This window comes from Ectopseudomonas guguanensis, assembly GCF_900104265.1.
Taxonomy (GTDB): domain Bacteria; phylum Pseudomonadota; class Gammaproteobacteria; order Pseudomonadales; family Pseudomonadaceae; genus Aquipseudomonas; species Aquipseudomonas guguanensis.
The window spans coordinates 1-57,173 of record NZ_FNJJ01000014.1 but is presented as its reverse complement, the minus strand read 5'-3'; the positions used below and the strand labels follow the sequence as shown (position 1 = coordinate 57,173).

General features: G+C 63.3%; 51 protein-coding genes and 2 tRNA genes (1 of these 53 running past the window's edge). 36 read left to right on the top strand and 17 right to left on the bottom strand.

Annotated elements, in window-relative coordinates; translation table 11 throughout:
* Together BLS61_RS19220 and BLS61_RS19215 are read left to right on the top strand one after the other, a co-directional pair.
* Nucleotides 1–320, top strand: partial view of a response regulator gene (locus BLS61_RS19220; RefSeq protein ID WP_090433563.1) — the end only. 3,397 nt of this gene lie to the left of the window's left edge; 320 of the gene's 3,717 nt are visible here — the last part of the coding sequence; the start codon falls outside the window, past its left edge; its stop codon occupies nt 318–320.
* A gap of 40 nt (nt 321–360) precedes the next feature.
* Nucleotides 361–2,508 carry a putative bifunctional diguanylate cyclase/phosphodiesterase gene (locus BLS61_RS19215; protein WP_090433561.1) on the top strand — a complete coding sequence of 716 codons (2,148 nt, stop codon included), beginning with the start codon at nt 361–363 and terminating at the stop codon, nt 2,506–2,508.
* Between the two features lie 15 nt (nt 2,509–2,523).
* Here the strand turns inward: BLS61_RS19215 and BLS61_RS19210 are convergent, their stop codons facing one another.
* The 4 genes from BLS61_RS19210 to BLS61_RS24060 form a co-directional block, all read right to left on the bottom strand.
* Entirely contained in the window at nt 2,524–3,420 is an 897-nt protein-coding gene (locus BLS61_RS19210) for a 1-acylglycerol-3-phosphate O-acyltransferase, YihG family (RefSeq protein WP_090433559.1), read from the bottom strand.
* 255 nt (nt 3,421–3,675) lie between these two features.
* Nucleotides 3,676–5,769, bottom strand: coding sequence for a phosphate acetyltransferase (pta, locus tag BLS61_RS19205; RefSeq protein WP_090433557.1), 2,094 nt, complete (start codon nt 5,767–5,769; stop codon nt 3,676–3,678).
* A gap of 9 nt (nt 5,770–5,778) precedes the next feature.
* A complete protein-coding gene (locus BLS61_RS19200; RefSeq protein ID WP_090433555.1) occupies nt 5,779–6,963 on the bottom strand; it encodes an acetate kinase in 1,185 nt (394 codons plus the stop codon).
* Nucleotides 6,964–7,248 carry a DUF3565 domain-containing protein gene (locus tag BLS61_RS24060; RefSeq protein ID WP_090433553.1) on the bottom strand — a complete coding sequence of 95 codons (285 nt, stop codon included), beginning with the start codon at nt 7,246–7,248 and terminating at the stop codon, nt 6,964–6,966.
* Nucleotides 7,249–7,259: 11 nt separating this feature from the next.
* On the opposite strand from BLS61_RS24060, the gene BLS61_RS19190 reads away from it, so the two are divergent.
* The 4 genes from BLS61_RS19190 (at nt 7,260) to clpB (ending at nt 12,116) form a co-directional block, all read left to right on the top strand.
* Entirely contained in the window at nt 7,260–7,745 is a 486-nt protein-coding gene (locus tag BLS61_RS19190; RefSeq protein WP_090433551.1) for an FKBP-type peptidyl-prolyl cis-trans isomerase, read from the top strand.
* Between the two features lie 172 nt (nt 7,746–7,917).
* Nucleotides 7,918–8,403, top strand: a complete 486-nt coding sequence (locus BLS61_RS19185) for a glutathione peroxidase (RefSeq protein WP_004424465.1) — start codon at nt 7,918–7,920, stop codon at nt 8,401–8,403.
* Nucleotides 8,404–8,535: 132 nt separating this feature from the next.
* Nucleotides 8,536–9,273, top strand: coding sequence for a nitroreductase family protein (locus BLS61_RS19180; protein WP_090433549.1), 738 nt, complete (start codon nt 8,536–8,538; stop codon nt 9,271–9,273).
* 278 nt (nt 9,274–9,551) lie between these two features.
* Nucleotides 9,552–12,116, top strand: coding sequence for an ATP-dependent chaperone ClpB (gene clpB / locus BLS61_RS19175; protein ID WP_090433547.1), 2,565 nt, complete (start codon nt 9,552–9,554; stop codon nt 12,114–12,116).
* 252 nt (nt 12,117–12,368) lie between these two features.
* On the opposite strand, the gene BLS61_RS24120 is transcribed toward clpB, so the two are convergent.
* The 4 genes from BLS61_RS24120 to BLS61_RS19160 form a co-directional block, all read right to left on the bottom strand.
* Entirely contained in the window at nt 12,369–12,461 is a 93-nt protein-coding gene (locus BLS61_RS24120) for a hypothetical protein (protein ID WP_394328154.1), read from the bottom strand.
* Nucleotides 12,462–12,606: 145 nt separating this feature from the next.
* Nucleotides 12,607–14,319 carry a D-lactate dehydrogenase gene (gene dld, locus BLS61_RS19170; RefSeq protein ID WP_090433544.1) on the bottom strand — a complete coding sequence of 571 codons (1,713 nt, stop codon included), beginning with the start codon at nt 14,317–14,319 and terminating at the stop codon, nt 12,607–12,609.
* Between the two features lie 4 nt (nt 14,320–14,323).
* Nucleotides 14,324–15,463: an FMN-dependent L-lactate dehydrogenase LldD gene (gene lldD, locus BLS61_RS19165; RefSeq protein ID WP_090433542.1), complete on the bottom strand. Its 1,140-nt coding sequence runs from the start codon at nt 15,461–15,463 to the stop codon at nt 14,324–14,326.
* Nucleotides 15,464–15,546: 83 nt separating this feature from the next.
* The gene (locus tag BLS61_RS19160) at nt 15,547–17,238 is read right to left on the bottom strand and encodes an L-lactate permease (RefSeq protein WP_090433540.1); all 1,692 of its coding nucleotides are present in this window, start codon (nt 17,236–17,238) and stop codon (nt 15,547–15,549) included.
* A gap of 295 nt (nt 17,239–17,533) precedes the next feature.
* Between BLS61_RS19160 and BLS61_RS19155 the strand changes: the two genes are divergently transcribed.
* Nucleotides 17,534–18,307 carry an FCD domain-containing protein gene (locus BLS61_RS19155; RefSeq protein ID WP_090433538.1) on the top strand — a complete coding sequence of 258 codons (774 nt, stop codon included), beginning with the start codon at nt 17,534–17,536 and terminating at the stop codon, nt 18,305–18,307.
* A 183-nt stretch (nt 18,308–18,490) separates the two neighbouring features.
* Here BLS61_RS19155 and smpB read toward each other — a convergent pair whose 3' ends face one another.
* On the bottom strand, nt 18,491–18,973 hold the full coding sequence (smpB, locus tag BLS61_RS19150) for an SsrA-binding protein SmpB (RefSeq protein ID WP_003240522.1): 483 nt from the start codon (nt 18,971–18,973) through the stop codon (nt 18,491–18,493).
* 126 nt (nt 18,974–19,099) lie between these two features.
* Here smpB and BLS61_RS19145 point away from each other — a divergent pair, with 126 nt between their 5' ends.
* From BLS61_RS19145 to BLS61_RS19135, 3 genes are read left to right on the top strand one after another with little or no spacing between them, the layout of a single operon-like run.
* On the top strand, nt 19,100–20,503 hold the full coding sequence (locus BLS61_RS19145) for a sodium-dependent transporter (RefSeq protein ID WP_090433536.1): 1,404 nt from the start codon (nt 19,100–19,102) through the stop codon (nt 20,501–20,503).
* Entirely contained in the window at nt 20,504–20,938 is a 435-nt protein-coding gene (locus BLS61_RS19140) for a type II toxin-antitoxin system RatA family toxin (protein WP_090433534.1), read from the top strand.
* Nucleotides 20,931–21,251: an RnfH family protein gene (locus tag BLS61_RS19135; RefSeq protein ID WP_090433532.1), complete on the top strand. Its 321-nt coding sequence runs from the start codon at nt 20,931–20,933 to the stop codon at nt 21,249–21,251. The genes BLS61_RS19140 and BLS61_RS19135 overlap by 8 nt, the downstream gene beginning before the upstream one ends.
* Before the next feature lie 73 nt (nt 21,252–21,324).
* Here the strand turns inward: BLS61_RS19135 and BLS61_RS19130 are convergent, their stop codons facing one another.
* Nucleotides 21,325–21,843, bottom strand: a complete 519-nt coding sequence (locus tag BLS61_RS19130) for an outer membrane protein assembly factor BamE (protein ID WP_024309431.1) — start codon at nt 21,841–21,843, stop codon at nt 21,325–21,327.
* Nucleotides 21,844–21,937: 94 nt separating this feature from the next.
* Between BLS61_RS19130 and fur the strand changes: the two genes are divergently transcribed.
* Nucleotides 21,938–22,342 carry a ferric iron uptake transcriptional regulator gene (gene fur / locus BLS61_RS19125; RefSeq protein WP_037001567.1) on the top strand — a complete coding sequence of 135 codons (405 nt, stop codon included), beginning with the start codon at nt 21,938–21,940 and terminating at the stop codon, nt 22,340–22,342.
* 233 nt (nt 22,343–22,575) lie between these two features.
* Here the strand turns inward: fur and recN are convergent, their stop codons facing one another.
* A complete protein-coding gene (gene recN, locus BLS61_RS19120) occupies nt 22,576–24,252 on the bottom strand; it encodes a DNA repair protein RecN (protein WP_090433530.1) in 1,677 nt (558 codons plus the stop codon).
* Between the two features lie 157 nt (nt 24,253–24,409).
* On the opposite strand from recN, the gene grpE reads away from it, so the two are divergent.
* From grpE to BLS61_RS19080, 8 genes are all read left to right on the top strand, one after another.
* Nucleotides 24,410–24,979, top strand: a complete 570-nt coding sequence (gene grpE, locus BLS61_RS19115) for a nucleotide exchange factor GrpE (RefSeq protein ID WP_024309428.1) — start codon at nt 24,410–24,412, stop codon at nt 24,977–24,979.
* Nucleotides 24,980–25,078: 99 nt separating this feature from the next.
* Complete coding sequence (dnaK, locus tag BLS61_RS19110) at nt 25,079–26,995, top strand: molecular chaperone DnaK (protein WP_090433528.1); 1,917 nt, start codon at nt 25,079–25,081, stop codon at nt 26,993–26,995.
* A gap of 135 nt (nt 26,996–27,130) precedes the next feature.
* Nucleotides 27,131–28,258 (top strand): molecular chaperone DnaJ, encoded by a 1,128-nt coding sequence (gene dnaJ, locus BLS61_RS19105; RefSeq protein ID WP_090433527.1) that lies wholly within the window; start codon nt 27,131–27,133, stop codon nt 28,256–28,258.
* A 77-nt stretch (nt 28,259–28,335) separates the two neighbouring features.
* The gene (gene dapB / locus BLS61_RS19100) at nt 28,336–29,139 is read left to right on the top strand and encodes a 4-hydroxy-tetrahydrodipicolinate reductase (RefSeq protein WP_090433526.1); all 804 of its coding nucleotides are present in this window, start codon (nt 28,336–28,338) and stop codon (nt 29,137–29,139) included.
* Between the two features lie 190 nt (nt 29,140–29,329).
* Complete coding sequence (gene carA, locus BLS61_RS19095) at nt 29,330–30,478, top strand: glutamine-hydrolyzing carbamoyl-phosphate synthase small subunit (RefSeq protein WP_090433524.1); 1,149 nt, start codon at nt 29,330–29,332, stop codon at nt 30,476–30,478.
* 30 nt (nt 30,479–30,508) lie between these two features.
* The gene (carB, locus tag BLS61_RS19090) at nt 30,509–33,730 is read left to right on the top strand and encodes a carbamoyl-phosphate synthase large subunit (RefSeq protein WP_090433521.1); all 3,222 of its coding nucleotides are present in this window, start codon (nt 30,509–30,511) and stop codon (nt 33,728–33,730) included.
* Nucleotides 33,727–34,203 (top strand): transcription elongation factor GreA, encoded by a 477-nt coding sequence (gene greA, locus BLS61_RS19085; protein WP_024309422.1) that lies wholly within the window; start codon nt 33,727–33,729, stop codon nt 34,201–34,203. The genes carB and greA overlap by 4 nt, the downstream gene beginning before the upstream one ends.
* Complete coding sequence (locus BLS61_RS19080; protein WP_090433519.1) at nt 34,181–34,618, top strand: DUF4149 domain-containing protein; 438 nt, start codon at nt 34,181–34,183, stop codon at nt 34,616–34,618. Before greA ends, BLS61_RS19080 begins: the two co-directional genes overlap by 23 nt.
* A gap of 110 nt (nt 34,619–34,728) precedes the next feature.
* Here BLS61_RS19080 and yhbY read toward each other — a convergent pair whose 3' ends face one another.
* Nucleotides 34,729–35,040 carry a ribosome assembly RNA-binding protein YhbY gene (gene yhbY / locus BLS61_RS19075; protein ID WP_090433517.1) on the bottom strand — a complete coding sequence of 104 codons (312 nt, stop codon included), beginning with the start codon at nt 35,038–35,040 and terminating at the stop codon, nt 34,729–34,731.
* Nucleotides 35,041–35,130: 90 nt separating this feature from the next.
* On the opposite strand from yhbY, the gene rlmE reads away from it, so the two are divergent.
* The 17 genes from rlmE (at nt 35,131) to BLS61_RS18985 (ending at nt 51,943) form a co-directional block, all read left to right on the top strand.
* A complete protein-coding gene (rlmE, locus tag BLS61_RS19070; RefSeq protein WP_003240552.1) occupies nt 35,131–35,754 on the top strand; it encodes a 23S rRNA (uridine(2552)-2'-O)-methyltransferase RlmE in 624 nt (207 codons plus the stop codon).
* Nucleotides 35,755–35,927: 173 nt separating this feature from the next.
* On the top strand, nt 35,928–37,841 hold the full coding sequence (gene ftsH, locus BLS61_RS19065; protein ID WP_090433515.1) for an ATP-dependent zinc metalloprotease FtsH: 1,914 nt from the start codon (nt 35,928–35,930) through the stop codon (nt 37,839–37,841).
* Between the two features lie 8 nt (nt 37,842–37,849).
* Nucleotides 37,850–38,701, top strand: coding sequence for a dihydropteroate synthase (folP, locus tag BLS61_RS19060; protein ID WP_090433513.1), 852 nt, complete (start codon nt 37,850–37,852; stop codon nt 38,699–38,701).
* A gap of 13 nt (nt 38,702–38,714) precedes the next feature.
* Nucleotides 38,715–40,052: a phosphoglucosamine mutase gene (gene glmM, locus BLS61_RS19055; RefSeq protein ID WP_090433512.1), complete on the top strand. Its 1,338-nt coding sequence runs from the start codon at nt 38,715–38,717 to the stop codon at nt 40,050–40,052.
* A gap of 65 nt (nt 40,053–40,117) precedes the next feature.
* Nucleotides 40,118–40,873 (top strand): triose-phosphate isomerase, encoded by a 756-nt coding sequence (gene tpiA / locus BLS61_RS19050; protein WP_090433510.1) that lies wholly within the window; start codon nt 40,118–40,120, stop codon nt 40,871–40,873.
* Between the two features lie 3 nt (nt 40,874–40,876).
* Entirely contained in the window at nt 40,877–41,254 is a 378-nt protein-coding gene (gene secG, locus BLS61_RS19045; RefSeq protein ID WP_090433508.1) for a preprotein translocase subunit SecG, read from the top strand.
* Nucleotides 41,255–41,261: 7 nt separating this feature from the next.
* A tRNA-Leu gene (locus BLS61_RS19040) sits at nt 41,262–41,347 on the top strand.
* A 97-nt stretch (nt 41,348–41,444) separates the two neighbouring features.
* Nucleotides 41,445–41,521 (top strand) — tRNA-Met (locus BLS61_RS19035).
* A gap of 126 nt (nt 41,522–41,647) precedes the next feature.
* Nucleotides 41,648–42,106: a ribosome maturation factor RimP gene (gene rimP / locus BLS61_RS19030; protein WP_013716994.1), complete on the top strand. Its 459-nt coding sequence runs from the start codon at nt 41,648–41,650 to the stop codon at nt 42,104–42,106.
* Between the two features lie 160 nt (nt 42,107–42,266).
* Nucleotides 42,267–43,748 (top strand): transcription termination factor NusA, encoded by a 1,482-nt coding sequence (nusA, locus tag BLS61_RS19025; protein ID WP_003240569.1) that lies wholly within the window; start codon nt 42,267–42,269, stop codon nt 43,746–43,748.
* Between the two features lie 27 nt (nt 43,749–43,775).
* Nucleotides 43,776–46,259 (top strand): translation initiation factor IF-2, encoded by a 2,484-nt coding sequence (gene infB / locus BLS61_RS19020; protein ID WP_090433506.1) that lies wholly within the window; start codon nt 43,776–43,778, stop codon nt 46,257–46,259.
* A gap of 112 nt (nt 46,260–46,371) precedes the next feature.
* Nucleotides 46,372–46,761, top strand: a complete 390-nt coding sequence (gene rbfA / locus BLS61_RS19015; protein ID WP_090433504.1) for a 30S ribosome-binding factor RbfA — start codon at nt 46,372–46,374, stop codon at nt 46,759–46,761.
* Nucleotides 46,762–46,763: 2 nt separating this feature from the next.
* Nucleotides 46,764–47,684 carry a tRNA pseudouridine(55) synthase TruB gene (gene truB / locus BLS61_RS19010; RefSeq protein ID WP_090433502.1) on the top strand — a complete coding sequence of 307 codons (921 nt, stop codon included), beginning with the start codon at nt 46,764–46,766 and terminating at the stop codon, nt 47,682–47,684.
* Between the two features lie 218 nt (nt 47,685–47,902).
* On the top strand, nt 47,903–48,172 hold the full coding sequence (gene rpsO, locus BLS61_RS19005) for a 30S ribosomal protein S15 (protein WP_003240577.1): 270 nt from the start codon (nt 47,903–47,905) through the stop codon (nt 48,170–48,172).
* Between the two features lie 171 nt (nt 48,173–48,343).
* Entirely contained in the window at nt 48,344–50,452 is a 2,109-nt protein-coding gene (gene pnp, locus BLS61_RS19000; protein WP_090433499.1) for a polyribonucleotide nucleotidyltransferase, read from the top strand.
* Nucleotides 50,453–51,341: 889 nt separating this feature from the next.
* Nucleotides 51,342–51,692, top strand: a complete 351-nt coding sequence (locus BLS61_RS18990; RefSeq protein WP_003240582.1) for a BON domain-containing protein — start codon at nt 51,342–51,344, stop codon at nt 51,690–51,692.
* A 53-nt stretch (nt 51,693–51,745) separates the two neighbouring features.
* Nucleotides 51,746–51,943: a CsbD family protein gene (locus BLS61_RS18985; protein WP_090433494.1), complete on the top strand. Its 198-nt coding sequence runs from the start codon at nt 51,746–51,748 to the stop codon at nt 51,941–51,943.
* A gap of 183 nt (nt 51,944–52,126) precedes the next feature.
* Here BLS61_RS18985 and BLS61_RS18980 read toward each other — a convergent pair whose 3' ends face one another.
* The 5 genes from BLS61_RS18980 to BLS61_RS18960 form a co-directional block, all read right to left on the bottom strand.
* Nucleotides 52,127–52,429 carry a DUF2845 domain-containing protein gene (locus tag BLS61_RS18980; RefSeq protein ID WP_090433492.1) on the bottom strand — a complete coding sequence of 101 codons (303 nt, stop codon included), beginning with the start codon at nt 52,427–52,429 and terminating at the stop codon, nt 52,127–52,129.
* A gap of 14 nt (nt 52,430–52,443) precedes the next feature.
* Nucleotides 52,444–52,752 (bottom strand): DUF2845 domain-containing protein, encoded by a 309-nt coding sequence (locus BLS61_RS18975; protein ID WP_090433490.1) that lies wholly within the window; start codon nt 52,750–52,752, stop codon nt 52,444–52,446.
* The gene (locus tag BLS61_RS18970; RefSeq protein WP_090433488.1) at nt 52,749–55,631 is read right to left on the bottom strand and encodes a DUF748 domain-containing protein; all 2,883 of its coding nucleotides are present in this window, start codon (nt 55,629–55,631) and stop codon (nt 52,749–52,751) included. Before BLS61_RS18970 ends, BLS61_RS18975 begins: the two co-directional genes overlap by 4 nt.
* Before the next feature lie 104 nt (nt 55,632–55,735).
* Complete coding sequence (locus BLS61_RS18965) at nt 55,736–56,752, bottom strand: class I SAM-dependent rRNA methyltransferase (protein WP_090433485.1); 1,017 nt, start codon at nt 56,750–56,752, stop codon at nt 55,736–55,738.
* Nucleotides 56,753–57,073: 321 nt separating this feature from the next.
* The coding region (locus BLS61_RS18960) for a hypothetical protein (protein ID WP_139205572.1) at nt 57,074–57,173 on the bottom strand (100 nt) is incomplete at its 5' end.

Below are 57,173 nucleotides of genomic sequence, written 5' to 3'. Positions count from 1 at the left end.
TGCGCGTCAGTTCCGCCAAGGATGGCCTGGAGGCCATCGCCAGCTACCAGCGCGACCCCTTCGACCTGATCCTGATGGACATGGCCATGCCCAACATGGATGGCTACACCGCAACGCGACTGCTCAAGCAGGAGCATGGCTGCAGGATCCCGATCATCGCGCTCACGGCCCATGCCATGAAGGGGGACCGGGAAAAATGCATCACCGCCGGTGCCGACGATTACATGGCCAAGCCGATCAGGCGTGACGAGTTGCTGGCGCTGCTGGAGCGCTGGCTGGCGATAGCGCCCGTGCCTTCGCCCGGCAATGGGCTACCCTGAGGGCAGGAGAGAGCAAGGGCAGATGGATAGAGGAGTGACGATGGCCCAGGCGCAGAGCAAGACCGCCGCCGTACCTGCCAGGCAGATTCTGCTGGTGGTGGATGATCGTATGGAGAACCTCGAGGCCATGCAGGCGCTGCTCGAGGATGGAGAGTGGCAGTTGCGCTGTGCCAGTTCCGGCGAGGAGGCCCTGCGCTGCCTGCTCGAGGAGGATGTCGGGCTGGTGCTGCTGGACGTGCAGATGCCGGGCATGGACGGCTTCGAAGTCGCCCGGTTGATGCGTGGCAACCCGCGTACCCGGCTGACGCCGATCATCTTCGTGTCCGCCATCGCCCAGACCCATGATGCGGTGCTGCGCGGTTACAGCACCGGCGCCGTGGACTTCGTGCTCAAGCCCTTCGACCCCACGGTACTGCGCCACAAGATTCAAAGCCTGCTGGAACACGAGCACAATCGCTGCGAGCTGCAGGCGCTGTCCCAGCAGCTGGAAAGGGCGCGCGCCTTCAACGCCTCGGTGCTGGCCAATGCCGCCGAAGGCATCCTGGTGGTCGGCGAGGATGGCCGCATCCAGTTCGCCAATCCCGCCATGGCGCAGATGCTCGATGGCGAGGTGGCCGATCTGGAAGGCGTCGAACTCCTGTCTTTCCTCAAGAATCCCGCCAGCGAGGGCGGCTGGCAGCAGTCGGAGTTCTACCTGCACTTCAAGCGCGAGGCGACCTACCGCGTGCACGAAGCCATGATGCGCACCTTCAAGGGTGGCTGCCTGCCGGTGGCGCTGTCGTGTTCCCCGCTGCCGCGGCAGCAACGCGCCATGGTGGTGATCGCCCTGGACATGTCGGTGGTGCGCAACCTGCACGCGCAACTGGAATCGCAGGCGGTGACCGATTCGCTGACCGGCCTGCTCAACCGTCGCGGCTTTCACAAGGCGCTGGAATCGGCGCTGGCGCGTATCGAGCGCAGCGGCCAGCGGGTCGCGGTGCTCTACCTCGACCTGGACGGATTCAAGCGCATCAACGATTCGCTCGGTCATGATGTCGGTGACCAGTTGCTGCGCCGTGTCGGCGAGCAGCTCAAGGCCTGCCTGCGCCCCTACGACAGCCTGGCGCGCATCGGTGGTGACGAATTCACCGCGTTGCTGGACAACCTCGGCCATCCCGAGGATGCCGCCAAGGTCGCGGAGAAGCTGATCGAACTGGTTTCGGTGCGGCATACCCTAGACGGCGTGGACTTCACCCTCGGCGCCAGCGTCGGCATCGCCTGCTTCCCCGAGTGCGGGCAGAGCGTGGAGGGCCTGCTGCGTTCGGCGGACATGGCGATGTACGAGGCCAAGCGCGCCGGGCGCCAGCAATACCGCTTCTTCTCCCCGGAGATGAACGGCCGCGCGCGGTCGCGCCTGATGCTCGAGGAGAGCCTGCGCCACGCCATCGAGAACGACGACTTCGTACTGGTCTACCAGCCGCAGTTCCAGCTCGAGACCGGGCGCCTGCGCGGCTTCGAGGCCTTGCTGCGCTGGCAGCACCGGGTTGCCGGCACCGTTGCGCCGAATGTATTCATTCCGCTGCTCGAAGAAACCCGCCTGATCAACCGTCTCGGCGACTGGATCTTTCGCGAGGGCGCCAGGCAACTGGCCGCCTTCAAGCAGCAGTTTGGCGAAGACATGGTGCTCAGTCTCAACGTCAGCCCGGTGCAGTTCGGTATGCCGCAACTGGTCACGGACCTGCAGCGCGTGCTCGATGCCCACGGTCTGAAACCCAGCCAGCTGGAGGTGGAGGTGACCGAAAGCGCGCTGATGCAGGACCTGGAGCTGACCCAGGCGCAGCTGCGTCATCTGCGCGAGCTGGGCGTCAAGATCGCCATCGATGATTTCGGTACCGGTTATTCGTCCCTGGCGTACCTGCGCCACTTCGAACTGGACACACTGAAGATCGACCGCCTGTTCGTCGCCAACATGCTCGACTCACCGCGCGATGCCGCGGTGGTCAGCACCATCATCGATCTTGGCCGCCATCTCGGCCTGGAGGTCATCGCCGAAGGCGTCGAAACGCAGGCGCAGCGCGAATGGCTGACGCAGCATCACTGCACCATCATGCAGGGCTTTCTGGTAGCGCCAGGGGTGCCGGCCAGCAGCGCGATGCAGGTGCCGGCGCTGCTGGACTGGAGTCAGCTACCCCTGCCGCGCGAGGAATGAAGTGCCGGTAGCGCTTCAGGCCTGCTGGTGCAGGCTGGCCAGCTCCGCGTCCTTCTCTTCCCACAGACGGTTGACCCACTGCTGGAAGGCCAGGCGGTAAGCGTCGTCCTGATCGTAGTTGCGACCGATGAACTCCCGCGGAATCTCCACCTGTCTGAAGTTCACCTGCACGGCGTCCAGACGTCCGCAGAGCAGGTCCCAGAAACCCGGTACGCCGTGCGGATAGTGGATGGTGACGTTGACGATGGCATGCAGCTGTTCGCCCATGGCATCGAGCACGAAGGCGATGCCGCCCGCCTTGGGTTTCAGCAGGTGCTTGAAGGGTGATTGCTGCTGCGCATGCTTGGCCGGGGTCAGGCGCGTGCCTTCGAGAAAGTTGAACACCGCCACCGGGTTGCTCTTGTAGCGTGCACAGGCGCGACGGGTGGTGGCCAGGTCCTGGCCGCGCTTTTCCGGGTACTTGGCCAGGTACTCCTTGCTGAAGCGCTTCATGAAGGGAAACTCCAGCGCCCACCAGCACAGGCCGATCACCGGCACCCAGATCAGTTCCTGCTTGAGGAAGAACTTCAGCAGCGGCATGCGCCGGTTGAGCAGGTACTGCAGCACCAGAATGTCCACCCAGCTCTGGTGGTTGCTGGTGACCAGGTAGGAGTGACGGGTATCGAAGCGTTCCAGGCCCTGCACCTTCCAGTCGATACGGCCGACCAGGCGCATCCAGAACTTGTTCACACCGATCCAGCTTTCGGCGATGCCATGCATGACGAAGCGCAGCGCGCGCTGGATCGGCGCGAAGGGCAGCAGCAACTTGAGCAGTGCGACGAAGAACAGCGGCCAGCACCAGAACAGGGTGTTCAGAGCCAGCATCAGGCTCGCGATCAGGCCGCGCAGCGGCGCGGGAAGAAAGTGCAGCATTGGGCGAACGCCTCCGTAGGCAGGCCGCACGCTACGCGGGCGGTCTGGTATGGGGCCTTCTACGAGCCCCGAATCGATCGAGCGCGCTGCGGCGATCCGTGCGGCAGGCTGGGTCGGCGCAAAGGTTAACGATTGTGCACTGACCTGCAAGTGCCAGAGATGACCATTGGGTATCACGCGTAGGGTGCGCCGCGCGCGCCGGCTTTTCCGGCCCGCGCGTACCTTTCCATTGGTGCGCACGGCGCACCCTACGCTTCAGCTCGGCAGATTGGCCGCCTGGATCGCGGTCAGCGCGATGGTGTAGACGATATCGTCGACCAGAGCGCCGCGCGACAGGTCGTTCACTGGCTTGCGCAGGCCCTGCAGCATCGGGCCGACGCTGATGCAGTCGGCGCTGCGCTGTACCGCCTTGTAGGTGGTGTTGCCGGTGTTCAGGTCGGGGAACACGAACACCGTGGCGCGGCCGGCCACCGGGCTGTTCGGCGCCTTCTGCCGGCCGACGCTCTCGATGGCGGCGGCGTCGTACTGCAGCGGGCCATCGAGCAACAGGTCCGGGCGCTTTTCTCGCGCCAGGCGGGTGGCGGCGCGTACCTTTTCCACTTCCTCGCCGCTGCCGGAGTCGCCGGTGGAGTAGCTGAGCATGGCCACGCGCGGCTCGATGCCGAAGGCCTGTGCCGAGTTGGCGCTCTGCAGGGCGATCTCGGCCAGCTGTTCGGCGTTCGGGTCCGGGTTCACTGCGCAGTCGCCGTAGACCAGCACCTGATCCGGCAGCAGCATGAAGAACACCGAGGACACCAGGTTGTAGCCGGGGGCGGTCTTAATCAGCTGGAGCGCCGGGCGGATGGTGTTGGCGGTGGTATGGATGGCGCCGGACACCAGGCCATCCACTTCGCCCAGGGCCAGCATCATGGTGCCGAGCACCACGGTGTCTTCCAGTTGCGCCTCGGCCATCGGTGCATTGAGGCCCTTGCCCTTGCGCAGCTCGACCATCGGCTCGACGTAGCGGCCGCGAATCAGATCCGGGTCGAGAATCTCCAGCCCTTCCGGCAGCTCGATGCCTTGTGCCCGAGCCACCGCATGAACCTCTTCCGGCCTGGCCAGCAATACGCAGCGGGCGATGCCGCGTGCCTGGCAGATGGCGGCGGCCTGCACGGTACGTGGCTCGCTGCCTTCCGGCAGAACGATACGCTTGGCCGCGGCCTTGGCTCGTTGCACCAGTTGATAGCGGAAGGCCGGTGGCGACAGGCGCAGCTCGCGCGGCGTGCCGCAGCGGTTGGTCAGCCAGTCGTGGTCGATATGCCCGGCGACGAAGTCGGAGACCTTCTCCGCGCGCTCGCGGTCGTCCAGCGGGATTTCCTTGTTCAGGCGATTGAGGTTGGTGGCCGTGTCGTAGGAGCCAGTGCTCACCGTCATCACCGGCAGGCCGCTGGCCAGGGCGCCCTGGCACAACTCCATGATGCGCGGATCGGGTGCGAAATCGCTGCACAGCAGCAGGCCGGCCAGGGGCACGCCATTCATCGCCGCCAGGCAGGCGGAGAGGATGATGTCGTCGCGATCACCTGGCGTCACCACCAGTGTGCCCGGCTTGAGCAGCTGCACGCTGTTGGCCACGGCGCGGGCACACAACACGATCTTCATCATGCGCCGTTGCTCGTAGTCGCCGGCGTTGAGGATGCGCGCGCCGAGCAGCTCGGCGATGTCCTTGGTGCGTGGCGCGTTCAGTTCGTCCTGCCAGGGAATGCAGCCGAGCAGGCGGAAATTCTCGGTCTTGAGCAGCGGCGAGAACTCCTGCAGGCGTTCGGCAAAGGCCTCGATGCCGTCCTCGCTGCGCACCTTGTTGAGGATCACGCCGAGCACCTTCGGATCCTTCGGGCCGCCGAACAGCTGCGCCTGGATCTCGATGCGGTCGGACAGTTCGCTGAGGCTCTCGTCTTCCGGCGCGCTGACCAGGATCACGTCGGCATCCAGGCTCTTGGCCAGGTGGAAGTTGACCCGCGCGGCGTAACTGGCGTGGCGCGTCGGCACCATGCCTTCGACTATGACCACGTCCTTGTCGGCGGCGGCCTGCTGATAGAGGCTGATGATCTCTTCCAGCAATTCATCCAGCTGGCCGTCACCGAGCATACGTTCGACATGGCTGAGCGGCAGCGGCTTGGGCGAGTGCAGGCCATGGGTGCGCGCGACCAGCTCACTGGAGCGTTCCGGCCCGAGGTCGCCAGCATGCGGCTGGGCGATGGGCTTGAAGAACCCGACCTTGAGGCCGCTGCGCTCCAGCGCGCCGACCAGGCCGAGGCTGATGGAGGTGAGACCGACACCGAAACCGGTGGGGGCGATGAAGAAGGTGTGCATGAAAAAGCCTCAGTCGAGCAGGGCAAGGGTATCGAGGGCGATCTGCCGCTCTTCGTTGGTCGGTACCACCAGCACGCGGGTATGCCCCTCAGCGTGGATGGCACCTGCGACGCCGCGCACGCAGCGGGCGTTGGCCTGGGCGTCGAGCTTGAGCCCGAGCAGGCTCAGGTGGTCGAGCGTCCTGCTGCGGATCAGCGCCGAGTTTTCGCCGATCCCGCCGGTGAAGATCAGCCCGTCGAGGCGGCGCAGTGCGCAGCTCATCGCCGCCAGTGACTTGGCCAGGCGGTAGCAGAACACCTCGATGGCCAGGCTGGCGCCGGCGTGGCCCTGCTCGCGGGCCTGCTCCAGGGTGCGCATGTCGTTGGACAGGCCGGACAGCCCGAGCAGGCCGCTGTCCTTGTTGAGCATGGCGTCGATCTGCTCCAGGCTCCAGCCCAGGGTGCGCGCCAGGTGGCTGTGCAGGTTGGGGTCGACATCGCCGCTGCGTGTGCCCATCACCAAACCCTCCAGCGGCGTCAGGCCCATGCTGGTATCAAGGCTGTGGCCGTTTTCCACGGCGCAGGTCGAGCAGCCGTTGCCCAGGTGCGCCACCAGCCAGCTGCTGGCGTCCGCTGGCAGGCCGGCCATCTGCGCGGCTTGCTGGCTGACATAGCGATGGCTGGTGCCATGAAAGCCGTAGCGGCGCACGCCGTGCTCGCGGTACAGCGCCTCGGGCACGGCGTAGCGGTAGGCGTGCTCGGGCAGGCTCTGGTGGAAGGCAGTATCGAATACTGCCACCTGCACCAGGTCGGGGAACAGCTTCATCGCCGCCTCGATGCCTTGCAGATTGGCCGGGTTGTGCAACGGTGCCAGCGGCGCGACCTGGCGGATTGCCTGCAGGCTGACGGCATCCAGGCGCGTGGCGCTGGAGAAATATTCGCCACCATGCACCACGCGATGGCCGATGCCGTGCAGCGCGCCAGCGGCCGCCTGCTGCACGATGGGCAGCAGGTGAGACAGGGCCAGGCGGTGGTCGGCGCCTGACAACACCAGGCTGTCCTTGTGCTCGCCCTGTTGCCAGTGCAGCACCGCCTCGGGGCTGCCCAGGCGTTCGGCCAGGCCACTGAGAATGAAGGTTTCCTGTGCTTCGTTGACCAGGGCGAACTTGATCGACGAGCTGCCGCAGTTGATCACCAGAATGTTGCGTGCAGACATTTACGCTTCCTTGAATTCATCTTGCGACCCATCCCTGGCACACCAGCCGCAGGCAAAGGGGCTGCCCAGCCTGGCCTGACGCTGCTCGGGATCGAGTACCCAGGGCCGATTCTGCCAGGGCGGTCGGTGGCGTACATGCTGAGTATGGCCACAAGCCAAGACTGCCACCCAGTCGCCATGCTCGTCCTGATGGAAATCAACGATGCGCGTGGTCCGTTTGTCCGGGCTCGGGTCGCAATCCAGGCTGGCCTTGGTTAGACTTGACCGTTCATTTCTCTTTCGCAAAAGGTCTCCCCATGCTGATCGCCGCCAACAAGGCCGTCTCCATCGACTATACCCTGACCAACGATGCCGGTGAGGTGATCGACAGCTCCGCTGGCGGCGCGCCGCTGGTTTACCTGCATGGCGCCGGCAACATCATCGTCGGCCTGGAAAAGGCCCTGGTCGGCAAGCAGGCCGGTGACGAAGTCGAAGTCTCCGTCGAGCCGGAAGACGCCTACGGCGAATACAGCGCCGAGCTGGTCGCCACCCTGAGCCGCGCCATGTTCGAAGGTGTCGACACCCTGGAAGTGGGCATGCAGTTCCACGCTTCCGGCCCGGACGGCAGCATGCAGATCGTGACCATCCGTGACATCGACGGCGACGACGTGACCGTCGACGGCAACCACCCGCTGGCCGGCCAGCGCCTGAACTTCAAGGTCAAGGTGGTGAACGTGCGTGAGGCCAGCGAAGAAGAAGTGGCCCACGGTCACATCCATGGCGAAGGTGGTCATCACCACTGAGTCGTTCAGGCGACTTGCGGTCATTCACTGCGGGTGAACCGCTGCTAAGCTCAAGCTTGCGATAAAGGCGCCTCAGGGCGCCTTTTTCATGCATGGCGGCTTGCCCGATGCAGCTGCCTTGAGGATACCGGGCCTTGCGCCCGCTGCACTGAATTCGCTGAGGAAGTTCGTCATGAGTGCCTTTCACGATCTCAATCTGCGCGCGCTGGACGGCCAGGAACTGCCGTTGGCGCCCTACAAGGGCCAGGTAGTGCTGGTGGTCAACGTCGCCTCCAAGTGCGGCCTGACGCCCCAATACGCCGGGCTGGAGAAGCTCTATCAGCAGTACAAGGGCAACGGTTTTACCGTGCTCGGCGTACCTTGCAACCAGTTCGCCGGCCAGGAGCCGGGCAGCGAGGACGAGATCCGTTCGTTCTGTAGCCTCAACTATGGCGTGACCTTCCCGCTGGGCAGCAAGCTGGAGGTCAACGGCCCCGGTCGCCACCCCCTGTATCGCCTGCTGGCGGGCGAGGGCGCGGAGTTTCCCGGCGATATCACCTGGAACTTCGAGAAGTTCCTGGTCGGTCAGGACGGCCGCGTGCTGGCGCGTTTCTCGCCGCGTACCACACCTGATGACCCGGCACTGATCCAGGCCATCGAAAAAGCGCTCGGCCTCTAGGTCTTGGCTCCTGCGTCCTCGATCAGAGGCGCAGGTGAGGCTGATCAGCCAAATCCACGGCCATTTCCTCCCATCCTCTTGTTCGCAAAGTCGCCCGGTTGCTTAATCGGGCGACTGCCGAGGAGTGCGCCCATGACCAGCTTTCCCAACGAGCCAACGCCCGCCATGGCTTCGCCGGCCGAACTGCGCGCGCTGATCGAAAGTCGCCGTGCGGTACGCCGCTTCACCCCCGAACCGGTGCCGGACGCAGTGATTCGTGATTGCCTGGAGCTGGCCGTGCTGGCGCCGAACTCCTGCAACCTGCAGCCCTGGAGCTTTCAGGTGATTCGCGACCCGGCGCTGTTGGCGCAGCTGCACCCGGTGTGCATGAGCCAGAACGCTGCGCGGGCGCCTTTGATCATCGCCGTGCTGGCGCGGCCCGACACTTGGCGCCAGGCCTGTCGCAACGTCATCGAGCAGTGGCCGGAAGCCGAAGTGCCGGCGCGCATCCGCCGCTTCTACAGCAAGACCGCGCCGTTCCAGTACAACCAGGGGCCGCTGGGACTGCTGGGGCTGTTCAAGCGGCAGCTGGTGCGGCTGATGGCGTTGCGCAAGCCGCTGATGCGCAAACCCAACAGCAAGGCCGACATGCGCCTGTGGGCGGTGAAGTCCACCGCGCTGGCGGCGCAGAATCTGATGCTGGCCTTCCAGAGCCATGGCTATGCCACCTGTCCGATGGAAGGCTTCGATGAGGTGCGCCTGCGCCGCGTGCTGGACATTCCGCGCCAGGCCATCCCCATCATGCTGCTGGCCGTCGGGCGGCAGGGCGAGAAGAGCGTGTACAACCCGCGCCTGCGCTTTCCGCTGGAGCAGCAGGTGATCTGGCGCTGATCTGGGTCAAGTCGTCGTCTCTTGAATACGGCGTAATCGTCCTTATCTAGTCTTCATCTCGGCGGGTATCTACGGACGCCTCTAAAAACTACCTGCGTTGTCATCACTGCGTTAAAAACAAGCTCGGGCGCGAGTTCGATCAAAATGCTCATTTACAGCTCGTAAACTCCGCTTTTTCGCTTGTTTTTGCCTTGTGCTGACTGCCTCGCCTACGTTTTTAGAGACGCCCTTTTTTCGGGGATGTAGTCCCGGCCCGCCACTCTGGAGGAAGGACATTTATGCGTATCGATCGTTTGACCAGCAAGCTGCAGCTTGCACTCTCCGACGCCCAGTCCCTGGCCGTGGGCATGGACCACGCCGCCATCGAACCGCTGCACCTGATGCAGGCCTTGCTGGAACAGCAGGGTGGTTCGATCAAGCCGCTGCTGATGCAGGTGGGCTTCGACATCAACAGCCTGCGCCAGGGCCTGACCCGCGAGCTGGATCAGCTCGGCAAGCTGCAGAACCCCACCGGTGACATCAACCTGTCGCAGGACCTGGCGCGTCTGCTCAACCAGGCCGACCGCCTGGCGCAGCAGAAGGGCGACCAGTTCATTTCCAGCGAGCTGGTGCTGCTCGCCGCCATGGACGAGAACACCAAGTTGGGCAAGCTGCTGCTTGGCCAGGGCGTGTCGAAGAAGGCCCTGGAAAACGCCATCGCCAACCTGCGTGGCGGCCAGGCGGTGAATGATCCCAACGTCGAGGAATCGCGCCAGGCGCTGGACAAGTACACCGTCGACCTGACCAAGCGCGCCGAGGAGGGCAAGCTCGACCCGGTGATCGGCCGTGACGACGAGATTCGCCGCACCATCCAGGTGTTGCAGCGTCGCACCAAGAACAACCCGGTGCTGATCGGCGAGCCCGGTGTAGGCAAGACCGCCATCGCCGAAGGCCTGGCCCAGCGCATCGTCAATGGCGAGGTGCCCGATGGCCTCAAGGACAAGCGCCTGCTGTCGCTGGACATGGGCTCGCTGATCGCCGGTGCCAAGTTCCGCGGCGAGTTCGAGGAGCGCCTGAAGGCCGTGCTCAACGAGCTGAGCAAGCAGGAAGGGCGCATCATCCTGTTCATCGACGAGCTGCATACCATGGTCGGTGCCGGCAAGGCCGAGGGCGCCATGGATGCCGGCAACATGCTCAAACCGGCCCTGGCCCGTGGCGAGCTGCACTGCGTCGGCGCCACCACGCTGGACGAGTACCGCCAGTTCATCGAGAAGGATGCCGCGCTGGAGCGCCGCTTCCAGAAGGTGCTGGTGGACGAGCCGAGCGAGGAGGACACCATTGCCATCCTGCGCGGCCTCAAGGAGCGCTACGAGGTGCACCACGGCGTGACCATCACCGACGGTGCGATCATTGCCGCGGCCAAGCTCAGCCATCGCTACATCACCGACCGCCAGTTGCCGGACAAGGCCATCGACCTGATCGACGAGGCCGCCAGCCGCATCCGCATGGAGATCGACTCCAAGCCGGAGGAGCTGGACCGTCTGGATCGCCGCCTGATCCAGCTGAAGATCGAACGCGAGGCCTTGAAGAAGGAAGATGACGAGGCGACCAAGAAGCGCCTGGTCAAGCTGGAAGAAGATATCGCCAAGCTGGAGAAGGAATACGCCGACCTGGAGGAAATCTGGAAATCGGAGAAGGCCGAGGTTCAGGGATCGGCGCAGATTCAGCAACGCATCGAACAGGCCAAGACCGAGCTGGAAGCCGCGCGGCGCAAGGGCGACCTCAACCGCATGGCCGAGCTGCAGTACGGGGTGATCCCGGATCTGGAGCGCAGCCTGCAGATGGTCGACCAGCACGGCAAGAGCGAGAACCAGCTGCTGCGCAACAAGGTCACCGACGAGGAAATCGCCGAGGTCGTGTCCAAGTGGACCGGCATTCCGGTAAGCAAGATGCTCGAAGGCGAGCGCGAGAAACTCTTGAAGATGGAAGGCCTGCTGCACCAGCGGGTGATTGGCCAGGACGAAGCGGTGGTGGCCGTGGCCAATGCCGTGCGCCGTTCCCGTGCCGGCCTGGCCGATCCGAACCGGCCGAGCGGCTCGTTCCTCTTCCTCGGCCCGACCGGGGTGGGCAAGACCGAGCTGTGCAAGGCGCTGGCCGAGTTCCTCTTCGACACCGAGGAAGCGCTGGTGCGCATCGACATGTCCGAGTTCATGGAGAAGCACAGCGTCGCCCGTCTGATCGGTGCGCCGCCCGGCTATGTCGGCTACGAGGAGGGCGGTTACCTGACCGAGGCGGTGCGGCGCAAACCGTACTCGGTGGTGCTCATGGATGAGGTGGAGAAGGCCCACCCGGATGTGTTCAACGTGCTGCTGCAGGTGCTCGAAGACGGTCGCCTGACCGACAGCCACGGGCGCACCGTGGACTTCAAGAACACCGTGATCGTGATGACTTCCAACCTCGGCTCGGCGCAGATCCAGGAGCTGGTCGGCGACAAGGAAGCGCAGCGCGCGGCGGTGATGGACGCGGTGAGCAGCCATTTCCGTCCCGAGTTCATCAACCGCATCGACGAGGTGGTGGTGTTCGAGCCGCTGGGCCGCGAGCAGATCGCCGGCATCGCCGAGATCCAGCTCAAACGCCTGCGTGGTCGCCTGGCTGAGCGCGAACTGAGCCTGGAGCTGACGCCGGAGGCATTGGACAAGCTGATTGCTGTCGGTTACGACCCGGTGTATGGCGCGCGCCCACTCAAGCGCGCGATCCAGCGCTGGATCGAGAACCCGCTGGCGCAGCGTATCCTGGCTGGCGACTTCGCCCCCGGTGCGCAGGTCAAGGCCAAGGTGGAGGGCGAGGAGATCGTCTTCGCCTGACCGCTTGCCGCGTAAACACGAAGGCCTGCCAAATCGGCGGGCCTTTGCTTTTGTAGCCCGGATGAAATCCGGGAAATGGGCGTCAGGTGTCCCCGGGTTGCATCCGGGCTACGGGATATGCCCAGCCTGCTCCCTCTCCCATTTATGGGAGAGGGTTGGGGAGAGGGTGGTTCAGGCGACTCGGCGTTACCGGATAGGCCCTCTCCCCCGGCCCCTCTCCCGCAAGCGGGAGAGGGAGACTGGGCTTGTCCTTCAGCAACAGCCGCCCCAATGCCTCTTCGAGGTGTGGCCGATACCGGGGTTGAAGGTGTTGGTCGGGGCGAGCTCGCGGTAGAAACCGGCCAGTAGCCCGGATGAAATCCGGGCAGTCGGCGTCAGTTTTCCCGGATTGCATCCGGGCTACGGTGCTGCGCGTTTCGTGTAGGAGCGGCTTTAGCCGCGATTTTTCTCGTTCGCGGCTAAAGCCGCTCCTACGTATGGACTCAGCGTCCTAGCAACAGCCACCCCAATGCTTCTTCTTCGAGGTATGGCCGATGCCGGGGTTGAAGGTGTTAGTCGGGTCGAGCTTGCGGTAGAAACCGGCCAGGGCCGGCTTGGCCACGTACAGGTGGCCGACGTTGTGCTCGGCCGGGTACTCGGCGCGGCGTGCGTCCAGCAGTTTCCACATGCGGTGTTCCATCTCGATCGGGTCGATGCCCTTCCTGACGATGTAGTCCTGATGGAACACGTGGCAGAAGAAGTGCCCGTAGTAGAGCTTGTGGATGATCTGCTCTTCCATCTCCTGCGGCAGTGTCTCGACCCAGTCGCGGTCGTTGCGGCGCAGGGCGATGTCCAGGGCGAGGATGTCTTCGACGCTGCTGCGGTGTGCCTCGCGGTAGCGAATGGCCGCGCCGGCGATGGCGAAGCGATGCAGGAAGGCCTTGCGTCCCTCATCGGCATCGCACTCGAAGAACGCGCCGCTGGCGCTGCCGGTGAAGTACTCGGTGAGGAAGGCGCGGGTCTGCTCCAGGGTGTCGTTGGACACCCGCACCAGCAGGTGATGCTCGTAACGGTCGCGGTACTCGCGCATGCGCGCCGGCAGGTGGCTGGGCAGCAGGTTCATCAGCGCCTGGATCACCTTGTCGGTCACCCCACGCAGGCCGAAACGCTCGAAGAAGCCGTCGACCCGGCTCTTCATGGCGAAGGCGGCCGGCACCCTGGCGGTGCCGAATTTGTCGATCACCAGGAAGGTATCCTTGCCGTATTTCTCGCCAATGTCGAAGGCGGTGCGGTGGATGTACTCGCCGGCAATCGGCAGGCGTGGCAGTTTGGCCAGCAGGTGACGGCGCACTTCGGTCAGATCGTGCGGGTCGTTGCTGCCGATGTAGAACACCGTGCTCGGCTCCTTAGGGAAGGTGTCCAGGCGCACGGCGAACAGGCACAGCTTGCCGGCCGAGCCGGAGGCCTCGAACAGGCGCGACGGGTCGGCGTTGAAACGCGCCGGGGTGTCGGCGTCGACATCGCGCACGTGCTCGCCGTAGCGCGCGTCGGAAGCCTTGGCGTGTTCTTCGTTGCGCACCTGCTGCGGTGTGTAGTCGCCGTTCTGCAGGCGGGTGAGGATCTCCTCGGGGCTGTTGCCCAGCTCGATCCCCAGGTGATTGACCAGCTCCAGCGAGCCGTCATCCTTCACCTGCGCGTAGAGCGCCAGTTCGGTATAGGCCGGGCCGCGGCGTACCAGGGCGCCGCCGGAGTTGTTGCAGATGCCGCCGAGCACCGAGGCGCCGATGCAGGACGAGCCGATCACCGAATGCGGCTCGCGATTCAGCGGCGCCAGCGCCTGCTCCAGGCGATCCAGGGTGGCGCCGGGCAGACAGACTACCTGCTGGCCATCGTTGATCAGCTGCACGCCGGTGATGCGCAGGGTGCTGATCAGCACGATCTCACGGTCGTAGTCTTCGCCATCGGGGGTCGAGCCTCCGGTCAGGCCGGTATTGGCCGCCTGCATGATGACGATGCGATCGGCCGCCACCGCGGCCTGCAGGACGCGCCACTGCTCCAGCAGCGAGCCGGGGCGCACCACCGCCAGCACATTGCCCTCGCCGGTGCGATGGCCCTTGCGAAAGCGCCGTGTCGATTGTTCATCGGTCAGCACATGGCTGGCTCCAACGATCTGGCGCATCTGCGCCAGCAGGGCGTCGCGGCTCAGGGAGGCGGCAGCGGTCATCGGCTCAACGCTCCTTTACCAGCAGGTCCGAGGTGATCTCGGCGATGGACTTGGCGCCAGTCAGCACCATGGCCACGCGCATTTCCTTCTCGATCAGGTCGAGCAGGTTGCTCACGCCAGCGCCGCCGGCAGCGGCCAGGGCGTAGATGAAGGCGCGACCGAGCAGCACGGTGTCGGCACCGAGGGCGAGCATGCGCACCACATCCAGGCCGGTGCGGATGCCGGAGTCGGCGAGGATCTTCAGCTCGCCCTTGACCGCGTCGGCGATGGCCGGCAGGGCGCGGGCACTGGACAGTACGCCGTCGAGCTGACGACCGCCATGGTTGGAAACGATGATGCCGTCGGCGCCGAAGGTCACCGCGTCGCGGGCGTCTTCCGGGTCGAGGATGCCCTTGATCACCATCGGGCCGTCCCAGAAGTCGCGGATCCATTCCAGGTCCTTCCAGGAGATCGACGGATCGAAGTTGGCGCCCAGCCAGCCGATGTAGTCAGCCAGGCCGGTGGGATTGCCGCGGTAGGCGGAGATGTTGCCCAGATCGTGCGGCTTGCCCATAAGGCCGACGTCCCAGGCCCACTGCGGATGAGTCATGGCCTGCAGCACACGGCGCATGGCGGCGTTCGGGCCGCTCATGCCGGAGTGGGCGTCGCGGTAGCGCGCGCCGGGCACCGGCATGTCCACGGTGAACACCAGGGTCGAGCAGCCGGCAGCCTTGGCGCGCTCCAGGGCGTTCCTCATGAAGCCGCGATCTTTCAGCACATAGAGCTGGAACCACATGGGCCGGTCGATGGCCGGCGCCACTTCCTCGATCGGACACACCGACACGGTGGACAAGGTAAAGGGAATGCCCTTGGCCGCTGCCGCCTTGGCTGCCTGCACCTCGCCGCGACGGGCGAACATGCCGGTCAGGCCGACCGGCGCCAGACCTACCGGCATCGACATCTTCTCGCCGAACAGCTCGGTGGACAGGTCCAGTTCGGACATGTTCTTCAGCACGCGCTGGCGCAGTTCGATGTCCGACAGGTCGGCGACGTTGCGGCGCAGGGTGTGCTCGGCATAGGCACCGCCGTCGACGTAATGGAACAGGAAGGGCGGCAGCTTGCGTTCGGCTGCGGCGCGATAGTCGGTAGAGGCAGAAATGATCATGGGCTCATCCTGTTGCTGAAAAGGGGAAGCGTAGCCTGACGGCAAGAGCCCCGGCGTGGCCGGGGCGCTTTCGGTGATGCGGGTCAGTGCACCAGCGGGTCGCTGACACCCAGCACGTAGATCGCGACCATCGCGATGATGCCGGTGAACAGCACGTAGTACAGCGTCGGCCAGATGGTCTTGCGCAGCGTACTGCCTTCGCGGCCGAGCAGGCCAACGGTGGCCGAAGCGGCAACCACGTTGTGGATCGCCACCATGTTGCCGGCAGCAGCGCCTACGGCCTGGACCGCGACGATCAGCGCGCCGGAGATGCCCAGGCTGCTGGCCACGCCGAACTGGAACTGGCTGAACATCATGTTGCTGACGGTGTTGGAGCCGGCGATGAAGGCGCCCAGAGCGCCGATGCTCGGCGCCAGCAGCGGGTAGATGCCGCCAACGCTGTCGGCTACCCAACGGGCCATGAGGATCGGCATGCTGGACAGTTCGGCGCCGTTGACACCGGAGTTGATCAGAATGCGCACCATCGGCACGGTGAACAGCAGCACGAAGCCTGCGCTGAGCAACACGCTGGAGGATTCCTTCACCGCCTTGCCCAGATCACGTGCCTTCATGCCGTGCAGGAAGAAGGTGGCCAGAACCACTGCGACCAGAATGCCGCCCGGCAGGTACAGTGGCTGGAAGTTGGCGCTGATTCCGGTTTCGCCGAGCAGATCGGGGAAGTTCACCACCACCGCCTTCAGGGCATTACCGACATCCGGGAACACGCGGCTGACCACTAGCAGAGCACCGACCAGTACGTAGGGCAGCCAGGCGCGCAGGGCGCTCATCGGTTTGGCAGTGAGCTCGTCGAGCTTCATCTCGACGGTGCCCAGCCACTCGCTCGGCCATTTGTCCGCCGGGGCGAAGTCCCAGGTCTTCTTCGGTACCAGGAAGCCGAAGCGGGCAGCGCTGGTGACGATGGCCAGGCCGATCAGGCCGCCCAGCAGCGACGGGAATTCCGGGCCGAGGAACACGCCGGTGAAGACGTACGGCACGACGAAGGCCAGGCCGGCGAAGATCGCGAACGGCAGCACTTCCAGGCCGGCTTTCCAGCTTTTCTCCTGACCGAAGAAACGGGTCAGCATCATCGCCATGATGGTCGGCATGATCACGCCGACAGTGGCGTGGATGATCGCCACTTCGCTGGTGATCAGTTGCAGGAACTGCGCCCAGGACGAGCCCTGTTCGACCAGCTGTGCGCCGATGGTGGCGGTGTCCAGGCCGGTGTTGAGGCCGACGATGATCGGCGTTCCGACCGCGCCGAAGGAGACCGGTGTGCTCTGTACCAGCATGCCCATCAGCACCGCGGCCATAGCCGGGAAACCAATGGCCACCAACAGCGGAGCGGCGATGGCCGCCGGCGTGCCGAAGCCCGAGGCGCCTTCGATGAAGCAGCCGAACAGCCAGGCGATGATGATGGCCTGGATGCGACGATCAGGGCTGATGGTGGTGAAGCCGGCGCGAATCGCGGTGATGCCGCCAGAGTGCTTCAGGGTGTTCAGCAGCAGGATTGCGCCGAAGATGATCCACAGCAGGCCCAGGGTGATCAGCAGGCCTTGCAGCGTGGAGGCGAGTACGCGGTTGAGGGTCATGTCCCAGGCGAACAGGCCAACCGCGGCAGTGAGCAGGTAGACCAGTGGCATGGCGTGCTTGGCCGGCCAGCGCAGGCCGATCAGCAGAATGGCTGCAAGCAGGATCGGCGAGAACGCCAGCAGGGCGAGAATTCCGTTGGACATTGGGAGTTACTCCACACGAGCGCGCGACTGGCGCGGCAGGGATGAGGCGTTATCGAACAGGCTTGCAGCGCATGGGGCTGTCATGGCGAGACCTCGATGGTTTGTTGTTCTTGTTGGTTAAATTGGTAATACCAATTTACAAAGTTGCGGGCTCAGGTTAAAAGTTGCTCAATAGGCTGTCAAATCGAGATGCTAAGACTTTGGTCGCATAGTGCTTGCTTGTTCAGCAAAGACGGGCGCTATAGGCTTGCGCCATGAGGCTTTTGGCCTGGTCAAACCAGTGGAGAAGTGGGTGATGGAAGTAGGTCTGGTGCGGCAGCGGCGTCTTTCGGACGACATCGTCGCGCAACTGGAAACCATGATTCTCGAGGGCACCTTGCGTGCCGGTGAGAGGCTGCCTGCCGAGCGTGCGCTGGCAGAGCAATTCGGCGTTTCCCGACCCTCCCTGCGTGAAGCGATCCAGAAACTGGTGGCCAAGGGGCTCCTGGTCAGCCGTCAGGGCGGTGGCAATTATGTGGCCGAATCGCTTGGCTCGACCTTCAGCGACCCTTTGCTGCAGCTGCTGGAGAACAAGGAGGATGCCCAGCGCGATCTGCTGGAGTTTCGCCATACGCTGGAGGGTTCCTGCGCCTACTACGCGGCCCGACGGGCGACCGAAATCGACCGGCAGCGCCTGACCGAGGCGTTCGAGGCGTTGCAGGACTGCTATGCGCGGGCCGGCAAGGTGACCCGCGCCGAGGAAGGCGCCGCCGATGCGCGTTTCCACCTGGCGATTGCCGAGGCCAGCCACAACGCCGTGCTGTTGCACACCATCCGTGGCCTGTTCGACCTGCTCAAGCGCAACGTGGTGACCAACATCGGTGGCATGTATGCCCAGCGCGAAGAGACCCGTGACATGCTGATCGGTCAGCACCGCGCGCTGTACGAAGCGATCATCGAAGGGCGCGCCGAAGACGCGCGAAATCTGTCCAACCAGCACATCGATTATGTGCAGGAAGTGCTTTCGGAAGTGCAGTTGGAGGCGCGGCGGGTGGAGCGGGCGCAGCGCCGCGGAGCGGTCAGGCCGTAGGTAGGCCGCGCGCACCGCTGTTGGCCTTCATTGCGCTAAGCCGGTTGTGACGCAAAGGAATATTGGTGCGCATGGCGCACCCTACGGGAGGCAGCGGCCGGGCCGTAGGGTGCGCCGTGCGCACCGCTCCGTCCTTCGTCTCGGCCTTTTCCCAAGGTTCGCAGCTGAGGCTGGCCGCTGCGCTCAGTCGTCCTTGCCCTTGCTGCGCATGGCGCGCTGGACTTCGCGGTTGGCGTCGCGCTCCTTCTCGACGTGACGCTTGTCGAAATCCTTCTTGCCCTTGGCCAGGGCGATCTCGCATTTGACCAGGTGCTGCTTCCAGTACAGCGACAGGGCCACGCAGGTGTAGCCCTTCTGCTGCACGGCGCCGAACAGCTTGTCCAGCTCGCGTTTGTGCAGCAGCAGCTTGCGCGTACGGATGGGGTCGGCGATGACGTGAGTGCTGGCGGTTTTCAGTGGGGTGATATGCGCCCCCATCAGCCAGGCCTCGTCGTCCTTGAGCAGCACGTAGCTGTCGACCAGCTGCGCCTTGCCGGCGCGCAGGCTTTTCACTTCCCAGCCGGCCAGGGCGACGCCCGCCTCGAACTTCTGTTCGACGAAGTAATCGTGCAGCGCCTTCTTGTTCAGCGCGATGGTGCCTTGAGGATGTTTCTTTTGCTTAGCCATAGGGCGCGCATTATAGGGAGTCGCCCACGCCTGCGCCATGGGGCTTACCGCGTCAAACTTGAGCCCATGCCGCTAATCTCCGACAATGCGCGATCTTTTTTCCCGCAGTATGGGGTCTTGGCCGCGATGGCGAGCGACAAAATTTCAATTCACGGTGCCTGGGCCAGTCGCTGGGTGTTCATTCTGGCTGCCACCGGCTCGGCCGTCGGCCTCGGCAATATCTGGAAGTTCCCCTACATGACGGGCGTCTACGGTGGCGGTGCGTTCGTCGTGATGTACCTGTTCTGCATCGCCCTGGTCGGCGTGCCGATCATGCTGGCGGAAACCCTGATCGGCCGGCGCGGCCGGCAGAGCCCGGTCAACGCGATGAAGAGCCTGGCCATTGAAACCGGTGCCTCCAGGCATTGGTCGCTGGCGGCACTGATGGGCATGGTCGCTGCACTGTTGATCCTGTCCTTCTACAGCGTGGTGGCCGGTTGGTCGCTGGATTACATCCTCGGCATGGGGCGTGGCGACTTCACCGGCATCAGCGCCGATGGCGCCGGTGCGGCCTTCGGCGGGCTGACGTCCGATCCCTGGCGACTGACCCTGTGGCACAGCCTGTTCATGCTGGTCACCGCTTTCGTCATCGCCAAGGGTGTGGTCGCCGGGCTGGAGCGCAGTCTGCGTATCATGATGCCGCTGCTGTTCGTGCTGCTGCTGGTACTGCTGGGCTACAGCTTCACCACCGGGCATTTCCGCGAAGGCTTCGATTTCCTCTTCCATTTCGATCCGAGCAAGGTGCAGGACGGCATTCTCGCCGCCATGGGCCACGCCTTCTTCACCCTCAGTGTCGGCGTCGGCTCGATCATGGTCTACGGCGCCTACATGCCGAAGAAAGCCTCGATTGGCGCCACCGTGCTCACCGTCGGCCTGCTCGATACCCTGGTGGCGCTGACCGCCGGTATGGCCCTGTTCCCCATCGTCTTCGCCGCCGGCCTGGAGCCGGGCGGTGGCCCCGGCCTGATGTTCGTCACCCTGCCGATCGCCTTCGGCAACATCGCCTTCGGCCAGGTCATGGGGCTGGTGTTCTTCGTGCTGGTGGCGGTGGCCGCCTGGAGCTCGTCGATCTCCATGCTGGAGCCGGCCGTGGCCTACTTTGTCGAGAAGACCGGGGGCAGTCGGGTCAAGGTGACTGCAGTACTGGCGCTGTTCTGCTGGTTGATCGGGATGGGCACGGTACTGTCGTTCAACCTCTGGGCCGAGGCCAAGTTCTTCGTCTTCGCCGAGGACGGCTTCCACCTGCTGCAGTGGGGCGCAGAGGGTGGCAAGACCTTCTTCGACAGCATCGATTACCTCACCAGCCGCATTCTGTTGCCGCTTGGCGGCCTGTCCTTCGCCTTGTTCGCCGGCTGGGTGCTGAGTCGCGACGCCGTGCGTGAAGAGCTGGCGATCAGAAGCCCGCTGCTGTTCAATCTGGCTCTCTGGCTGATTCGCGTCGTGGCGCCGATCGGCGTGCTGATCGTATTCATCGCGGAGCTGAGCAAGTAAATGACTACTCGAATCCAGCGCTCGGCGTTGCTGCCTTACCCGGCGCAGGCGCTGTTTGACCTCGTCAATGATGTGGCCAGCTACCCGCAGTTTCTGCCCTGGTGCAGCGCCAGCGAGGTGCTGGAGGTCAGCGAGACGCACATGCTGGCCAGCCTCGAAGTGGCCAAGGGTGGTATCGGTCAGCGCTTCGTTACACGCAACGCGCTGCTGCCCGGGCAACGCATCGAGATGAACCTGCAGGAAGGGCCGTTCACCAGTCTCAACGGCGTCTGGGAATTCAAGGCGTTGGGCGACAAGGCTTGCAAGATCAGCCTGGACCTGACCTTCGACTATGCCGGCCCGCTGGTGCGTGCCACGCTGGGCCCGCTGTTCAACCAGGCGGCCAACACCATGGTCGACGCCTTCTGCCAACGAGCCAAGCAGCTGTATGGATAAGCCGAGCATCGCCATCGAAGTGGTCTACGCCCTTGCCGAGCGGCAGAAGCTGCTGCGTCTGTCGGTGCCGGTCGGCACCACGGTGCGTGAGGCGGCGTTGCGCTCCGGCATGCAGCAGTTCTTTCCCGAGCTGGACCTGAAGCAGGCGCCGCTGGGTATTTTCGGCAAGGCGGTAAGCAAGCCGGAAGAGCGCGTGCTGGAGGAGGGTGAGCGCGTCGAGATCTATCGGCCGCTGATTGCCGATCCGAAGGAAGTACGTAAGCAGCGTGCGGCTAAAGCAAAAGCGCGGGAAGAGGGTGAGGAGTCAGCCTGACTTCCGCGAGGTTGCTCGGCAGGGCACAGATACGAAAAAGCCCGGAGCGATCCGGGCTTTTCGTGTCCGCTTGTTACTGCGGATCGGTGTCCAGCGGCTCGGGTGTCGGAACCGGGACGGTCTCGACCTGATCCACTTCGCGCTGGATCTGCTCCAGCAGCGAGCCGGGTGCCGGCGGGGTATCTTCCTGCGGCTTGGCTTGCGGCTGCGCGCTGCTGGTGTCGCCGCTTTCACCCATGATCGCCTGGTCACGGCTGACACCAGGCATGAAGTCGCCGGCCAGGCCGACCAGTTGATCGTTGCCGTCGAACACCAGGCTCACGCGCTCCTGAAAACGCTGGCCGCCGCCTGGCTGGATGCTGTACAGATAATCCCAGCGATCGGCGTGGAAGGTGTCGGTGATCAGCGGGTTGCCCATGATAAACCGCACTTGGCGTCGGGTCATTCCAGGGCGCAGCTGGTCTATCATGTCCTGTGTGACGACATTGCCCTGTTGAATGTCGATCTTGTAAACCCCGGGGAATGAACAACCGGCGAGTGCGAAGAGCCCGGTCAGCGACAGGCTGGTCAGCAAGAGCTTGGTTTTTTGCATCGGAGGGTGACTTCCACTATCTTGGGCAACTTGAACCCCGGATCATACCCGTATTGAAGGGTGCTGCGAAGCAGCATCCATGAGAAAGCAGACCATGGTTGAAAATAACGAACTGCGCAAAGCTGGACTGAAGGTGACTCTGCCACGAGTCAAAATCCTGCAGATGCTCGATAACGCCGAGCACCGCCACATGAGCGCGGAGGATGTCTACAAGGCGCTGATGGAGGCGGGCGAGGACGTCGGCCTGGCCACCGTCTATCGTGTGCTGACCCAGTTCGAGGCCGCCGGCTTGGTGGTGCGTCACAACTTCGATGGCGGTCATGCCGTGTTCGAGTTGGCCGACAGCGGCCATCACGATCATATGGTCTGTGTCGATTCCGGCGAAGTGATCGAGTTCTTCGATGCCGAGATCGAGAAGCGCCAGAAGGAAATCGTGCGTGAGCACGGTTTCGAGCTGGTCGACCACAATCTGGTGCTGTACGTACGCAAGAAGAGCTGATGCTTCTGCAGTCATGAAAAAAGCGACCCTCGGGTCGCTTTTTTTATTGCCGTAGCCCGGGCGCAATCCGGGGCGGACTTGCATCTAGGCTATGTACCGATTTGCAGGAGCGAGCTCTGCTCGCGAAGCTTGCAACCTCAACTCCGTTCGCGAGCAGAGCTCGCTCCTACAAGGTCTACGCATTGGTTGGGGCGCAGTCAAAATGGCCTCGGATTCCATCTGCGCCACAGACCCTAGGCTGCCTGCGCGTTGGTTACCATCTTGCGGGCGTGAGCCAGAGATTCCTCGGTCAGATCGACGCCGCCGAGCATGCGTGCGATCTCCTCGACGCGGCCGCTTTCATCCAGCTTGCTCACCGCCGTGGACGTGGCATCTTCGCCGCGTCGCTTGTGCACGAACAGGTGCTGGTGGCCCTGGGCGGCTACCTGCGGCAGGTGGGTAACGCACAGCACCTGGCCACGTTCACCGAGACGGCGCAGCAGCTGGCCGACCACTTCGGCGGTCGGGCCGCCGATGCCGACGTCCACCTCGTCGAATACCAGGGTCGGTACGCGCGAGGTCTGCGCGGTGATCACCTGAATCGCCAGGCTGATACGCGACAGTTCACCACCGGAGGCCACTTTGGCCAGGCCGCGCAGCGGCTGGCCGGGGTTGGCGCTGACCATGAACTCCACGCTTTCCAGGCCATTGGCATGCGGCTCTTCGCTGTTGATTGCCTGCAGCTGGATGCTGAAGCGACCGCCCGGCATGCCCAGTGCCTGCATCTCCCGCTCCACCGCAGCCGCCAGGCGTTCGGCAGCATTGCCGCGCAGCTTGCTGAGTTCGGCGGCCTTTTCCTGATAGTGACGCGCGTAGGCCGCCAGCTCTTCGGCCAGGCGTTCGCCTGCTTCATCGTCGGCGTTGAGGTTTTCCAGCTCCTCGAACAGTTGTTGCTGCAGGGCGGCCAGTTCGCCGGGCTGGATGCGGTGCTTGCGCGCCAGGGTATAGATGGTGTCCAGGCGTTCTTCGAGAAACTGCTGGCGCTGTGGGTCGGCGTCGAAGTGATCGACGAAGCGGTTCAGCTCGCCGACGGCTTCTTCCACCTGAATCTGTGCGCTGGCCAGCAGGTTGCTCGCCTCTCCCAGCGCGCCGCCCTGGCCGCCGAACGCACCGAGACGGTTGAGGCTGGCGGTCAGTGCCGACAGCACATTGCCGGCATCGCTTTCGCTGCACAGATCCAGCACCTGGCGGCAGGCGCCGAGCAGCGCCTCGGCATTGCTCAGTGCCTTGTGTTCCTGTTCCAGCTGTTCCAGTTCGTTGTCTCCCAGCGCCAGATTTTCCAGCTCTTCAAGCTGATAGCTGAGCAACTGGTGGCGGGCGCGCTGTTCGTCACCCTGGCTGGAGATGCGCTCCAGCTCGTTGCGCGTCTGCTTCCAGCGCTGCGCGGCCAGCTGCACCTGGCGCGCCAGTTCCTGGCTGCCGGCGTACTCGTCGAGCAGGCGGCGGTGGGTGTCGGTCTTGAGCAGCGACTGGTGCTCGTGCTGGCTGTGGATATCGATGATCAGCTCGCCAATGGCCTTGAGGTCGGCCTGCGGGCAGGGGCTGCCATTGATATAGCCGCGCGAGCGGCCTTCGGCTGTGATCACCCGGCGCAGGATGCACGGGCCATCGCTGTCCAGGTCGCGCTCGGCGAGCCAGGCGCGGGCCTCGGGAATGTCCGTCAGGTCGAAGCTGGCGAGAATGTCCGCCTTGTCCGCACCGGGACGCACCACGCCGCTGTCGGCGCGATCGCCCAGGCACAGGCCGAGGGCGTCGAGCATGATCGACTTGCCGGCACCGGTCTCGCCGCTGATGGCGCTCATGCCGGCGTCCAGCTCGAGGTCCAGATGGTCGACGATGGCGTAGTTGTGAATGGACAGGTGCACCAGCATGGCGAACGCTCCCGAGTTGATGTCTGGTTATTTATACAGTGTTTTTTCTTTTCCTGGCAATCCTCCCTATCGCCCCTTGAAAGCTGGGGAATTGGCTCCATATACGCGGCAGGTGCGCGGGCCGGACCCGCGCCGATTCATTGGAGAGGAGATAGGCATGGCTGACGAACAGAACCTGGATACGCAGAACCCCGAGACTCAGGCGGCCGAGAACGCCGCGCCGAGCGACGACCTGGCGGCTCGCGTACAGGCCCTGGAAGAGCAGCTGGCTGCGGCGCAGGATCAGTCGCTGCGCGTAGCGGCCGAGCTGCAGAACGTGCGCCGTCGCGCCGAGCAGGACGTGGAGAAGGCGCACAAGTTCGCCCTGGAGAAATTCGCCAACGACCTGCTGCCGGTAGTCGACAGCCTGGAGCGTGGGCTGGAGCTGTCCAGCCCGGACGACGAAGCCATCAAGGGCGTGCGCGAGGGCATGCAACTGACCCTCAAACTGTTCCTCGACACCCTGGCGCGCCATCAGCTTGAAGCGATCGAGCCGCATGGTGAGCCGTTCAATCCGGAGCATCACCAGGCCATGGCGATGGAGGAGAGCACCCACGTCGAGCCGAACTCGGTGCTCAAGGTGTTCCAGAAGGGCTATCTGCTCAACGGTCGTCTGCTGCGCCCGGCCATGGTCGTGGTCAGCAAGGCGCCGACCACCCCGCCGCCGTCCATCGACGAGCAGGCTTGAAATTTTCGGGGGCGACCCCATTTCTGAGTCAAGCGTTTTAGTGCTACCGGCGCCTGTGAAACGAGGCGACGGAAAAATCAAAGTTTCGGGAGAATTTTCATGGGCAAAATCATCGGTATCGACCTGGGGACCACCAACTCCTGCGTCTCCATTCTGGAAAACGGTAACGTCAAGGTGCTGGAGAACGCCGAAGGCGCTCGCACCACGCCGTCCATCATCGCTTATGCAGGCGACGGCGAAATTCTGGTTGGCCAGTCGGCCAAGCGCCAGGCCGTGACCAATCCACACAACACCCTGTACGCGGTCAAGCGCCTGATCGGTCGTCGTTTCGACGAGGACGTGGTGCAAAAGGACATCGGCCTGGTGCCGTACAAGATCACCAAGGCCGACAATGGTGACGCCTGGGTCGAAGTGAACGGCCAGAAGATGGCGCCGCCGCAGATCAGCGCCGAAGTGCTGAAGAAGATGAAGAAGACCGCCGAGGACTACCTGGGCGAGCCGGTGACCGAGGCGGTGATCACCGTTCCGGCCTACTTCAACGACAGCCAGCGCCAGGCTACCAAGGATGCCGGTCGCATCGCCGGTTTGGACGTCAAGCGCATCATCAACGAGCCGACCGCGGCTGCGCTGGCCTATGGCATGGACAAGGCCAAGGGCGACCACACCGTGATCGTCTACGACCTGGGTGGCGGTACCTTCGACGTGTCGGTGATCGAGATCGCCGAAGTCGACGGCGAGCACCAGTTCGAAGTGCTGGCCACCAACGGTGACACCTTCCTCGGTGGTGAGGACTTCGACATTCGCCTGATCGACTACCTCGTCGACGAGTTCAAGAAAGAAACCGGCATGAACCTCAAGGGCGACCCGCTGGCCATGCAGCGCCTGAAGGAAGCTGCCGAGAAGGCCAAGATCGAGCTGTCCTCGAGCCAGCAGACCGACGTCAACCTGCCGTACATCACTGCAGACGCCACCGGTCCGAAGCACCTGAACGTGAAGATCTCCCGTTCCAAGCTCGAGTCGCTGGTCGAGGACCTGGTGCAGCGCACCATCGAGCCGTGCCGCATCGCGCTGAAGGACGCCGGTATCGACGTCAGCAAGATCGACGACGTGATCCTGGTCGGCGGCCAGACTCGCATGCCGCTGGTGCAGAAGACCGTTGCCGAGTTCTTCGGCAAGGAGCCGCGCAAGGACGTCAACCCGGACGAAGCCGTGGCCATGGGCGCTGCCATTCAGGGCGCGGTACTGGCTGGTGACGTCAAGGACGTGCTGCTGCTGGACGTCTCCCCGCTGACCCTGGGTATCGAAACCATGGGTGGCGTGATGACTGCGCTGATCGAGAAGAACACCACCATACCGACCAAGAAGTCGCAGGTGTTCTCCACTGCCGACGACAACCAGAGCGCCGTGACCATTCACGTGCTGCAGGGCGAGCGTAAGCAGGCTGCGCAGAACAAGTCCCTCGGCAAGTTCGACCTGGCCGAGATTCCGCCGGCTCCGCGTGGCGTGCCGCAGATCGAGGTGACCTTCGATATCGACGCCAACGGCATCCTGCACGTGTCCGCCAAGGACAAGGCCACGGGCAAGCAGCAGTCCATCGTGATCAAGGCCAACTCCGGTCTGTCCGAGGAAGAGATCGAGCAAATGGTGCGTGACGCCGAGGCCAACGCCGAGGAAGACCGCAAGTTCGAAGAGCTGGCCACCGCGCGCAATCAGGGCGATCAGCTGGTGCATGCCACCCGCAAGATGCTCACCGAGGCGGGCGACAAGGCTACTGCTGACGAGAAGGCCGCCATCGAGAAAGCCATTGGCGAGCTGGAAGTGGCGATCAAGGGAGACGACAAGGCGGCCATCGAAGCCAAGATGAACGCGCTGTCCGAAGCTACCACGCCGCTGGCGCAGAAGATGTACGCCGAGCAGCCGCAAGGTGGGGCCGCGCAGGCTGACGCCGGCGATGCCAAGGATGCCGGTGACGACGTGGTCGACGCTGAGTTCGAAGAGGTCAAGGAGAACAAGTAAGGGGCTCGGCCCGGCAAGCGGGCCGCCTCTTCTTTACGCTCCACCGTCGCTCGCGACGGGCAGGATTCGCCGCGCGGGAGCCTTCTCCCGCGTCGGCGTATCTGGAGCTCACGAATCTGAGAGTGCAGCACAACTATGGCAAAACGTGACTATTACGAGGTCCTGGGGGTCGAGCGCGGCGCCAGCGAGGCCGAGCTGAAGAAGGCCTATCGACGCCTGGCGATGAAGTACCACCCGGATCGCAATCCGGATGACAAGGGCGCCGAAGAGAAATTCAAGGAGGCCAACGAGGCCTACGAAGTGCTCTCCGACGCCAGCAAGCGTTCAGCCTACGATCAGTACGGCCATGCCGGTGTCGATCCGCAGATGGGCGGCGGCGGTGGCGCCGGTTTCGGCGGTGCCAACTTCTCCGACATCTTCGGCGACGTGTTCAGCGACTTCTTCGGCGGTGGTCGTGGCGGCTCGCGTGGCGGTGCCCAGCGTGGCAGTGACCTGCGCTACACCCTGGAGCTGGACCTGGAAGAAGCGGTGCGCGGCACCACCGTGACCATTCGCGTGCCGACCCTGGTCGGTTGCAAGACCTGCGATGGCAGCGGCGCCAAGAAGGGCACCAGCCCAGTGACCTGTACCACCTGTGGCGGCATCGGCCAGGTGCGCATGCAACAGGGCTTCTTCTCCGTGCAGCAGACCTGCCCGCGCTGCCACGGCAGCGGCAAGATGATCACCGACCCCTGCGGCAGCTGCCACGGTCAGGGACGGGTGGAAGAGAGCAAGACCCTGTCGGTCAAGGTGCCGCCGGGCGTCGATACCGGTGACCGTATTCGTCTGTCCGGCGAGGGCGAGGCCGGTACCCATGGCGGCCCGGCCGGTGACCTCTACGTGGTGGTCAACGTCCGTGAGCATGCGATCTTCCAGCGTGACGGCAAGCATCTGTACTGCGAAGTGCCGATCAGCTTCGCCGATGCGGCGCTGGGCGGCGAGCTGGAAGTGCCGACCCTCGATGGCCGGGTCAAGCTGAAGATCCCCGAAGGCACCCAGACCGGCAAGCTGTTCCGCCTGCGCGGCAAGGGTGTGGCGCCGGTGCGTGGCGGCGCGGCGGGCGATCTGATGTGTCGGGTGGCGGTGGAAACGCCGGTCAACCTGACCAAGCGTCAGCGCGAGCTGCTCGAGGAGTTCCGCAAGTCGCTGCAGGGCGACGACTCCCACTCGCCCAAGGCCAGTGGCTGGTTCGAAGGCGTGAAGCGCTTCTTTGGTGACGTATAACCACGGCTGCAGGCGGCAGGTGGCAGGCTTCAAGCCTTTCGCCTGCGGCCTGAGGCCTGCAGCCTGGAGCTGATTTTATGCAACGTATTGCAGTGATGGGCGCCGCCGGGCGCATGGGCAAGACCCTGATCGAGGCCGTGAGCCAGGCCGAGGGCGCAACGCTCAGCGCGGCCATCGATCGCGCCGAAAGCAGCCTGATCGGCGCCGATGCCGGTGAACTGGTCGGCCTGGGCAAGATCGGCGTGACCCTGGCGGGTGATCTGGCGGCGGTGGTCGATGATTTCGACGTGCTGATCGATTTCACCCATCCGTCGGTGACGCTGAAGAACCTGGAAGTCTGCCGCGCCGCCGGCAAGGCCATGGTGATCGGCACCACCGGTTTTACCGTGGAAGAAAAGCAGCAGCTGAGCGAAGCGGCCAAGCAGATCCCGATCGTCTTCGCCGCCAACTTCAGCGTCGGCGTCAACCTGTGCCTGAAACTGCTGGATACCGCCGCCCGCGTGCTGGGCGATGACGTGGATATCGAGATCATCGAAGCGCATCACCGGCACAAGGTCGATGCGCCGTCCGGCACCGCGCTGCGCATGGGTGAAGTGGTCGCCGATGCGCTGGGACGTGATCTGCAGAAGGTCGCCGTGTATGGCCGCGAAGGTCAGACCGGGGCGCGCGAGCGCGAGACCATCGGTTTCGCCACCGTGCGTGCCGGCGACGTGGTGGGAGATCACACCGTGCTGTTCGCCGCCGACGGCGAGCGTGTGGAGATTACCCACAAGGCCTCCAGCCGCATGACCTTCGCCAAGGGCGCGGTGCGCTCGGCGCTGTGGCTGCAGCAGCGTTCGCCTGCCCTGTACGACATGCAGGACGTGCTGGGTCTGCGCTGAGGCGAATGTGTGACTGAGGCGTCTTATCGGGTGGACCGAAAAAGGGTTTTCCTGTAAGCTTCCTGTTTTAGTGTGTCCACTAAAAGTTACGCAGAATGGCTCAAATAAAAAAGCGGGATGACCTTCACACGTCATCCCGCTTTTTTACAACCTGCGTTTGCTTCAAGCCTTGATCGAGACGGAGGTCTTCTTGACTAAGCCAGCCCCCAAACCTGCCATTTTGGCCCTTGCTGACGGCAGCATTTTTCGCGGCGATTCCATCGGGGCCGATGGCCAGACGATCGGAGAGGTGGTGTTCAACACCGCCATGACCGGCTATCAGGAAATCCTTACCGATCCGTCCTATGCCCAGCAGATCGTCACCCTGACTTACCCGCACATCGGCAACACCGGTACCACGCCGGAGGATGCCGAGTCCAATCGCGTCTGGGCTGCTGGCCTGATCATTCGCGACCTGCCGCTGATCTCCAGCAACTGGCGCGACAAGCAACCGCTGGACGAGTACCTGAAAGCGAACGGCACCGTCGCCATCGCCGGTATCGATACCCGCCGCCTGACCCGCATCCTGCGCGAGAAGGGCTCGCAGAATGGCTGCATCCTGGTCGGTGACGACGCCACCGAAGAGAAGGCGCTGGAACTGGCGCGCAGTTTCCCGGGCCTCAAGGGTATGGACCTGGCCAAGGAAGTCACCTGCGACAAGTCTTACGAGTGGCGCTCCAGCGTGTGGAGCCTGGAAAGCGACAGCCATCCGGAAATTGCCGCGGCTGACCTGCCGTATCACGTGGTTGCCTATGACTACGGCGTGAAGCTGAACATCCTGCGCATGCTGGTCGCCCGTGGTTGCCGCCTGACCGTGGTGCCGGCGCAGACGCCGGCCAAGGACGTGCTGGCGCTGAATCCCGATGGCGTGTTTCTCTCCAACGGCCCTGGCGACCCCGAGCCGTGCGACTACGCGATCGAGGCGATCAAGGAAATCCTGGAAACCGAGATTCCGGTGTTCGGCATCTGCCTCGGCCACCAACTGCTGGCCCTGGCCTCCGGCGCCAGGACCCTGAAGATGGGCCACGGCCACCACGGCGCCAACCACCCGGTGCAGGACCTGGATACCGGCGTGGTGATGATCACCAGTCAGAACCACGGTTTCGCCGTGGATGAAGGCAGCCTGCCGAGCAACCTGCGGCCGATCCACAAGTCGCTGTTCGATGGCACCCTGCAGGGTATCGAACGTACCGACAAGGCCGCCTTCAGCTTCCAGGGTCACCCCGAAGCCAGCCCAGGCCCGCACGACGTTGCCCCGCTGTTCGACCGTTTCATCAATGAAATGGCCAAACGCCGCTAAGCCCCGCCGAGCAGAGAATTCGAGAAGACCATGCCAAAACGTACAGATATCAAAAGCATCCTGATCCTCGGCGCCGGCCCCATCGTCATCGGCCAGGCCTGCGAGTTCGACTACTCCGGCGCCCAGGCCTGCAAGGCGCTGAAGGAAGAAGGTTTCCGCGTCATCCTGGTGAACTCCAACCCGGCCACCATCATGACCGACCCGGCCATGGCCGACGCCACCTACATCGAGCCGATCAAGTGGGCCACCGTGGCCAAGATCATCGAGAAGGAGCGCCCGGACGCGCTGCTGCCGACCATGGGCGGCCAGACCGCGCTGAACTGCGCCCTGGATCTGGAGCGCCACGGCGTGCTGGAAAAGTTCGGCGTCGAGATGATCGGTGCCAACGCCGACACCATCGACAAGGCCGAAGACCGCTCGCGCTTCGACAAGGCCATGAAGGACATCGGCCTGGCCTGCCCGCGTTCGGGCATCGCCCACAGCATGGAAGAAGCCTACGGCGTGCTGGAGATGGTGGGTTTCCCCTGCATCATCCGCCCCAGCTTCACCATGGGCGGCACCGGCGGCGGCATCGCCTACAACCGTGAGGAGTTCGAGGAAATCTGCGCCCGCGGTCTGGACCTGTCGCCGACCAACGAGCTGCTGATCGACGAATCGCTGATCGGCTGGAAGGAATACGAGATGGAGGTGGTCCGCGACAAGAAGGACAACTGCATCATCGTCTGCTCCATCGAGAACTTCGACCCGATGGGCGTGCACACCGGCGACTCGATCACCGTGGCCCCGGCGCAGACCCTGACCGACAAGGAATACCAGATCATGCGCAACGCCTCCCTGGCGGTGCTGCGTGAGATCGGCGTGGAAACCGGCGGCTCCAACGTGCAGTTCGGCATCTGCCCGAACACCGGGCGCATGGTGGTGATCGAGATGAATCCGCGCGTGTCGCGCAGCTCGGCGCTGGCCTCCAAGGCCACCGGCTTCCCCATCGCCAAGATCGCCGCCAAGCTGGCCGTCGGTTACACCCTCGATGAGCTGTCCAACGACATCACCGGCGGCCGCACTCCGGCGTCCTTCGAGCCAGCCATCGACTACGTGGTGACCAAGGTTCCGCGCTTCGCCTTCGAGAAGTTCCCCAAGGCCGACGCCCGTCTGACCACCCAGATGAAGTCCGTGGGTGAAGTCATGGCCATCGGCCGTACCTTCCAGGAGTCGGTGCAGAAAGCCCTGCGCGGTCTGGAAGTCGGCGTCGCCGGTTTCGATCCGAAGCTCGACCTGAACGATCCGGAAGCCGAAAGCACCCTGCGCCGCGAGCTGACCGTGCCCAGTGCCGACCGCATCTGGTACGTGGCCGATGCCTTCCGTGCCGGCAAGACCGTCGCCGAAGTGTTCGAGCTGACCCGCATCGACGAGTGGTTCCTGGTGCAGATCGAGGATCTGGTCAAGGACGAGGAGAAGGTCAAGACCCTCGGCCTGTCCGCCATCGATTACGACCTGATGTTCAAGCTCAAGCGCAAGGGCTTCTCCGATGCGCGCCTGGCCAAGCTGCTGGGCGTTTCCGAGAAGAGCCTGCGCGCGCACCGCCACAAGCTGAAAGTGCTGCCGGTGTACAAGCGCGTGGACACCTGCGCCGCCGAGTTCGCCACCGACACCGCCTACATGTACTCGACCTACGAGGAAGAGTGCGAGGCCAACCCGTCGAGCCGCGACAAGATCATGATCCTCGGCGGCGGCCCCAACCGTATCGGCCAGGGCATCGAGTTCGACTACTGCTGCGTACACGCCGCGCTGGCCATGCGTGAAGACGGTTTCGAGACCATCATGGTCAACTGCAACCCGGAAACCGTCTCCACCGACTACGACACCTCCGACCGCCTGTACTTCGAGCCGGTGACCCTGGAAGACGTGCTGGAAATCGTCCGCGTCGAGCAGCCCAAGGGCGTGATCGTGCAGTACGGCGGCCAGACTCCGCTGAAGATCTGCCGCGCGCTGGAAGAAGCCGGCGTGCCGATCATCGGCACCAGCCCCGAGGCCATCGACCGTGCCGAAGACCGCGAGCGCTTCCAGCAGATGGTGCAGCGCCTGAACCTGCGTCAGCCGGCCAACGCCACTGCACGCAGCGAGGACGAAGCCCTGGCTCTGTCCAAGGGCATCGGCTACCCGATGGTGGTGCGTCCGTCCTACGTACTGGGCGGCCGGGCGATGGAAATCGTCTACCAGGAAGAAGAGCTCAAGCGCTACATGCGCGAAGCGGTGAAGGTGTCCAACGACAGCCCGGTACTGCTGGATCGCTTCCTCAACTGCGCCATCGAGGTGGACGTGGATGCGGTCAGCGACGGCGAGACCGTGGTGATCGGTGCGATCATGCAGCACATCGAACAGGCCGGCGTGCACTCCGGTGACTCCGCCTGCTCACTGCCGCCTTACTCGCTGCCGGCGCACATCCAGGACGAGATTCGCGAGCAGGTCAAGAAGATGGCCCTGGAGCTCGGCGTGGTCGGCCTGATGAACGTGCAGATGGCCGTGCAGGGCGAGGACATCTACGTCATCGAAGTGAATCCGCGCGCCTCGCGTACCGTGCCGTTCGTCTCCAAGTGCGTCGGCGAGTCGCTGGCCAAGGTGGCGGCGCGTGTCATGGCCGGCAAGACCCTGGCCGAAGTCGGCTACACCCAGGAAATCATCCCGCCGTTCTTCAGCGTCAAGGAAGCGGTGTTCCCCTTCGCCAAGTTCCCGGGCGTCGACCCGATCCTCGGCCCGGAGATGAAGTCCACCGGTGAAGTCATGGGCGTCGGCGACAGCTTCGGCGAAGCCTTCGCCAAGGCCCAGCTGGGTGCCAGCGAGATTCTGCCGAATTCCGGTTGCGCCTTCATCAGCGTGCGTGAGGACGACAAGGCCGAGGCCGTTCAGGTTGCGCGCGATCTGGTCAGCCTGGGCTTCGAAGTGGTCGCCACCGCCGGCACCGCCAAGGTGATCGAGGCCGCCGGTCTGCCGGTGCGCCGCGTGAACAAGGTGACCGAAGGTCGTCCGCACGTGGTCGACATGATCAAGAACGACGAAGTCACCCTGATCATCAATACCACCGAGGGGCGTCAGTCCATCGCTGACTCCTACTCGATCCGTCGTAACGCCCTGCAGCACAAGATCTACTGCACCACCACCATCGCGGCGGGGCAGGCGGTCTGTGAGGCGCTCAAGTTCGGTCCCGAGAAGACCGTGCGCCGGCTGCAGGATCTGCATGCAGGAATCAAGGCATGAACAAGTACCCCATGACCGTCCAGGGCGCTCGCGCCCTGGAAGAAGAGCTGGCGCACCTGACCAAGGTGCGTCGTCCCGCACTGAGCCAGGCGATCGCCGAGGCTCGCGAACTGGGCGACCTCAAGGAAAACGCCGAATACCATGCCGCGCGTGAAGAGCAGGGCATGGTCGAGGCGCGTGTGCGTGATATCGAAGGTCGCCTGCAGAACGCGGTGATCATCGACGTCACCACTATCGAGCACACCGGCAAGGTGATCTTTGGTACCACGGTGGAAATCGCCAACGTCGAAACCGACGAAAGCGTGACCTACCAGATCGTTGGCGAAGACGAAGCCGACATCAAGCAGGGCAAGATCTCCGTCGGCTCGCCCATCGCCCGTGCCCTGGTGGGCAAGAGCGAGGGTGACGTGGTCGGCGTGCAGACTCCCAGTGGCCTGGTCGAGTACGAGATTGTCGAAGTTCGCCACATCTAAGCCACAACAGCCGTCGCGGGCCGCTGCCGTCAGTTGGCAGTTGGCCCAGACCCTTTGGGTCGGCGGCTTGTGGTTGTTGCAGTTCGTCATTCTGCCAGCCATCGGCCAGACGGGCCTGGCACCCTTGCTGGTGCAGGAGATAGCCGAGCGCCTGGTGCCGCTGCTGGTTGGCCTCACGGCCGTGTGCGTGGCGCTGCAGGCCTTTGCCCTGCTGCGCAGTGACGGGCTTTCGAGTCTGTTGCGGGATATGCGTGGGCAGTTGCTGCTGACCGTTGCGGTCATGGCCCTGAGTTACTTCGTGACGCTGCACCAATGGCCCGAGGCCCAGTACTGGCTACGCTTCAGCTATCTGGTGATGGCCTTCTGCGGGCTGTTGCTGGTGCTGCAGCCCGTGCCGGGGAAGGAGCGGTCCTGATCTGCAAGCCACAGGCCTCAAGCAAAAGGAGCGCTTGCGAACATCAGCGTCATGGGCTCACCGTGGATAGCCTGTAGCCTGTAGCCTGTAGCCTGTAGCCTGTAGCCGCTTCAGCCCTGATAACGAATCACGTTGGACAGGTTGCGATTGGGCTTGGGGTTCTTGCGATAGAGCAGGGCGACCTTGCCGATCGACTGTACCAGTTCGGCGCGGCCGGCTTCGCACAGGGCGCCGATGGCAGTCTGGCGATCCTCGCGTTCGGCGAGACGCAGCTGTACCTTGATCAGTTCATGATCGTTCAGGGCGCGGTCCAGTTCGGCCAGCACGCCTTCGGTCAAACCGTTGTCCGCCACGATCAATACAGGTTTCAGGTGGTGGCCGATAGATTTGAATTGTTTCTTCTGCTCTTGAGTGAGCGGCATAATCGTTAGTACCTAATTCGGTCTGGAAAACGGCGCCTATCTTACCCGAGCCCGCGCAGTTATTCATGGCCCGTTGAGTTCGAGGTTTCAGTGGCACGTTCCAAGACCAGCCAGCGTTGGCTGAAAGAACATTTCGACGATCCCTACGTGAAGATGGCGCAGAAGGACGGCTATCGCTCGCGGGCCAGCTACAAGTTGCTGGAAATTCAGGAGAAGGATCGCATTCTGCGCCCCGGTATGACCGTGGTCGATCTCGGCGCTGCGCCGGGCGGCTGGTCGCAGGTCACCAGTCGGGTGATTGGCGACAAGGGGCGACTGATCGCCTCGGACATTCTGGAAATGGACAGCATTCCCGACGTCACCTTCATCCAGGGCGACTTCACCGACGATGCGGTCTTCGCGCGCATTCTCGAGGCCATTGGCGAGAATCCGGTCGACCTTGTTATTTCCGATATGGCCCCCAATATGAGTGGGGTGAGAGCGGCCGATCAGCCGCGCGCCATGTATCTGTGCGAGCTGGCGCTGGATCTGGCCGGGCGCGTGCTGCGCCCCGGCGGCGATTTCCTCATCAAGATTTTCCAGGGTGAGGGTTTCGATACCTATCACAGGCAGGTGCGCGACAGCTTCGACAAGGTGCAGATGCGCAAACCGCTGTCCTCGCGCGATCGCTCGCGTGAGCAATATCTGTTGGCGCGCGGCTTTCGCGGCTTGTGAGTTGAAACTGGTGTCCGCTGCGTCGGTCTCAGTGGCATAAACCTCATAAAGGGTTACAGACGGTGCCTGCGGGATGCGGGCGTTTGGTGTAAGTTAGGTCGGTATATCATTGGTCGTCATGGGAAGCCTGCTTCGCCACGAGGCCTGCTTCAGAGGGTAGCTAATTGAACGACATGGCAAAGAATCTGATCCTGTGGCTGATCATCGCGGCGGTGCTGGTTACCGTGATGAACAACTTCTCCAGCCCGAGCGAGCCGCAGACCCTGAGCTACTCGCAATTCATCGAGCAGGTGAAGGAAGGGCGCGTCGAGCGCGTCACCGTCGATGGTTACGTGATCACCGGCAAGCGCACCGACGGCGAAGGCTTCAAGACCATCCGTCCGGCGATTCAGGACGGTGGTCTCATCGGTGACCTGATCGACAACAACGTGGTCATCGAAGGCAAGCAGCCCGAGCAGCAGAGCATCTGGACCCAGCTGCTGGTGGCTAGCTTCCCGATTCTGGTGATCATCGCCGTGTTCATGTTCTTCATGCGCCAGATGCAGGGCGGTGCCGGTGGCAAGGGCGGGCCGATGAGCTTCGGCAAGTCCAAGGCGCGCCTGCTCTCCGAAGACCAGGTCAAGACCACCTTCGCCGATGTCGCCGGTTGCGACGAGGCCAAGGAGGAAGTCAGCGAGCTGGTGGAATTCCTTCGCGACCCGGGCAAGTTCCAGCGTCTGGGTGGTCGCATCCCACGTGGCGTACTGATGGTCGGCTCGCCGGGTACCGGCAAGACGCTGCTGGCCAAGGCCGTGGCTGGTGAAGCGAAAGTGCCGTTCTTTACCATTTCCGGTTCCGACTTCGTCGAGATGTTCGTCGGTGTCGGTGCCAGCCGCGTGCGCGACATGTTCGACCAGGCCAAGAAGCACGCACCGTGCATCATCTTCATTGACGAGATCGACGCCGTCGGTCGCCATCGTGGCGCCGGCATGGGCGGCGGTCACGACGAGCGCGAACAGACCCTCAACCAGTTGCTGGTGGAGATGGACGGCTTCGAGATGAATGACGGCATCATCGTCATCGCCGCCACCAACCGTCCGGATGTTCTGGACCCGGCGCTGCTGCGTCCCGGTCGCTTCGACCGTCAGGTGGTGGTCGGCCTGCCGGATATCCGTGGTCGCGAACAGATTCTGAAGGTGCACATGCGCAAGGTGCCGATGGGTGACGACGTCAACCCTGCGGTCATCGCGCGCGGTACCCCGGGTTTCTCCGGTGCCGATCTGGCCAACCTGGTCAACGAAGCCTCGCTGTTCGCCGCTCGTGCCGGCAAACGTCTGGTGGAAATGAAGGAGTTCGAGCTGGCCAAGGACAAGATCATGATGGGCGCCGAGCGCAAGACCATGGTCATGTCCGACAAGGAGAAGCTCAACACCGCTTACCACGAGGCGGGCCACGCCATCGTCGGTCGCCTGGTGCCCGAGCATGATCCGGTCTACAAGGTTTCCATCATTCCCCGCGGTCGTGCCCTGGGCGTGACCATGTTCCTGCCGGAAGAGGATCGTTACAGCCTCAGCAAGCGCGCCCTGATCAGCCAGATCTGCTCGCTGTTCGGTGGCCGTATCGCCGAGGAAATGACCCTGGGCTTCGACGGTGTCACCACCGGCGCCTCGAACGACATCATGCGTGCCACTCAGTTGGCCAAGAACATGGTGACCAAGTGGGGGCTGTCCGAGAAGCTCGGCCCGCTGATGTACGCCGAAGAAGAGGGTGAGGTGTTCCTCGGTCGCAGCATGGGTAGCCAGAACAGCAATGTGTCCGGCGAAACCGCCAAGCAGATCGACGAGGAAGTGCGCCGCATCATCGACGAGTGCTACGCCACCGCGAAGAAGCTGCTGGTGGAGAACCGCGACAAGCTCGATGCCATGGCCGAAGCGCTGATGAAGTACGAAACCATCGATTCCGAGCAGATCGACGACATCATGAGCGGTCGCGAGCCGCGCGAACCGCGTGGCTGGGACGGCGGTGGCGACTCAGGGGCACCGCAGGCCAAGGTCGACGAAACCAGTCGTCCCGAGAAGCCCATCGGTGGGCCGGCGGCCGAGCACTAAGGTTCCCTATGTCTCGACAGCTACACCCGAGCCGGCTGCCCTGTGGCAGCCGGCTTCTTGATTTGTCCCGTCCGCAAGTGATGGGCATCCTCAATGTCACTCCCGACTCCTTTTCCGACGGTGGGCGCTTCACCGCGCGTGATGCTGCCTTGCGTCATGCCGAGGCGATGGTCGCTGCTGGCGCGACGCTGATCGATATCGGTGGTGAGTCCACGCGTCCAGGGGCACGAAGCGTTTCGCCGACCGAGGAACTGGAACGCGTTGCGCCGATGGTCGAGGCCATCGCCCGCGAGCTCGACGTGATCATTTCCGTGGATACCTCGACACCAGCCGTCATGCGCGAAAGCGCGAGGCTGGGGGCGGGGCTGATCAACGATGTGCGCTCGCTGCAGCGTGATGGCGCTCTGGATGCGGCGGCGGATACCGGGCTGCCGGTATGTCTGATGCACATGCGCGGTGAGCCGGGCACCATGCAGGACAACCCGCAGTACCCGAACATCGTTGCCGAGGTGCATGATTTTCTCGTCGAGCGCATGGCTGCATGTGCGACGGTCGGTATTCCCGCCGAGCGGATCGTGCTCGATCCGGGGTTTGGTTTTGCCAAGACCTTGGAGCACAATCTCGTCCTGTTCAGGCGCATGGCTGAACTCTCTACTCTTGGGCGCCCCTTGCTGATCGGCGTTTCACGCAAGAGCATGATCGGCAAGGTGCTCGGTCACGAGGTCGGCGAGCGGCTCTATGGCAGCCTGGCACTGGCGGCCCTGGCGTTGACCAAGGGCGCACATATTCTGCGTGTGCACGATGTCGCCGAAACGGTGGATGTGGTGCGCATGATCGCTGCGGTCGAGGCAGCGCAATAACAAGGAAAGCGTTATGGCTAGAAAGTACTTCGGCACCGATGGCATTCGTGGCCGCGTCGGGCAGTTTCCCATCACTCCGGATTTCATGCTCAAGCTCGGCTGGGCGGCGGGCATGGCGTTTCGCAAGGAAGGCAAGTGCCGCATCCTGATCGGCAAGGACACGCGCATTTCCGGCTACATGTTCGAGTCGGCCCTGGAGGCGGGGCTGGCTGCAGCAGGTGCAGACGTGCAGTTGCTCGGGCCGATGCCGACACCGGCCATCGCCTATCTGACCCGGACCTTTCAGGCTGACGCCGGCATCGTTATCAGTGCCTCGCACAATCCGCACGATGACAACGGCATCAAGTTCTTCTCCAGTGAAGGCACCAAGCTTCCCGATGATGTCGAGGCGATGATCGAGGAGTTGCTCGACCAGCCCATGAGCGTTGTCGAGTCCGCCGAGATCGGCAAGGCTTCGCGGATCAACGATGCTTCCGGTCGCTATATCGAGTTCTGCAAGGGCAGTGTGCCAAGTGGCACCAGCTTCAAGGGGCTGAAGATCGTCGTCGACTGCGCCCATGGTGCCGCCTACAAGGTTGCGCCGAGCGTGTTTCGCGAACTGGGTGCCGACGTGCAGGTCATTTCGGCGCAGCCCGACGGGTTGAATATCAACGCCGGTTGCGGCTCCACGCATATCGCCGCGTTGCAGGCCGAAGTGGTCGCGCAGCAGGCCGATCTGGGAATCGCCTTCGACGGTGACGCCGACCGCGTGCTGATGGTCGATCAATATGGCACGGTGGTCGATGGTGACGAGTTGCTGTTCATCATCGCTCGTGATCTGCAGGAGCGCGGGCGACTGCGCGGCGGCGTGGTCGGTACGCTGATGAGCAACCTGGGTCTGGAGCTGGCGCTGGCCGAGCTGAACATTCCGTTCGTGCGTGCCAAGGTCGGCGACCGCTACGTGATCGCCGAGCTGCTGGCGCGTAACTGGCAGTTGGGCGGGGAGAATTCAGGGCATCTGGTGTGTTTCCAGCATACCACCACGGGTGACGCGATCATCGCCGCGCTGCAGGTGCTGATGGCACTCAAGCGCCGTGGTCAGAGCCTGGTCGAAGCGCGCAGCGATCTGAAGAAGTGCCCACAGGTGCTGGTCAATGTGCGCTTCTCCGGCGCGCTCGATCCGCTCGAACATCCTTCGGTGAAGGAAGCCTGTGCCCGGGTGACCGAGCGTATGGCCGGGCGCGGCCGCGTGCTGCTGCGCAAATCCGGCACCGAGCCGCTGGTGCGAGTGATGGTCGAAGGCGACGAGGAAGGCAGCGTGCGCAGCTATGCCGATGAATTGGCTAAGATTGTTGCCGAAGTCTGTGCTTGATTGCGCTTGCTACCGAGGGTGCTCTTGGGTAACATCTGCGCCCTCTTTGATCGACGAGGTAAAACATGCGTCGCCCCTTGGTCGCCGGTAACTGGAAAATGCACGGTACCCGCGCCAGCGTCGCAGAGCTGATCGAAGGGTTGCGTCAGCAGGAGATGCCTGCTGGCGTCGATGTCGCGGTATTCCCCTCCAGTCTGCATATCGCTCAGGTCATCGACGGCTTGAACGGCAAGGCTGTGAAGGTGGGAGCGCAGGATTGCGCAGCGCAGGTCGAGCAGGGCGCCCTGACCGGTGAGCTGGCGGTGAGCCAGTTGGTCGATGGCGGTTGCGAGCTGGTGCTGGTTGGCCACTCCGAGCGTCGCCTGATTCTGGGTGAAAGCGATGAGATGGTCGTGCGCAAGTTTGCGGCCGTGCAGGCGGCGGGCCTGGTTCCCGTGCTCTGTGTCGGTGAAACCCGTGAGCAGCGTGAAGCGGATGCAACGCTGGGTGTGGTAGGTGGCCAGTTGGCCGCAGTGATCGATGCCCTGGGCGTCGAGGTGCTGAAAAAAGCCGTTGTTGCCTATGAGCCTGTATGGGCCATCGGCACCGGGTTGACCGCTACGCCTGAGCAGGCTCAGGAAGTGCACGCAGCGATTCGCGCGCAGGTTGCGCAGCTGAATGCTGATGTCGCCGGCGAGCTGAGAATTCTTTATGGCGGCAGCGTGAAGGCCGCCAGTGCAGCCGAGTTGTTCGGCATGCAGGATATCGATGGGGGGCTCGTGGGTGGTGCCTCTCTGAATGCGGATGAATTCGGTGCGATCTGTCGCGCTGCAGGAAACTGAAGAATGCTGGAAACAGTCATTGTTGTTCTGCACCTGCTGGGTGCGATCGGTATTGTTGTGCTGGTTTTGCTGCAGCAGGGTAAGGGTGCTGACGCAGGTGCGTCGTTCGGTTCGGGTGCTTCGGCAACTGTATTCGGAAGCCAAGGTTCCTCTACCTTTCTGAGTAAGTTTACTGGTATACTTGCCGCAGGTTTTTTCATTACCAGCTTGGGTTTAGCGTTCTTTGCTAAAGAAAAAGCTGATGCACTGACTCAGGCTGGTCTGCCAGATCCAGCGGTTCTGGAAGTTCAACAAAAGCCGGCGGTCGAAGACGTGCCGGTGCTCGAAGAGCAGGCTCCAGCATCCGATGCTTCGGATGTGCCGGAGGCTCCAGAGCAGTAACCGTTTTGCCGAGGTGGTGGAATTGGTAGACACGCTACCTTGAGGTGGTAGTGGCCATAGGCTGTAGGGGTTCGAGTCCCCTCCTCGGTACCATACTCAAGAAAGCCCGCAGTTCGCGGGCTTTCTTGTTGCTGGAGTGTTTGGTTGACCCTCGCCAGGGGGTGGCCGTATAATTCCGGCCCAGCTTTGACGCGGGGTGGAGCAGTCTGGTAGCTCGTCGGGCTCATAACCCGAAGGTCGTAGGTTCAAATCCTGCCCCCGCAACCAGTTTCGGAAGCCCCTTTTCAGGGGCTTTTTGTTAGCTGAAACACAGTGTTCGCTGCTTTTGGGCGGACTGACGGGATGGGCGTTTCGCCCATTTTTTATTTGCACAGCATGCACGAGGGCCGTTAAGTGTCGAGCAAGCTAGAACAGTTGCAGGCCTTGTTGGCCCCGGTAATCGAAGCGCTCGGTTATCAGTGTTGGGGCATCGAGTTCCTGTCGCAGGGGCGTCATTCGCTGCTGCGTGTCTATATCGATAAGGCCGACGGCATCCTGATCGACGATTGCGAAATCGTCAGCCGTCAGCTCAGTGGCGTACTCGATGTCGAGGACCCGATTTCCTCCGAGTACACGCTGGAAGTTTCTTCTCCTGGCATGGATCGTCCGTTGTTCACCCTCGAACAGTTCGCGGCGCATGTCGGTGAGCAGGTGAAGATCAAGCTGCGTTCGCCTTTCGATGGGCGTCGCAACTTTCAGGGCCTCCTTCGCGGTGTGGAGGAGCAGGACGTGGTGGTGCAGGTGGATGACCACGAGTATCTGTTGCCGATCGACCTGATCGACAAGGCCAACATCATCCCCCGATTTGATTGAGATGCGGATTCTGCGTCGCTGCCGTGCTGCCGACTTTCGGTGCGGAACGGGCGACACAGATGGCGCGAAGGTAGCGCGGCAGCGCACGAATGAAGCGCCAATGGCGTGAACGTGACGCGGATTGCGCAGAACCAATGGATTGCGAAAGGCGAGGCGTACGATGAGCAAAGAAGTACTGCTGGTTGTTGAGTCGGTATCCAACGAGAAGGGTGTACCGGCCGGCGTGATTTTCGAGGCGCTGGAGCTGGCTCTGGCGACCGCGACCAAGAAACGTTTCGAGGACGAGGTCGACCTGCGTGTGTCGATCAATCGTCAGAACGGTAGCTACGAAACCTTCCGTCGCTGGACCGTGGTCGACGAGTCCGAGTTCGAAGATCCGGCCTATCAGCTGACCGAGGACATGCCGCAGGCCGTCGAAGCCAAGGCCAAGATTGGTGATGTGCTCGAAGAAAAGGTCGAGTCCATCGAGTTCGGCCGTATCGCCGCGCAAACCGCCAAGCAGGTCATCGTGCAGAAAGTGCGCGAGGCCGAGCGCGCTCAGGTGGTCGATGCCTACCGCGAGCGTCTGGGCGAGATCATCTCCGGTACCGTGAAGAAGGTCACTCGCGACAACGTCATCGTCGACCTGGGCAACAACGCCGAGGCCCTGCTGGCCCGCGAAGACATCATTCCGCGCGAGACTTTCCGTGTTGGCGTGCGTCTGCGTGCCCTGCTCAAGGAAATTCGTACCGAGAACCGCGGCCCGCAGCTGATCCTGTCGCGTACCGCTCCGGAAATGCTGATCGAGCTGTTCCGCATCGAAGTACCGGAAATCGCCGAAGGGCTGATCGACGTCAAGGCCGCCTCCCGTGATCCGGGCTCGCGCGCCAAGATCGCCGTGCGTTCCAAGGACAAGCGTATCGACCCGCAGGGCGCCTGTATCGGCATGCGCGGTTCGCGCGTTCAGGCCGTTTCCGGCGAACTGGGTGGCGAGCGCGTGGATATCGTGCTGTGGGACGACAACCCTGCGCAGTTCGTGATCAACGCCATGTCGCCGGCTGAAGTGGCTGCGATCATCGTCGACGAAGATGCCCATGCCATGGACATCGCCGTTGCCGAAGACAACCTGGCTCAGGCCATCGGCCGTGGCGGTCAGAACGTGCGCCTGGCCAGTCAACTGACCGGCTGGACCCTGAACGTGATGACCGAGGCGGACATTCAGGCCAAGCAGCAGGCAGAAACCGGCGACATCATGCAGTCCTTCATCGACGAGCTGGAAGTCGACGAAGAACTGGCCCAAGTCCTGGTCGAAGAGGGTTTCACCAGTCTCGAAGAGATTGCCTACGTACCCATGGAAGAAATGCTCAGCATCGATGGCTTTGACGAGGAAATCGTCAACGAGCTGCGTGCACGGGCCAAGGATCGTCTGCTGACCAAGGCGATCGCCAACGAGGAGAAGTTGGCCGATGCCCATCCGGCAGATGATTTGCTGGAACTGGAAGGCATGGACAAGGCGCTGGCTCTCGAGCTTGCGCTGCGCGGCGTGATTACCCGTGAAGACCTGGCCGAGCAGTCGATCGACGACCTGCTCGACATCGACGGCATCGACGAAGAGCGTGCCGGCAAGCTGATCATGGCCGCTCGAGCCCACTGGTTCGAATAAGCGGTTGCGGCCTGAGGAGAAAGATGCATGACGCAAGTCACGGTGAAAGAACTGGCCAAAGTGGTCGACACTCCGGTTGAGCGCCTGCTGCAGCAGATGCGTGAAGCCGGCCTGTCCCACAGCAGTGCCGAACAAGTAGTGACCGATAGTGAGAAGCAGGCCCTGTTGGCCCATCTCAAGAGCAGTCACGGCGACAAGGTCGAAGAGCCGCGCAAGATCACCTTGCAGCGCAAGACCACCAGCACCCTCAAGGTGGCTGGCAGCAAGACCATCAGCGTTGAAGTGCGCAAGAAGAAGACCTTCGTCAAGCGCAGCCCGGAAGAGCTCGAAGCCGAGAAGCAGCGTGAGCTGGAAGCTCAGCGGGCAGCTGCCGAGGCCGAGCGTCTGAAGGCCGAGGAAGAAGCCAAGCGCAAGGCCGAAGAAGAGGCCAAGCGTCAGGCTGCCGCCGCTACCGAAGCCCCGGCACCCGCTGCCGCACCGGCTCCGGCCAGCGAGCCGGCAGTAGCCGCGCCGGTCATCGAGGTAGAACGCAAGAAAGAAGAAGCGCGTCGTCCCGAGAAGGCGCGCAGCGACGAAGACGAGCGTCGTGATCGCAAGCACGCGCAGCATCGTCCGACCCTCAAGGAAAAGGCACCAGCTCCGCGCGTCGCACCGCGTAGTGTCGACGAAGAGAGCGACGGCTTCCGTCGTGGCGGTCGCGGCAAGGCCAAGATGAAGAAGCGCAACCAGCACGGCTTCCAGGCTCCGGCCGGTCCGGTGGTGCGTGAAGTATCGATTGGCGAGACCATCACCGTGGGCGAACTGGCCCAGCAGATGTCGGTGAAGGCCGCTGAAGTCATCAAGTTCATGTTCAAGATGGGCTCGCCTGCCACCATCAACCAGGTGCTGGATCAGGAAACTGCCCAGCTGGTCGCCGAAGAGCTGGGCCACAAGGTCAAGCTGGTCAGCGACAACGCGCTGGAAGATTCCCTTGCCGAGTCGCTGAAGTTCGAAGGCGAAGCCGTTTCCCGTGCGCCGGTGGTGACCGTGATGGGTCACGTGGACCATGGTAAGACCTCGCTGCTCGACTACATCCGTCGTGCCAAGGTGGCTTCCGGTGAGGCGGGTGGCATCACCCAGCACATCGGCGCCTACCACGTGGAAACCGACCGCGGCATGGTCACCTTCCTCGACACCCCCGGTCACGCCGCGTTCACCGCGATGCGTGCCCGTGGTGCCAAGGCCACCGACATCGTCATTCTCGTCGTCGCCGCTGACGACGGCGTGATGCCGCAGACCCAGGAAGCCGTGCAGCACGCGAAAGCGGCTGGCGTGCCGATCGTGGTTGCGGTGAACAAGATGGACAAGCCGGAAGCCAATCCGGACAACATCAAGAACGGCCTGGCCGCGCTGGACGTGATTCCGGAAGAGTGGGGCGGCGACGCACCCTTCGTACCGGTTTCCGCCAAGGCCGGTACCGGTATCGACGAGCTGCTCGAAGCCGTGCTGCTGCAGGCCGAGGTTCTCGAACTGAAAGCCACTCCGACCGCTCCCGGTCGTGGTGTGGTGGTCGAGTCGCGTCTGGACAAGGGCCGCGGCCCGGTGGCTACCGTGCTGGTTCAGGACGGTACCCTGCGTCAGGGCGACATGGTTCTGGTCGGCGTCAACTACGGCCGCGTGCGTGCCATGCTCGACGAGAACGGCAAGCCGATCAAGGAAGCCGGTCCGTCGATTCCGGTCGAGATCCTCGGCCTGGACGGCACTCCGGATGCCGGTGACGAGATGATGGTGGTGGCTGACGAGAAGAAGGCCCGCGAAGTCGCTCTGTTCCGTCAGGGCAAGTTCCGCGAGGTCAAACTGGCTCGTGCCCACGCCGGCAAGCTGGAAAACATCTTCGAGAGCATGGGCCAGGAAGAGAAGAAGACCCTCAATATCGTCCTCAAGGCCGACGTGCGTGGTTCTCTGGAGGCCCTGCAGGGCTCGCTCAGCACCCTGGGCAACGACGAAGTGCAGGTGCGTGTGGTCGGTGGCGGCGTCGGTGGTATCACCGAGTCCGATGCCAACCTGGCGCTGGCTTCCAATGCCGTGCTGTTCGGCTTCAACGTCCGTGCTGACGCCGGTGCGCGCAAGATCGTCGAGTCCGAAGGCCTCGACATGCGCTACTACAACGTCATCTACGACATCATCGAAGACGTCAAGAAGGCCCTCACCGGTATGCTCGGCAGCGATGTTCGCGAGAATATCCTGGGCACCGCGGAAGTGCGTGACGTGTTCCGTTCGCCGAAGTTCGGCGCCGTCGCCGGCTGCATGGTCATCGAGGGTACCGTGTACCGCAACCGTCCGATCCGCGTACTGCGCGAGGACGTGGTGATCTTCGAAGGCGAGCTGGAATCGCTGCGTCGCTTCAAGGACGACGTCGCCGAAGTGCGTAATGGCATGGAGTGCGGTATCGGCGTGAAGAGCTACAACGACGTCAAGGTCGGCGACAAGATCGAAGTGTTCGAGAAGGTCCAGGTGGCGCGCAGTCTGTAAGCGCGACATCCCGATCACGCAACGCCCGGCCCCGCTCATGCGCGGCCGGGCGTTTGCCGCTTTTACGTCCGCTGCCGCCCAGGCATGCGGGCGAAGGAAAGGTAAGTAAGAAATGGCCAAAGATTACAGCCGTACCCAGCGTATCGGTGATCAGATGCAGCGCGAACTGGCAGTGCTGATCCAGCGCGAGATCAAGGACCCGCGCCTGGGTCTGGTAACCATCACTGCGGTCGACGTGAGCCGCGATCTGTCCCACGCCAAGGTGTTCATCACCGTGATGGGCAAGGACGACGATGCCGAGCAGATCAAGCTCAACCTGGAGATTCTCGGCGAGGCGGCCGGTTATCTGCGCATGCTGCTGGGCAAGTCGATGAAGGTGCGTACCATCCCCCAGCTGCACTTCCACTACGACGCCAGCATCCGCCGCGGCGCCGAGCTGTCGGCGCTGATCGAGCGTGCGGTGGCGGAAGATCGCAAGCACCAGGACGGCAGCGAGGAATAAGCGTGGCGCAGGTCAAACGTATTCGCCGCAAGGTCGATGGCATCATCCTGCTCGACAAGCCGCGCGGCTTTACCTCCAACGCGGCGTTGCAGAAGGTGCGCTGGTTGCTCAATGCCGAGAAGGCCGGGCATACCGGCAGTCTCGATCCGCTGGCAACCGGCGTGTTGCCGCTGTGCTTCGGCGAGGCGACCAAGTTCTCCCAGTACCTGCTCGATGCCGACAAGGGCTACGAGACCGTGGCGCAACTGGGCGTGACCACCACCACCGGCGACGCCGAAGGTGAGGTGCTCGAACGTCGCCCGGTGACCGTTGGTCGCAGCGAAATCGAGGCCCTGCTGCCGCGTTTTCGTGGAGAAATCAAACAGATACCTCCAATGTACTCGGCCCTGAAGAAGGATGGTCAGCCGTTGTACAAGCTGGCCCGTGCTGGCGAAGTAGTGGAGCGCGAGGCGCGTTCTGTTACTATTGCGCGCCTGGAATTGCTGGGCCTCGAAGGTGAGCAGGCGCGTTTGTCGGTGGACTGCAGCAAGGGCACCTACATTCGAACCCTGGTCGAGGATCTCGGCCAATTGCTCGGTTGTGGCGCACATGTCGCGGAACTGCGTCGAACCAAGGCCGGTCCCTTCGAACTGGCGCGTACCGTTAGCCTGGAAGAGCTGGAAGCGGTGCACGCCGAAGGTGGCAGTGAAGCGCTCGATCGCTTCCTGCAGCCGGTCGACAGCGGTTTGCAGGATTGGCCGCTGCTGCAGTTTTCCGAGCACAGCGCGTTCTACTGGTTGCAGGGGCAACCGGTACGGGCACCGGAAGCGCCGAAGTTCGGCATGGTGCGCGTGCAGGATCACAATGGTCGCTTCATCGGCATCGGTGAAGTGAGCGACGACGGGCGCATCGCTCCGCGTCGATTGATTTACACCGGTGCGTAGCACGGGTGGAGACACGGGCCTCAGGGCCCGGGTTATCTTACCGGTGCGTAGCACCGAACGGTTCGGCCGAGAGGTCGAAACCTGAGGCTGGCGATACCAGCGTCAGGATTGCGAGGGTGGCTGTTAGTAGGCACGGTCATGCCTCTTTTTAAAACACGGGAAGCGATTCCCGGCCTATTGAGACTGCTTCGGCAGTTTCCAGATGAGAGGAAGCCAACATGGCACTCAGCGTTGAAGAAAAAGCCCAGATCGTAAACGAGTACAAGCAAGCTGAAGGCGACACCGGTAGCCCGGAAGTGCAGGTAGCCCTGCTGACCGCCAACATCAACAAGCTGCAAGGCCACTTCAAGGCCAACGGCAAGGACCACCACAGCCGCCGTGGTCTGATCCGCATGGTTAACCAGCGTCGTAAGCTGCTGGACTACCTGAAGGGCAAGGACACCACTCGTTACAGCGCCCTGATCGGTCGCCTGGGCCTGCGTCGTTAATAGACGCGAGCTGCACAAGTTGGAAGCTGGAAGTTCGCAGCGGCACATCGGGGCTTACCCCGGAGTGCGGCTGCGGGCTTCCAGCTTTTGGCTTTTCGAAGGATGCATCGGGTCCGACTCCCATGCCGCTTTCAGATTTCCCCCAAAGGCAACAAAGAGAAGGAAAACACCGTGAACCCGGTAATCAAACAGTTCAAGTTCGGTCAATCGACCGTAACCCTCGAGACTGGCCGTATCGCCCGTCAGGCCAGCGGCGCCGTGCTGGTGACCGTCGACAATGACGTCACCGTGCTGGTCACCGTGGTCGGTGCCAAGACCGCCGACCCGAGCAAGGGCTTCTTCCCGCTGTCCGTGCACTATCAGGAAAAGACCTACGCTGCCGGCAAGATTCCTGGTGGTTTCTTCAAGCGTGAAGGCCGTCCGAGCGAGAAGGAAACCCTGACCTCGCGCCTGATCGACCGTCCGATCCGCCCGCTGTTCCCCGAAGGTTTCATGAACGAAGTGCAGGTCGTCTGCACCGTCGTTTCCACCAGCAAGAAGACCGATCCGGACATCGCTTCGATGATCGGTACCTCGGCTGCCCTGGCCGTTTCCGGCATCCCGTTCAACGGCCCGATCGGTGCCGCCCGTGTGGCCTTCCACCCGGACACCGGCTACCTGCTGAACCCGAACTACGAGCAGCTCAAGGCCTCCAGCCTGGACATGGTCGTCGCCGGTACCGAAACCGCCGTGCTGATGGTGGAATCCGAGGCTGACGAGCTGACCGAAGACCAGATGCTCGGCGCCGTGCTGTTCGCCCACCAGGAATTCCAGGCCGTGATTCAGGCCGTCAAGGAATTCGCTGCCGAAGCCGGCAAGCCGACCTGGAACTGGCAGGCTCCGGCCGCCAACACCCCGCTGCTGGACGCCATCCGCAGCCAGTTCGGTGAGGCCATCAGCCAGGCCTACACCATCACCATCAAGCAGGACCGCTACAACCGTCTGGACGAGCTGCGTGAGCAGGTCATCGCTGCCCTGGCCGGCGAAGGCGAAGGCAAGTTCGCCGCCGACGAGGTCAAGGCCGCTTTCGGTGAGATCGAGTACCGCACCGTGCGCCAGAACATCGTCGACGGCAAGCCGCGTATCGACGGTCGCGACACCCGCACCGTACGTCCGCTGAAGATCGAAGTCGGCGTGCTCGACAAGACCCACGGCTCGGCTCTGTTCACCCGTGGCGAAACCCAGGCGCTGGTCGTCGCCACTCTCGGCACCGCCCGCGACGCTCAGCTGCTGGATACCCTGGAAGGCGAGAAAAAAGACCCCTTCATGCTGCACTACAACTTCCCGCCGTTCTCGGTTGGTGAGTGTGGCCGCATGGGTGGCGCCGGTCGCCGCGAAATCGGTCACGGCCGCCTGGCCCGTCGTGGCGTTGCCGCCATGCTGCCGAAGGAAGACGAGTTCCCTTACACCATCCGCGTGGTATCGGAAATCACCGAATCCAACGGTTCCTCCTCCATGGCTTCGGTCTGCGGCGCTTCCCTGGCCCTGATGGACGCCGGTGTGCCGATGAAGGCGCCGGTTGCCGGTATCGCCATGGGTCTGGTGCTGGAAGGCGAGAAGTTCGCCGTGCTGACCGACATCCTCGGTGACGAAGACCACCTGGGCGACATGGACTTCAAGGTAGCCGGTACCGCCAAGGGCGTTACCGCGCTGCAGATGGACATCAAGATCCAGGGCATCACCGAAGAGATCATGGAGCAGGCCCTGGAGCAGGCGCTGGAAGCTCGCCTGAACATCCTCGGTCAGATGAACCAGGTCATTTCCCAGTCGCGTACCGAGCTGTCGGCCAACGCGCCGACCATGCTGGCGATGAAGATCGATCAGGACAAGATCCGCGACGTCATCGGCAAGGGCGGCGCCACCATCCGCGCCATCTGCGAAGAGACCAAGGCCTCGATCGATATCGAAGACGACGGCTCGATCAAGATCTTCGGCGAAACCAAGGAAGCGGCCGAGGCGGCCAAGCAGCGCGTGCTGGCCATCACCGCCGAAGCCGAGATCGGCAAGATCTACGTCGGCAAGGTCGAGCGCATCGTCGACTTCGGCGCCTTCGTCAACATCCTGCCGGGCAAGGACGGTCTGGTGCACATCTCCATGCTGAGCGATCAGCGCGTGGAGAAGGTCACCGACGTGCTGAAGGAAGGCCAGGAAGTGAAGGTACTGGTACTGGACGTGGACAACCGCGGTCGTATCAAGCTGTCGATCAAGGACGTAGCCGCTGCCGAGGCCTCCGGGGTCTAAGCACGGTTCGCCGGTTCGAACGAGAAGGGCTCCTGCGGGAGCCCTTTTTTGTGGCTCTTCGCATTCTCGCGGGGAAGATACGCTTGAGCTTGACACCGGACCGGCAATAACGTGTTAGCTGTCGATGGCTTGGCACTATCCGTTCGCGCGCCGCCTGGACTGATAGGTTTCGCCCCTTACGGGCGACTCACTTGATTCGCTGCGCTCACCCTTCGGGCCAGCCTGCGGCTGTTACTTCGCTGCGCTTCGTAGCTCTTGCTTGTGCAAAGAAAGTAAGCAAAGAAACACACCCCTACATCCGAGCTAGACGCCCCCGCCCTGCTGCGCCGGGGTTCCCTCGCTCCATCACCGCTCCAGGGGCACGCTGCGAAGGGCCATCCCTGTCCCATCGCAGCTCTCGCGACATCCATGTCGCTCAACCCCTTCCACGGTGATTCCACTCGGCCTCCTGAAGGGGACTTGGGCGTCGTCTGCGAGATCCGCGCTTCAAGAGCTTAAGTCAAACGCTACCGACTTTGATCCTGCGGCGATGTCGCAAGCTCGCGACCTGGTCCCCTTCAGGAGGCCGAGTGGAGGTGTTGCGTATTCGGCACATAGCGAAACGCTAGAGGCGTGCCTTCTGCTTCTGGCGATGACATCCGGGATGCAGCTGCTCATCCAAGTCATCATTCAGGTACGTTCGTACCGGATAAATCATGCAAATTGCCCGAGAGATTTTCTCCGACTCGGCGAAATGCAATCAAAAGATCGCCCTGTCTTATTTGTAAGTCATTGTTTTATAAGTATTTATTCCTTTTTCGGAAACTGGCACAGCGCTTGCGATAGTACTGGTGAACCTGCAGCCAGGAGCTGGCTTGCAGATTGTCTGGAAAGTACAGGAGTCCAATCCATGAAACAGCCAATCAACCGTTTTGCCGCTGCCACCCTGACCGCTGCCGTACTGAGCCTGCCGCTCGCCTCGGCCGCGCTTGCCCAGCCGACCATGCTCGCAGCCAACGACACTATGGACAGTGCAGGGCAAGCGGTCTCCGATACCTGGATCACCAGCAAGGTGAAGTCGACCTTCATCGCTGACCAGAATCTGAGCGGGCTGGATATCAAGGTTGAGACCAATCAGGGCGTAGTGTCCCTGTCCGGTACGGTTGCCACCGATGCCGAGCGCGACCTGGCCATCGCCAAGGCGAAGGAAATCGAAGGCGTGCGCGACGTTTCCGCCGACGCCCTGAAAGCGGCTGACTGATCAACGAGGTGGCCGGCTCGCCCGGCCACTTCCCCGTCACCGGGAGAAAGACCATGAACAGCGACATCATCAAAGGCAAATGGAAGCAGCTCAACGGTCGCATCAAGGAGCGTTGGGGCAACCTGACCGATGACGACCTGGACGTCGCCGAGGGCCACAGCGACTACCTGGCCGGCAAGCTGCAGGAACGTTATGGCTGGACCAAGGAAAAGGCCCAGCAAGAGCTGCGCGATTTCAGCGACAAGCTCTGAGCACGGATTGCCCGGCACGGATGCCACCTGATTACGGACAGCTTCAGATACGGATGTCGTACCCGCACGGATCGCCGCCGGCACGGACGTCGGACCAGCACGGATAGCGACAGGCATGGAAGCTCGAAGGCCCCGCCGGTGTGACCGGCGGGGCCTTGATTTTTTTGCGTGTCTCCAGTGGTGTCAGCTGCCGCGTTTGCTGCGTATCTCGGTCAGGCGACCGCCCTCGAAACGCAGAAAGTGGTACATGCCGTTGTTCGGCCCGTACACCCATTCTTCGACGTTCACTTCATTACGAAAACCGTAGGTATCGACCACCTCCTTGTAGCCGAGAAAGTCGCGGCTGGAGGGCTCTCCGCACTTGCTCAGCACTTCACTGGTCGGCGCCGTCCTGCTGACCAGGGCGCTGCCGCAGCGATAGGTGGAGGATGCCTGGGCCGCCACTGGCAGGCACAGCAGCAAAATCAGGTAGTTCAGCTTGCGCATGGTGGCTCTCCGGCTCAGCGTTCGCGACGACGTTCGATGGCAACCAGGCGATTGCCCTCGAAGCGCAGGATGCTGAGCATGCCGTTGCTAGGGCCATAGACCCATTCCTCGATCATGTATTCGCGGCGTTCGTAGGAGCCCAGGGTGTAGCCGATCGGATCGCGGTGCACCGGCGCGCCACATTTGCGTTCGACCTCGAACGGGCGGTCGCCCAGGCTGACCAGGGCGCTGCCGCAACGCAGCGTGTCGGCTTGCGCGCTGGCGCCGAACAGGCCGGCAGTCAGGGCTATGAGGGTAATGGCGGATAAGCTGCGCATGATCATTGGCTGTCCAGATGCAGGGCGGTGAGCACACGGCCGTCGGCTTCGGGCTCGCTCAGATTGACATCGATCAGGTAGACGCGTTCATCGTACAGCCCACCTTGTTCGACAAGGTAATCCTTGATGGTTGCAGCCCGTTGCTGGGCCAGTTGGCGCAGCAGCAGCTTGCTCTGCGCCCAGGAGTCCAGCACCGCCTCACGCATCTTCTGCGTACGCTGATCGTCATCGAGAGCGGCCCATTCGGCCGGCGGCTGCTGCTTGAGGCGTGTACGGTAGATGCCTTCGAGCAGGGCAGCCTGCTCGTCTTCATCCACTGTCAGTTCATCGGGGCTGGCCGGCACCCTGTCGCCACGGCGTTGCAGCACCTTGTACCAGCCCTCGCGAAATTCGCGTTGCAGACGCTGTTCGGCCAGCAGCGGGCCGTCGGCATCCTGTGCGCTCTGGCCTTCCACTTCCAGACGCAGGTTCGGGCGCTCCTGCAGGGCCTTGGCCAGGGTGTCGAGGGCCTGGCGGGCGTCACCCTCCAGTTGCGCCGAGCCGGCAGCGAAGGGCACGGTGCTGAGATCGACGCTGCCGCCGCCGACCAGGCCGGCGATGAACTTGAATGGTGCCTGTGCGGCGCGCAGCACCAGATTGCGCAGCGTCTGCCAGACGATGGGCATGACGCTGAACTCGGGGTTGTTGAGATTGCCCTGTACCGGCAGTTCGATGGCGATGCGGCCCTGGGTGTCCTTGAGCAGGGCGACCGCCAGGCGAATCGGCAGGTCGACGGCGTCCGGGCTGTCGACCCGCTCGCCCAGTTGCAGATTTTCCACCAGCACCTTGTTCTCGGCGTTGAGCTGGCCCTTCTCGATGCGGTAGTGCAGGTCGAGATTGAGACGACCCTTGCGGATGCGGTAGCCGGCGAACTTGCCGGAATAGGGGGTGATGGTGGTCAGCTCGACGTTCTTGAAGCGGGTGGCGATATCCAGGCTGTTGAGCGGATCGAAAGGCGTCAGCTTGCCCTGGATGCTCATCGGCGCGTAGCGGTCCACCTTGCCCTGGATGTCCACGCTGGCCGCCTGCGGCTTCTGGTTGTCGAGCACGCCGATACGGCCGTTCATCTGCTGGATGGCGGTGGCGAAGTTGGGCGTCAGGCTGAAGTCGGCGAAGTTGGCCGAGCCGTTGTTGATCGCTACGCCGCCGATGCGGATCGCCAGCGGCTTGCTGTCATCCGCCTGCTTCTCGTTGGCCGGTGCCGGCTGCGGCACGATCAGTTCGCTGGCGTTGGTGGTGAGGTTCTCGTTGATCACGAAGCGGGCGTAGGGCTGGTCCAGTTCGACATGCTCGATGGCCAGACTTTCGCCATGGCGATAATCGAGGCCGCTGACCCGTACCTGCTTCCAGCGCACGAAATCGCGTTCGCGCAGGGTATCGAGGGTGTGCAACTGGTCGACCCTGGCATCGCCGCTGACGCGCAGGGCCAGGGGTTCGGTGCTCTTGAGTTCGACGTCGAGGTCGCTGCCGAGCAGGCCGCTGCGCAGTTCCAGGCGAATGAAGGGGCTCAGATAGGCCTGTGCCAGGCGCAGGTCGATGTCCTGGGTGGCGACCTTGAGCTGGGCGCTGGTCGGGCTCAGTTGCACCGTACCGGCCGCCTGAAATTTGCCCTGCCTGCCCAGGCCGCTATCGAGCCTGAGCTCGAAAGGCTTGTCGCCGAGGCTGTCGAAGTTCTTCAGGTCGAGGTTCAGCGGGCCGACCTCCACGGCCACTTCCTGCTGCGGTACGCGATCGGCCAGGTGGGCCTTGTAATCACGCAGCTGTACATCCTGCAGCAGCACCTGCCAGGGCTTGCTCTCGCCAGGCTGCTCGTTGGTTTTGGGGGCTTCGCGCTCGGCGGTATCGGGTTTGGCGAACAGCTTCTGCCAGTCCAGCTGGCCGTCGGCCTCGCGCGCGGCCCAGGCCTCCAGGCCCTGGCTGCGCACCTGGCCGATCACCACCTGCTGCCTGGCCAGATCGAGGCTGCTGTTGTCGATCTCCAGGCTTTGCAGGCGTACCAGCGGCTTGCCCATCGGATCGTCGATGGCGAAGGGCGACAGCTGCAGCCTGATCTTGCTCAGCTGCAGGTCGGTGCCCTTGGACAGGTCGAGCCGATAGTCGCTGCTGAGGTCGAGCAGACCTTCCTTGAGCGCCAGCGGTACGGCGTCGCGCACATAGGGCCAGATCGCGCGCAGGCGGCCGTCGGTGAGCTTCAGGCTGCCGCTGGAGGTGAGTGGCGTCAGGCTGATCTGGCCCTGCCAGTCGATATGGCCGCCATTCGGGCCGCGCGCCGTAAGCGTCATCTCGGCGTTGTCGCCGGCCAGGGTGCTGAGGTTGCGCAGCTCCAGATCGAGCGCATCGTAGGCGAACTCCACCGGCTCGCTGGGGCGCAGGTCCTGGAAGTGCAGCGCCTTCTCGCGCAGGCGAATGTTGTCGACGCGCAGCGGGAAAGGCTCGCTGGCGCTGTCCTGGTTCGGCGCCGTGCTTTCCGGCAGGCGGAACAGTTGCGTGAGGTTCAGCGTACCGTCCTTGGCGAACAGCACCTCGGTGCGGGCGCCATCGAGTTCCACCTGCGCCAGGTGCAGCGCGCCGCTCCACAGGCTGTCCAGTTCGAGGTTGGCGTACAGACGCTGGAAGCCCAAATGCTCCTGCCCGGCCTCGCCTATGCGCAGGCCCCAGAGGCTGAGTTCGAGGCTGAACGGGTTGAGCTGCAGTCGCTGCAGCGACGCGGGCACCGTGGCGAGCTGCGCCAGTTGCTGATTGGCGATGCGCAGGGCCACGCCCGGCAGGATCAGAAAGCCGATCAGGCTGTAGAGGAAAAGGGTGATCAACAGGGCGCTCAGCGCGCGCTTCAGTCCTTTGGGCATGGCGGGGCGTCATCTATCCAGACGAAGAGATGCCTTGGAGTATGGCACGGCGCTTCGGTTCCGGGCGTGCCGACCCCTGCGCATTTTTCTCCGGCGTCGCCCGGTCAGAGTCTCAGGATCAGGGTTTTCAGCGGCGGCTTGCCGTCTGTGGAGGGGAAGTCCGATGCTGGCGCGATGACCTGGCAATCCTGCACGCTGCGGCCCAATTTTTCCGCGCAGCGCAGTACTTGCGTGCGCCAGTCGCTCATCTCCACCTTCGCCAGGTTGTTGCAGCACACCAGCGTGCCGCTTTCTGCCGTGGCCTGCAGCGCCGGCTTGAGCAGGCTCTGGTAGTCACGCAGCAGGTCGACCGTGCCGAAGGCGCTCTTGGCCCAGGCCGGTGGGTCGAGGAAGACCAGATCGAACTGGCGTGGTTGCAGGCGCGGATAGCTCGGCAGTTTCTGGCCGCGGCGGCTGCTGATCGGCAGGTCGGCCAGCTGGCGAATGGCCGGGAAATAGTCGGACTGGATGAACTGCATGGCCGGCAGCGCGGGGTTCAGCGCAGCATTTTCGCGGCCCACGCCCAGGTTGCCCTGGGCGAAGTCCAGATTGATCACCTCGCGCGCGCCGCCGGCTGCGGCGCACAGACCGACGCCGCAGGTGTAGGCGAACAGATTGAGCACGGACTTGCCGGCGCTGTTGGCCTTGATCCAGCCGCGGGCGTTGCGCAGGTCGAGAAACAGCAGCGGATCCTGCCCGGCATGGCGGCCGCGCACGCGATAACTGAGGCCCCATTCATGGCCGATCATGTCCTCCAGGGCGGCATCGCTGGCCTGGAACAGGCTCGGGTCGCGGTCGATACGCGAATTGCCTCTGGAGCGGTCGTTGTAGACCGGCAGCAGGCCCTGTCCCAGATGGGCTTCGACGCTGCTGGCGATGGCCTGCAGATCATCGGGTTGCAGCGGCTGATGAAAGCTTTGCACCAGCAGCTGCGGGCCATAGCGGTCGACGGTCAGGCCAGGCGCACCTTCCTGGCTGCCGTGGAACAGTCGGTAGCAGTCGGTGCCCTGGGCGTGCAGTTCGGCTAGCAGATTCTGGCGGGCGTCGAGGGCGGCGCGCAGCGCCTGGTCAAGAGAAGGCATGCGCGGCGTCTCGGAGAAAGGAAGGCCGGCAGTTTATCAAGAAACCGGCGGGGTTACGCCGGGGTATGATCGTAGGGCGGGTGCAACCCGCCATTGCGCGTGGTGGCGGGTTACTCATTGTGGGCGGCGCTTTGGCGGCGACTATTCAGCTTGGTCGCGGCTAAAGCCCCTCCCACAAAGCGGCGCGTTAACCGCGCTCGATGGCCAGTGCCACACCCTGGCCGCCACCAATGCACAGGGTCACTAGTCGTAGGGCGGGTGCAACCCGCCATTGCTCATAGTGGCGGGTTTCACCCGCCCTACCTCATTGTGGGAGGCGCGTTAGCCGCGCTCGATGGCCAGCGCCACACCCTGGCCGCCGCCGATGCACAGCGTGGCCAGACCTTTCCTGGCGTCGCGGCGGATCATCTCGTGCAGCAGG

Excerpts from the sequence above, each read along its gene's own strand:
- BLS61_RS19215 (WP_090433561.1), top strand. The coding sequence starts at position 361 with ATGGCCCAGGCGCAGAGCAAGACCGCCGCCGTACCTGCCAGGCAGATT.
- BLS61_RS19210 (WP_090433559.1), bottom strand. The coding sequence starts at position 3,420 with ATGCTGCACTTTCTTCCCGCGCCGCTGCGCGGCCTGATCGCGAGCCTG.
- pta (WP_090433557.1), bottom strand. The coding sequence starts at position 5,769 with ATGCACACCTTCTTCATCGCCCCCACCGGTTTCGGTGTCGGTCTCACC.
- BLS61_RS19200 (WP_090433555.1), bottom strand. The coding sequence starts at position 6,963 with ATGTCTGCACGCAACATTCTGGTGATCAACTGCGGCAGCTCGTCGATC.
- BLS61_RS19190 (WP_090433551.1), top strand. The coding sequence starts at position 7,260 with ATGCTGATCGCCGCCAACAAGGCCGTCTCCATCGACTATACCCTGACC.
- BLS61_RS19185 (WP_004424465.1), top strand. The coding sequence starts at position 7,918 with ATGAGTGCCTTTCACGATCTCAATCTGCGCGCGCTGGACGGCCAGGAA.
- BLS61_RS19180 (WP_090433549.1), top strand. The coding sequence starts at position 8,536 with ATGACCAGCTTTCCCAACGAGCCAACGCCCGCCATGGCTTCGCCGGCC.
- clpB (WP_090433547.1), top strand. The coding sequence starts at position 9,552 with ATGCGTATCGATCGTTTGACCAGCAAGCTGCAGCTTGCACTCTCCGAC.
- dld (WP_090433544.1), bottom strand. The coding sequence starts at position 14,319 with ATGACCGCTGCCGCCTCCCTGAGCCGCGACGCCCTGCTGGCGCAGATG.
- lldD (WP_090433542.1), bottom strand. The coding sequence starts at position 15,463 with ATGATCATTTCTGCCTCTACCGACTATCGCGCCGCAGCCGAACGCAAG.
- BLS61_RS19160 (WP_090433540.1), bottom strand. The coding sequence starts at position 17,238 with ATGTCCAACGGAATTCTCGCCCTGCTGGCGTTCTCGCCGATCCTGCTT.
- BLS61_RS19155 (WP_090433538.1), top strand. The coding sequence starts at position 17,534 with ATGGAAGTAGGTCTGGTGCGGCAGCGGCGTCTTTCGGACGACATCGTC.
- smpB (WP_003240522.1), bottom strand. The coding sequence starts at position 18,973 with ATGGCTAAGCAAAAGAAACATCCTCAAGGCACCATCGCGCTGAACAAG.
- BLS61_RS19145 (WP_090433536.1), top strand. The coding sequence starts at position 19,100 with ATGGCGAGCGACAAAATTTCAATTCACGGTGCCTGGGCCAGTCGCTGG.
- BLS61_RS19140 (WP_090433534.1), top strand. The coding sequence starts at position 20,504 with ATGACTACTCGAATCCAGCGCTCGGCGTTGCTGCCTTACCCGGCGCAG.
- BLS61_RS19135 (WP_090433532.1), top strand. The coding sequence starts at position 20,931 with ATGGATAAGCCGAGCATCGCCATCGAAGTGGTCTACGCCCTTGCCGAG.
- BLS61_RS19130 (WP_024309431.1), bottom strand. The coding sequence starts at position 21,843 with ATGCAAAAAACCAAGCTCTTGCTGACCAGCCTGTCGCTGACCGGGCTC.
- fur (WP_037001567.1), top strand. The coding sequence starts at position 21,938 with ATGGTTGAAAATAACGAACTGCGCAAAGCTGGACTGAAGGTGACTCTG.
- recN (WP_090433530.1), bottom strand. The coding sequence starts at position 24,252 with ATGCTGGTGCACCTGTCCATTCACAACTACGCCATCGTCGACCATCTG.
- grpE (WP_024309428.1), top strand. The coding sequence starts at position 24,410 with ATGGCTGACGAACAGAACCTGGATACGCAGAACCCCGAGACTCAGGCG.
- dnaK (WP_090433528.1), top strand. The coding sequence starts at position 25,079 with ATGGGCAAAATCATCGGTATCGACCTGGGGACCACCAACTCCTGCGTC.
- dnaJ (WP_090433527.1), top strand. The coding sequence starts at position 27,131 with ATGGCAAAACGTGACTATTACGAGGTCCTGGGGGTCGAGCGCGGCGCC.
- dapB (WP_090433526.1), top strand. The coding sequence starts at position 28,336 with ATGCAACGTATTGCAGTGATGGGCGCCGCCGGGCGCATGGGCAAGACC.
- carB (WP_090433521.1), top strand. The coding sequence starts at position 30,509 with ATGCCAAAACGTACAGATATCAAAAGCATCCTGATCCTCGGCGCCGGC.
- greA (WP_024309422.1), top strand. The coding sequence starts at position 33,727 with ATGAACAAGTACCCCATGACCGTCCAGGGCGCTCGCGCCCTGGAAGAA.
- yhbY (WP_090433517.1), bottom strand. The coding sequence starts at position 35,040 with ATGCCGCTCACTCAAGAGCAGAAGAAACAATTCAAATCTATCGGCCAC.
- ftsH (WP_090433515.1), top strand. The coding sequence starts at position 35,928 with ATGGCAAAGAATCTGATCCTGTGGCTGATCATCGCGGCGGTGCTGGTT.
- folP (WP_090433513.1), top strand. The coding sequence starts at position 37,850 with ATGTCTCGACAGCTACACCCGAGCCGGCTGCCCTGTGGCAGCCGGCTT.
- glmM (WP_090433512.1), top strand. The coding sequence starts at position 38,715 with ATGGCTAGAAAGTACTTCGGCACCGATGGCATTCGTGGCCGCGTCGGG.
- tpiA (WP_090433510.1), top strand. The coding sequence starts at position 40,118 with ATGCGTCGCCCCTTGGTCGCCGGTAACTGGAAAATGCACGGTACCCGC.
- secG (WP_090433508.1), top strand. The coding sequence starts at position 40,877 with ATGCTGGAAACAGTCATTGTTGTTCTGCACCTGCTGGGTGCGATCGGT.
- nusA (WP_003240569.1), top strand. The coding sequence starts at position 42,267 with ATGAGCAAAGAAGTACTGCTGGTTGTTGAGTCGGTATCCAACGAGAAG.
- infB (WP_090433506.1), top strand. The coding sequence starts at position 43,776 with ATGACGCAAGTCACGGTGAAAGAACTGGCCAAAGTGGTCGACACTCCG.
- rbfA (WP_090433504.1), top strand. The coding sequence starts at position 46,372 with ATGGCCAAAGATTACAGCCGTACCCAGCGTATCGGTGATCAGATGCAG.
- rpsO (WP_003240577.1), top strand. The coding sequence starts at position 47,903 with ATGGCACTCAGCGTTGAAGAAAAAGCCCAGATCGTAAACGAGTACAAG.
- BLS61_RS18990 (WP_003240582.1), top strand. The coding sequence starts at position 51,342 with ATGAAACAGCCAATCAACCGTTTTGCCGCTGCCACCCTGACCGCTGCC.
- BLS61_RS18985 (WP_090433494.1), top strand. The coding sequence starts at position 51,746 with ATGAACAGCGACATCATCAAAGGCAAATGGAAGCAGCTCAACGGTCGC.
- BLS61_RS18980 (WP_090433492.1), bottom strand. The coding sequence starts at position 52,429 with ATGCGCAAGCTGAACTACCTGATTTTGCTGCTGTGCCTGCCAGTGGCG.
- BLS61_RS18975 (WP_090433490.1), bottom strand. The coding sequence starts at position 52,752 with ATGATCATGCGCAGCTTATCCGCCATTACCCTCATAGCCCTGACTGCC.
- BLS61_RS18970 (WP_090433488.1), bottom strand. The coding sequence starts at position 55,631 with ATGCCCAAAGGACTGAAGCGCGCGCTGAGCGCCCTGTTGATCACCCTT.
- BLS61_RS18965 (WP_090433485.1), bottom strand. The coding sequence starts at position 56,752 with ATGCCTTCTCTTGACCAGGCGCTGCGCGCCGCCCTCGACGCCCGCCAG.